Origin of the sequence: Actinomadura rifamycini DSM 43936, assembly GCF_000425065.1 — a bacterium.
GTDB lineage: Bacteria > Actinomycetota > Actinomycetes > Streptosporangiales > Streptosporangiaceae > Spirillospora > Spirillospora rifamycini.
The window spans coordinates 57,672-113,301 of record NZ_AULB01000019.1; the positions used below are offsets into that span (position 1 = coordinate 57,672).

The window sequence follows — 55,630 nt, forward strand, 5'->3', positions numbered from 1 at the left end:
CCGTCCAGGACCTCGGTGAGGCCCTCGCCGGTGAGGGCGTCGACGCCGGTGCCCGGCGACGCCGCCACCGCCTCGTGCCCGTCCTCGGCGAGCCTCGCCACGACCTTCGAGCCGATCAGGCCCGTCCCCCCGATGATCACGACCTTCATGCCGGTCTTCCTGCCCACCGGGACGGGGAAAACGCCGAGGTCAGGCGGCCGGGCGGCGGGCGAGGACGAGGCGGGCGCGGGGGCCGCCGTCGTCGCGGCGTCCGAGGGACTCCAGCGGGACGGTCGTCACGGTGAAGCCGGCGGCCGCCAGGTCGTCGCGGACGGCGCCCAGCGGGCACGTGCGGTAGTACATGACGAACGGGGGGCGCCAGACGGCGTTGCGGATCCGCATCGCGGCGTCGAAGCCGAGCAGCGCCCAGTACAGCGGGGACGTCGGCGGCGGCGGGGCCCCGATCGGGAACGCGAAGAGCCCGCCGGGGCGCAGCGCGCGGTGCACGCCGGCGAAGAGTGCGGGGCGTTCGGCGGGCAGCAGGTGCCCGAGCGCCCCGAAGGTCACCGCGAGGTCGAAGGCGCCGGCGAAGGGGAGGGACCGGACGTCCGCCCGCACCCATGCGGCGTCCGGGTGGGCCCGCCGCGCCTCCGCGAGCATGCCGGCGCTGAAGTCGACGCCCGTGATCCCGCCCCGGCAGACCGGGGCGAGGGCCCGGACGCCCGCGCCGGTGCCGCAGCACACGTCCAGTCCGTCGCCGAACGGGCCGAGCGGGCGCAGCGCCTCGGCGGTCGCGTCGAGGACCCGGTCGGGGGTGCGGAACGGCGTCCGGTCGAACTTCGGGGCGAGCAGGTCGTAGCCGCGCTCGACGGACGACAGCGCCTGCACCGCCAGCTCGCGCAGCGACGGGCCCTGGGGGGAGAACACCGGTCAAGCGTACGCGACGCCGGTCAGGCGGGCGGCGGAGCCGCGAAGACCCGCACCCCGTAGCTCTCGAGGAAGTCGAGGTTGTCGGCGTCGGCGCGCTCGCCCGCGGGCCCGATCCCCTTGAAGTAGCCCTCGATGGCCCCGGGGCTGTTGAGCTGGAGGATCTCCGCGGTCGAGGTGACCGGCTGGAGCGTGTGCGGCACGAGCCGGGGACTGAAGACGAGCGCCCCGGGTTCGGCGACGTGCACGTCGCACTCGTCCAGCGTCGTCCCGCCGACCCAGAAGCGGACCTCGCCGGAGAGGACGACCCACGCTTCGTCCTCGCGGCTGTGCGCGTGCAGCGGCGGCGCGCCCGAGGGCCGCATCACGAAGCGCGTGGCCGTGAGCACCCCGTCCGTCTCGTCGGTCGAGATGACCTGCTCGATGCCGAAGTCGTAGTACTCGAACCGCGGACCGTCCCCCGGATTCCGCACAAGGGCGACACTCATCGCAGCCTCCATCCGTCTAGTTGAATCTTCAACGACATGCATGCACGGTAACAAGTTGAATCTTCAACCGCAATGGCATCGCCGCCGGAGCGCGGCGAGGGCCGCCCGCCTGTCCCTCCGGCCATCGCCGCGGTCGTGGCCCACCGGGAGCCGGACGGCGAACACCGGCCCCGTCCCGAGGAATCTGCCGGGCGGCGGCCTGCGCCTACCGAGCCCCACCGTGGCCGATCCTGTACCCGCGCCCGTACACCGTCTGCACATACACCGGATTGCCCGGATCGGGCTCGATCTTCCGCCGCAGGTTCCCCACGTGCGCGTCCACGGTCCGCTCCAGCACATGGTGGTCGAACCCGAAGGCCAGCGTCAGGATCTGCGCGCGGGTGAACACCCGGGACGGCTCGGCGGCCAGCGCCTGCACGATCCCGAACTCCTTCGCGGTCAGCTCCACCCGGCGCCCGGCCACCCGCACCTCGAACCGGCCCGGGTCGATCTCCAGGTCCCCGACCCGCAGCACGTCCCGTCCGTCCGCCGGCCCGGACGCGCCCGCCCGGCGCAGCAGCGCCCGCACCCGCGCCGTCAGCACCCGCGGACTGTACGGCTTGGTGACGTAGTCGTCCGCGCCGAGATCGAGGCCGAGCAGCAGGTCGTCCTCCCGCGAACGGCCGGTCAGCAGCATGATCGGCACCCGCGACTCCGCGCGCAGGACCCGGCACACGTCCAGGCCGTCCACCCCGGGCATCACCACGTCCAGCACCAGCAGGTCCGGGTGCCGCGCCCGCGTCTGCTCCAGCGCCTCCCGCCCGTCCCCGACCACGATCACGCTGTGCCCGTCCCGCTCCAGATACGCCCGGACGAGCCGCGCCTGCGTCGGATCGTCCTCGGCCACGAGAACGCGGGAGCCGCGCACGGGAGATCTCCGAATCATGATCACTCCTCCAAAGGTTCTTCACCGGTTCTTCGCCGCCGCCCGCTTCAGTGTTCGACCGGTCCCCCCCACCGCGAAGGAGCACCCGATGCCGTCCCGCTACGCGCGCATCACCGACGCCGACCGCCGCACCTTTGCCGAGCAGGGCTACCTCCTCGTCCGCGGCGCCCTCGACGAACCCCTCCGCGCGTCCGTCGAACAGGCCGTCGACCGCGTCCACGCCGCCGAGGAGCGCGCCGGCCGCCTCGGCCCCCACGGCGCGATGCACACCCTCGGCGCCGTCTTCCGCGACGAGGCGTTCACCGAACTCCTCGACCTCCCCGCGACCTTCCCGCACCTCTGGGGCCACCTCGGCTGGAACATCTACGTCCACCACAGCCACATCGACGTCAACCCGCCCGTCCCCGAGGACGACCCCGCCTGGCGCTGGCACCAGGACGGCTACCGCCAGAACGCCGACCTCGACATGGAGCCGCGCCCGATGCTCTCCATCAAGGTCGCCTACGTCCTCAGCGACCTCTCCGAACCGGGCCGCGGCGGCACGCTCGTCCTACCGGGCAGCCAGCACCGCAACACCCTCGACCGCACCGAGCCCGGCCCGGACGGCCGCCACCCCCGCCCCCCGGGCACCGTGGAAATCTCCGCCCGCCCCGGCGACGCCTTCCTCTTCGACCGCCGCCTCTGGCACTCCCGCTCCCCGAACCTCTCGACCATCACCCGCAAGATGGTCTTCCTCTGCTACACCTACCGCTGGATCCGCTCACGCGACGACGTCACGATCAACCGCCGCACCCCCTGGTGGCAGAGCCTCACACCCCTGCGCCGCCAACTCCTCGGCGACGCCGACGAAGCCGCGAGCCACTTCGGCTTCACCCTCGCCTCCGGCGTCTGGGACGACTCCATCCCCCTCCGAGCCGAACTGAAATCCCGCGGCCTCCTAGACAAATCCCACCACTACCTCCGCTGACCCCGCCGCTGCATAGGCCGTCACCCGCCCGGTCCGCGCCATCGGTGGATGCGGTGGTCTGCAACCGGCCATTGCGGTCGGCCAGGTTCAGAGACCTGCCTTTCGGCGGCGCTCCTGTTCGATCCACCGCTTACCTTCTGCTGCGATTCCCTCCATGACATGGAGTGTGTGGCCGAACCCGGCGGCGTCCAGCGTCGTCTCTGAGACCGCGGCGAGGTTCTCGTCCACCTGGAGTTCTTCCATCGCGGCAGCCAGCATCTCGGCCTTGACCAACTCTCCGTTGACAAGGGCGAGCTCGAAACTGTGGTCGCCGTCGTCGGCTTGACGTACCCGGACGGCTGCAACGGCCTCGTAGCGGTAGTTGGTGCGGGCCCGGTCGTGGAAGGTCCCCCGCGCGAAGTCGAGGTCAGCGGTGAGCTGACGCACGCCGTCTTTGGTGAGGAGAAAGAGAAGCATGCGATAGTGCGTATAGCGCCAGGGGCCTTGGCGGACCCTTGCGCGTCTGGTGGAGGGGCCAGGTGCTTCGATGAAGGCGTGGGCGATCATGTCGCTCATGGTCAAGCCGTAGTGGTGCAGGGCTTCATCCAGCAGTACTTTTCGGTCGCGGTCCAGCCAGACGGCCATTTCCGGATCGGTCGGCTTGTCGGCGAGTTTGAGCTTCCAGCGTTGGAAGGCTGCTTCGCAGCCCTGCTGGATCTCGGCTGTCCCGGCCTTGTCGGCCGCGTACCGCCGGTGCTCCATAAAGATCTGCGACCAGGCACGGATGGCGAGCGCCCCGGTCAAGAGCGCCGTAAGCGTGGAGGCGGCTGCGCTCGCGGGTGCGGTCGGTGCCGCGCGCCCCACCGTCCAGATCATCCCGGAGGTGAAGACGGCCAGGCCGAGTATGGTCAGCATCTTGGTGGCCGCTGAGGCGGCGAGTTCCTGTTGGTAGTCCCACAGTGTGCCGTTCTCCCACTGCCGACGGACCTCACTCACCCGATACCGGATCAACCAGGCGATTCTTTCCGCTCCGATGCGCTGCTCCCGGTAGACGTCGGCGATCTCGTCCCGGAGGCTTTTGCGAATCCCTGCTGTGTCGGCCAGCCAGGCGGAGCGGCTCGTGTTGCGTGGTAGGTACTTGGCGAAGTAGTGGCCGAAGTACTGGTCCACCTTGCCGGCGAAGCCTGCGGTCTTCGCGCGGGTTTCCTGCCGTCGAGGGTGCGTGTATTCCTTGTCTTTTGCCCGGCGCCTCTCGGTTAGGAAGTGCCATTCGGCGCCTGCGCGTGCGCCACAGAAGCCACCGCCGATGCTCAGCAGGTACAGGAGCAGCGTGAGCAACTGAAGATCTCGGACGAGCAGATATGCCATGTTGATCGCTGCACCGGCCAGGACGATCGCGGCGCCGAAGGCCCGGACCCGAGTGCCGATCGGTATGGTGGGCGGTCGAGCCGGACGGAACCGAGGGGGAGCGGGGTCTGGCTGGAAGAACTTCCAGACACGCTCGGTGCGTTCTTCCGCCATCTGGTCTTGCCGCGCAACGTCTAGGGCACGGCGCCACATCTCGTCTTTCAGAGGCCCGTCGAGGAACATCTCCAGGTGCCGCAGGATCATGCCGCGTTGAGGGTCACCGAGGCCGTCGAAATCCTTCATGAGGGGCCCGAGATCCGCGGTGGGCTGCACCGCAGCGTCCAGGAGCCGGATGATGGTCTTCACCCCGTCGGCCCATGCGTCTCCGCCCCGGAGGTGACAGATTCTCGGTGCATGCCGGAGCGCCGCGAGATCCGCCTGCGGCATCTCGTTCCGCGCCCTCCCGCTGACGAGGGCGAGTTGCCAGTGAAAGCACACCCTGTTACCGCCGAGCCCCGCAGCCAACACGGCTTCGCCGATGAGCTCCCGGGCTTTGCCCGGTATGCCGCCGTGAAGCAGGCTGACGCCTATCTCGAACCTCTCTGCGGACGAGGCGCCCGGAGGAGGCGAGTAGATCTTGACGTCACCATGGACGACTCCCGCCTGCACCCCGACGTAGGCGCTATCCGCGGCGTAATTGGCTGTGGTCGCCTCCGACTCGGTCATGACAGGCTCCCGACGAGGCCCAGTACGCTCGCCACCTCGGTCGCCAGGGCGGCCACGTCTCCGACGAGTCCCCGCACTTTCTTCAGCGCGAGGGTCACCGCGCGCGTGTCGCGCGGGCTGGAGCGCAGGGCCTCGCGGGCGCCGTCGAGCTCGGCGCGTGCCGCGCGGTGGGTGTCTTCGTCGATGAGTCCCGCGTCCCGCGCCCGCTCCAGTCGTGCGGCAAGGCCCGCGATCGCTTCGGAGGGGTCCACCGGCGCAGCCTTCTCGCCCGAGATCTGGACACCGCCGTGTACGTGCCCAGCCTGCACACCCACGATGGCGTGGTCGTTGGCGGTGTTGCGGACTGCCTCACTCATCCGAGAGCTCCCCGTCGTTTCGGTTGCCTGGTACTGGTCGCGGTCCGGTTCGTCCGCGGTGAGGCTCTCGGCGAGGGCGGTGGTGAACGCGGCCGCGTTCGCCACCGCTCGCGGCTGCCACCGCTCGCGGTCGGTGGTCTCCTTGGTGCCGTCGGCGCGATCGCTGACGCCGCGGATCACGACGACCGGAAGGGACCTGTTCAGATGCGCCGCCTGTGACACACCGGCCCCTTCCATCTCGATCGCAAGAGCGTCGTTGTAGTGACGCCGGATCCAGTCGGCGTGAGCCGAGACCGTGGAGTTGAGAACTACTTCCCCGGCGGCGATAGGCCCGAAATGCACTTCGGGTGGTCGGCGCTTCGAACGCTCGCTCCCTGGCCAGGAACGGCTCCGGGCAACGTGCCGAGCGATCTGGTCGGCGCCGTGCGACGCCTCCCAGACGCGGGGACGACTCTTGAAGCCGTCGTCCTCGCTGGTTCCGCCGTGGAAAGCGTAGACATGGGTCGCCACGACGATGTCGCCCAGAGCGATGTGGGAATGCAGGGCTCCCGCCACCCCCACGAACAGCAGTGCCGCGGGGGAGAATTCGGCAATGGCGCGTTCGGCCAGTACAGCTGCGGAATGGTTGCCCTTGCCGACCAGTCCGAGAGCGATCTGGCATCGCCCACCGGTGAGCCGACCGACCTCGAAACGGGTGCCCTGCGGGTGCCGATGCAACCGTGGAACGCGCAATTTCTCCCGGACGGCGTCGTACTCAACGTCTAATGCCGTCAGCACAACGATTGTGCTGTTACTCATTATTCTGGCCCCTTTGTGTCGGGTGAATCGGCCGGCCGAACCATGGGCGGATACAAATCTTTGCGTGGGCCCGCTTTGAACAGTCGTGCAGGTCGTCCGGTCGTGACCTTGCGATCCGTGTCCGCCGCGACGATGAAGCCGCCGGCCTTCTGGACCTTGCGATAGAAGTTCCGGGGGTCGAGCGGTATCCCCCAGACCGCCTCGTAGACCCGCTGCAGGTCGGTGATGGTGAAAGTGGGAGCGCAGAAAGCCGTGGCCAGGGACGTTCGTTCGAGCTTGGCTCGGGCGCGTTCGACGCCGTCCTCAACGATCCTCTGGTGGTCGAAGGCCAGCGCCAACTCTCCGCACAGCACCTGGTCGGTGCGCTGCCAGCGGGCACCCGCCGCGTCCGTGCCGGCGGTCGGCTCCGGAAGCCCGGGGGCGATCGCCAGGTAAGCGACGGACACCACCCGGCCGCGCGGATCGCGCCCCGGGGTGCCGTAGACGCCCAGATGCTCTAGATGCAGCGTCTCGACGTCCATGGCGGCCTCCTCCGCCAGTTCACGATGAGCGGCGGCGGTGACGTCCTCCTCGACATGGCTCAGGAAGCCGCCCGGCAACGCCCAGGCGCCCTTGAAGGGCTCGACACCACGCTCCACGAGGAGGACGTGCATGCGTGATTCGCGCAGCGTCAAGATCACCAAATCGACCGCGAGCAGCACGGCCGGCGGCGTCCATCGGTCGTCGGTCATACGGCGAGGGTAGCTTTTTGTCAGTGTGACAAAAAGCGGCCTTCAGGCTGACGCTCCGGTGAGTGCTGTGTGGCTGATCGGCAAGCCCCGGCCGGAGCCGGGCCCATGGCGCGTCACGTGTCTCGGGGAAGCCAGCGGCTCAGACGGGTCCTTGGGACGCTCGCCGCGACATGCCAGAGTTGGCGCTTGGGGTCCCACTTCGCCTGCACCAGACGCTTGGCCTCGTCCTTCTCCCCGTACGGAACGCACAGGTACAGGCGGCCGTCGACGACGTCGCCAGGGGAGATCCCGTCTGCCGCCTTCGCGGATCGGCGGGGCGCCGGAGGCCACGGACGGGCGGGCCGGTCCATGCGGGCGCGGTCGACGATGTGCCGCACGCGCTCGCAGGACGTCCGGTCGGTGATCCGCATCATCAGATCGGTCGACCCGCCGTGGGCCAGCAGGTTCAGGGAGCCGTGCCAGAGGACGGTGTCGTCGATGATCAAAACCTTTTCGTGCATGCGCTCGCGGGCTTCGATCAGGCAGCCGGCCGACCGCAGCGTCGAGACGAGATCGGCCTCCTTCGTGCCGGGTTCGTGCTGCCGGGTGTGGACGGTGACACGCGTGCCGGCGGCGATCCGCGGCTCGAGACGCCGGAGCCAGTACCTCACCGGCTTCGCGGCCAGGAAGGCGCAGTAGATGTCGATGCTGCGGCGGGCGTGCGCGATGTCCCATTCGACGGCGCGAGAGACCTCGTCGGCCGGGAAGAACGCGGGCCGCGCCAGTTCTTCCGGGGGCAGGCCGCTCAGGTCGGCTGCGCTGCGCACCGGGACGAGTTCCTCGACCGGGAGCCGCTGGGCGTGCTTCTCGAAGTATCCGAGCATCCGGGCGGCCTCGCCCGCGGGGCTGAGCCCGCGGTGCATGAACTCGGTGTTGGCGACCAGAACCAGGTGGTCCTGCGCGCGGCTGAGCGCGACGTTCAGCAACCGGCAGGTGGCCGAAGACAGCCCGACGCCCTCGTAGAAGTAGCCGAGCCGGTCGCCGGCTCCCGCGACGGTATCGATCACCACGAGCGGACGCTGGCTGCCCTGGAAGCGGTGGACGGTGTCCACCACACCGTCGTAGGTCTCGCCAAAGCGGTGGGTCAAGCTCGTGGTCAGTGCCTTCTTCTGGTTCTTGTAGGGGCAGATGACGGCGAGCCGGTCGGCCGGTGCTTCCCCTTCAGCGTGCCCGGTGTGCTTGCGGGCGGGCAGAACCGAGTCGTACTGCAGACCTCGGATCAGCTCGTGGATCACGGCTTCATGGACGGCGTTGGTGGTGTGGGCATTCCTTCTTCCCCGGTCCGGAACCCGGTTGGAGGTGTCGACCAGCACCAGCGGACTGTCGAGCAGGGGCGAGGGCGGCAGCCGAGTCGCCTCCTCCCGGCCCGTCAGCAGTGGCGCGTCCGGATAGGCGACCTCGTTCACCACCGCACAGACCGCCCGGCGCATGCGGTACTGCTCGTTGAGCGCGACCATCCTGGAGTCGCCGGCGCGGGCACCGCCCTGCGGATCGACGAGCCCGGCGGCATGGAACGCGTCCCGGTCCATCCACAGCCGCGAGTGCTCAACGTCCTCGGCCGGTGCCTTGCGGTTGTTCGAACCGCGTGTGACGGCGGGCAACTGCCGGAAGTCGCCGGCCAGCACGACCCGCTTGCGGGCCAGGCCCGCCGTGTACCAGGCGGACGGCAGGTTCACCATGCCCGCCTCGTCGATGACCACGACATCGGCTTCGTCCATCAGCCGCCGCGTCTGCACCGCCTTGGCCACCGTCGTGCCCAGCACCCGGCAGCGGCTCCGCACCGTGTCCGCGATCTTCTGGCGCTCCTTCTGCAGGTCGTCCAGCCGCCCCTGCAGCAGGGAGGCGTCCTCTCGCAGCCGCGCCACCGGAGGCAGCCCCTGCACTCGGGCCAGGATGCCCGGCAAGGCCGCGTCGACGGCGGCAAGTTCGGCTTCGCAACTCCGAAAGTCCGCCTGAGCGGCTCCGAGCCGTCGCTGGCAGGTCTCCAAGGCGAGGCGGTGGTGGTACAGCTCGTTGTCGAGCGCATCCAGTTTCGCCTGCTTGCGTTGGGCGAACATTCCGGAAGGGACGCCGATGCGGGCCATCTGCTCCTGGACCCATCTGATCTGCCCGGCGGCGGCGTTCATCCCCTCTTCGGCATCGAAGACGGACTGGTTGGCGGCCACCAGCCGTCGTCCGAGTTCATGGCGTTCGGTGGTGGCGCGCGCCGCCTCCTCATGGTGGGCGATGCTTCCGCGGGTCGCCACGAGTTCCGACGTGACCCGCGCGATCTCGGCGTCCAGCTCGCCGACCAGCCTGTCGGCGATGCGGCTCCGGTCGATCTGCTGCCCGTACTTCGCGGCGAGTGCCGCCACGGCGATGTCTCCGGCACGCTGTACCAACCCCGACCCGAAGTCGGGTTCACCGGACAGCAGGTCGCACATCCGCAGCAGCGCCTGGTCGACCGCCACGTGCGTGGGCGCCAGGAAGAGCACGCGTAGGCCCTGCCGGTAGCAGCCCTCGACGATGCTCGCGACCACTTCGGTCTTCCCGGTGCCCGGCGGTCCCCAGACGAAGGTCAGCTCGCTGCCGAGCGCCTGCTCCACGGCCTTTCGCTGCCGAGTGTTCAGCCGGCGTTCCCGATACCCCGGGACGAATCGGTCCGTGTCGGTACACCGGCCGACTTTCGGCTTGCCCTGATCGACCAGCCACCCCGCCGCGGTGAGATTCATCGCCGGTGCGCCGGTGCCCACCTGTTCCAGACGCTCGATCAGTGCCACGAGGCTCGGGGTGTCGTCCTCGACCAACTGCGCGCTCACCGGCTGAGCGCCCAAGTCGGCCTCGGTGGTCACCCGGATTTTTCCGTCCGGCGATCGTGCCGCTTCGGCGCGTGCCCACGGGTCGCGGGAGCGAGTCGTCCGGATCAGGAGGTCCTTGCTGCCGAAACCTTCCTTCCACCCCTTGCAGACGAACAGGTACTCACGTTCGGCACCGGACTGCTTAACGAGCCGGCCCTCACGCAGGGATACCTTCTCGGCATTCGTCATGTCGCTATGGAGGATCGCCGAGATCTCCAACTGCACCGCACGGTGCAAATGGGCAACGGGGTATGGACCGGCCAGCTTCTCCGCCATCGATTCCTTCCAGAACGCCGTGGACCGTCGCCAGTGCGACCGAACCGTGCCTCGTTGTGGGCTTAGAGAGGGGCAGCCCACCAGTAATGACCTGACCGATATCTAGGAAAAGGTCAACCGTGCCCCTCTACATAGCTCTTTGCTCGGTGTCGAACGGTTCGCAGTGTGCCAGAAGCAGGGCTGCCTGCCGACGTCCTTTGGCCGTGCGTCCACCTTCAGTCGATAGGTGGCGCCGACGTGCGGTAGAGGCTGCTCAGCGGGGCCGCCGAGGGATATAACGCACAATAGGAACAATCTCGACAATTTACACTGACCGGCAGTTTCCCTGTCGCTCGTACTGCGATCACCGTCGGGGCGTTGAGGAGAGGGCGAGGAGCACGTATTCGGCACACGGACGCAGCGGGCCATGACGAAGTAGCCCTCGACCTGTCGGCAACGGGCTTGACGACCAGGGGGCCGGTGGTGTGCTCGAACCAAACTTCACGCGTCATGCGCGCCTGGGGCTTGTCGCCCAGGTTCAGCAGGTCGAAGCGGTATTCGATGTGCGCCTCGCCGTCCTCGTCGATCTCCAGATTGATCCGCTTCACCAGTTCGACGACGTGGCAGGAGAGGCCGGCAAGCTCGGTGATCTCGGCGTCGTTGAGGCGGCGTTCGCGCTGGAGTTCGAGGAGTCGGCGGCCGTGGTCCTGGGCGTGGCCGCTGGACATGGTTCGCGTGGTGGTCGCCCCGGCGAGTCTAACCCTGGCGGCCGGGATCGCCCTGGACGCCGCACCCCAACTGATCTCGCGGGTCTGGGCGCGTTGATGCGGTGCTCGATGTTGGCGAGAAGTTGGGCGACGTCGGGTGCCATGGGCTCATCGGGGCTGCTCGATGGCTGGTTGGACTCCTCCGGCGGGCACTGCTCGACCAGTTGCGCGGCCGTCCAGCCGGGAAGCATCTTCTCCAGCACGCCGTCCCACCTTGGGACGCCCACGGAGCCGGACAACCTCCGGCGTAGCTGGTACCGCATCCGTGAGGCCGCGGGGCTGGACTCGATGCGCTTCCACGACATGCGGCACACCTGCGTCTCGCTGCTCCTGGACCTCGGTGTTCCGCCTCACATCGTGCGGGAGATCGTCGGGCACAGCGACATCGAGGTCACGATGACGATCTACGCTCACGCGGCGCTGGACGAGAAGCGGGCGGCGCTTCGGAAGCTGGGGGATGCGCTCGGCTGACGCCGTTGCTGTCGCTACTGCTGTCAAAAGGCCCGGAACCTGATCAGGTTCCGGGCCTTTTGCTGGTCATTGATGTGGGCAGGGGCGGGGTCGAACCGCCGACCTTCCGCTTTTCAGGCGGACGCTCGTACCGACTGAGCTACCTGCCCATGACGTGCTTTCGCACGTCTGGCGGTCCTGACGGGATTTGAACCCGCGGCCTCCACCTTGACAGGGTGGCGAGCACTCCTAACTGCTCCACAGGACCTTGCTTGCCTGAGCCTAGTGGCTCGGGCGGTGTGTCTTGGCCGGTGTTCCCGGCTCTTGGCGACGTCCGAGAGCATACGCGATGCCCGAGGGTGGCGCCAACTCGGTTCTCGGGAGTGCGGGGGCGCGTGGTGGGGATGCTGCTCCGGGGGTTCGTGCCGCGGGGGCGCGCGCCGGACGAGAGGGGTGGGGGGTTGGCCGACGGCGGGGGGTACCAGCGGGGGCTGGGGACGCGGCAGATCCAGATGCTGGCGATCGGCGGGACGATCGGGACGGGGCTGTTCCTCGGGGCGGGGGCGAACATCGCGAAGGCGGGGCCGAGCCTCGTGGTGGCGTACGCGTTCGCGGGGTTGATGCTGTTCTTCGTCATGCGGGCGCTGGGGGAGCTGTTGACGCACCGGCGGACGGAGGGGGGATTCGCGGGGTACGCGCGCGAGTTCCTGGGGCCGTTCTGGGGGTACGCGACGACCTGGACGTACTGGATCATCTGGGTCACGACGGGGATGGCGGAGCTGACGGCGGCGGGGCAGTACGTGCAGAAGTGGTGGCCCGGGGTCGAGCAGTGGCAGACGGCTCTGGTGGCGCTGCTCGTGCTGTTCGCGGTCAACCTGATCTCGGTGAAGCTCTTCGGGGAGCTGGAGTTCTGGTTCGCGATGGTCAAGGTCGCGGCGATCGTGATGATGATCCTCGTGGGGGTGGGCGTGCTCGCCTTCGGGTTCGGGGACGCGGGGGCGACGGCGGGGGTGTCGAACCTGTGGGCGCACGGGGGGTTCTTCCCCGAGGGCGGCGGCGCGATGCTGATGACGTTGCAGATGGTGGTGTTCGCGTACCTGGGCGTCGAGTTGGTCGGGGTGACGGCGAGCGAGGCGAAGGACCCGGAGCGGAACATCCCGCGGGCGATCAACGCGCTGCCGGTGCGGTTCGCGCTGTTCTACCTGGGGTCGCTCCTGGTGATCCTGGCGGTGGTGCCCTGGACGGCGTTCAAGGGGGGCGCGAGCCCGTTCGTGCTCGCGTTCGACCGGATCGGGATTCCGGGCGGCGGGGACATCGTCAACTTCGTGGTGCTGACGGCGGCGCTGTCGTCGTGCAACGCGGGCGGGCTGTACTCGACGTCGCGGATGCTGCGGACGACGGGGGTGAACGGGGACGGGCCGCGGGTTCTGGCGCGGTTGAACGGGCGCGGGGTGCCGGTGCTGACGGTCGTCGTCTCGGCGCTGGTGATGGGGGTGGGCGTCATCGTGAACGCGGTCGCGCCGGAGAAGGCGTTCGCGTACATCACGTCGGTTTCGACGGGCGGGATCATCCTGGTGTGGTCGGTGATCGTGGTGGCGCATCTGGTCTACCGGCGGCGGGTGGTGCGGCGGTCGGCGTACCGGATGCCGTGGTCGCCGTACTCGAACTGGGCGGTGCTGGGGTTCTTCGCGTTCGTGGTCGCGACGATCGCGTGGGACGCGGACGCGCGGGTGGCGCTGTACGTGATGGCCGCGTGGGCGGTGGTGATCGCCGCCGGGTGGGCGTTCGTGCGGCGGTCGTCGGGCCGGGTGGCGGCGCCGGTGCCCGCGGAGGAGAGCGGCGTGGGATGATCCGGACGGACGTCCGGGGAGGCCCAGGTGAGCCGCAGGAGCATGCTGGAGATCCGCGTGCGGTGGGTCCTGCTGGTGGTGGTGGGCGTCGCGAATGCGGTGGGCGGTCTCGTGGTGCTGCTGTTCGCGACGTTCGTGGTGCCCGATCCGCCGCTGGACGATCCGGACCACGTGCATCTCGTGAACGCGGTGGCGTTCTTCAGCTATCCGGTCTTCGCCGTTCCGGGGGCGCTGGTGCTGGGGCTGTGGCTGTGGCGGCCCGTGGTGCGGCTGGTGCGGGACGGCGGGCCGCCCGACCGCGAGCAGAAGCGGGCGGTGCTGCTGGGGCCGCTGCGGCTGACGCTGCTGGTCGGGGGCATGTGGGCGGTGGGCGCCGCCGGGTGGGCGGTGCTGGACCTGCTGCTGTTCACCGGACGGCTCGCGGTGAAGACGGGGCTGACGTGCCTGCTGGGCGCGGCGACGACGTGCACGATCGTGTACCTGCTGTCGGAGCGGCTGCTGCGGCCGGCGGCGGCGCTGGTGCTGGCGGCGGAGCCGCCGCGGCGGTTCCGGCTGCCGGGCGTGACGACGCGGGTGATGCTGGCGTGGGCGCTCGGGACGGCGATCCCGGTGTTCGGGCTGATCTGCGTGGCGATCGCGGCGCTGGCGGCGCCGGACATCGACGTGACGCGGCTGGCGATCTCGATCCTGGGGCTGGGCGGCGCGGCGCTGTTCGCCGGGATGTACGTGACGTACATGGCGACGCGGGCGATCGCGGACCCGATCAAGTCCGTGCGGACGGGGATGGCGTACGTGGAGCGGGGCGATCTGCAGGCGGTCGTCCCGGTGTACGACGCGAGCGAGGTCGGTCAGCTGCAGGCGGGGTTCAACCACATGGTGGCGGGGCTGCGGGAGCACGAGCGGCTCCGGGACCTGTTCGGCCGGCACGTCGGGGAGGAGGTCGCGGACCTCGCGCTCGAACGCGGTGACATCACGCTGGGGGGCGAGGTGCGGGAGGTCGCGGTGCTGTTCGTCGATCTGGCGGGGTCGACGCGGCTCGCGGAGACGCGGGGGCCGGACGAGGTGGTGGGGCTGCTCAACCGGTTCTTCGGCGTCGTGGTGTCGGTGGTGGCGGCGCACGGGGGCTGGATCAACAAGTTCGAGGGGGACGCGGCGCTCGCGATCTTCGGGGCGCCGAGCGAGCTGGAGGACGCGGCGGGCGGGGCGCTCGGCGCGGCGCGGGAGCTCGCGGTGCGGCTGCGGGCGGACGTGCCGGAGCTGGACGCGGGGATCGGGGTGTCGGCGGGGCAGGTCGTCGCGGGGTACATCGGCGCGGAGCAGCGGTTCGAGTACACGGTGATCGGTGATCCGGTGAACGAGGCGGCCCGGCTGAGCGATCTGGCGAAGGTGTCGCCGCGGCGGGTGCTGGCGTCGGGGACGGTGCTGGGCCTGGCGCACCTGGTGGAGGCGGGGCACTGGGACCTCGGCAAGCCGGTGACGCTGCGTGGACGGTCGCGTCCGACGCGGCTCGCGGTGCCGCGCCCGCCGGACGTGCCGGAGCAGCCGGGGCGGCGGCGCGGGAGGCGGGTGCTGCGGGGCGCGTTCGTGCTGGTGAACCGGACGTCGCGGGCCCGTTCGGAGGCCGGGGAAACCGACTGATCTCGGTGTGCGCCGCGCACCGTGTTGCTCTCGTGTCTCGCGAAGCCGATGCGTATCGTCACTGTACGTACACGTTCCGCTACCCGTTCGTCACGTTGCGGTCATGCTGCGGGCCCAGTGTCGAAGCGGACGAGTCGGCTCCGGCTTCGCGAGGTGAAGATGTTCGGACGGAAGCGTCTGGTGGCCACCGCGGTCATGTCCGCGGCGGTGGTCATCGGACCCGCGGCGCACGCGGAGGCGGAACCGCGCCCGCCTCTCTCCCAGCCCGGCGCCCCGGAGCCGCGCCCGCGCGGCGCCGGCGACGTCTGGGCGGTGCCGGAGGTGCTCGTCGAGGACGAGCCGGTCGGCGTGGCGCACCGCGGGGCGTCCGGCGCGGCGCCGGAGAACACCCTGGCGGCGTTCCGGGCGGCGGCGCGCATGGGCGCGGACATGGTCGAGGTCGACGTCCAGGAGACGAAGGACCACGCGCTCGTCCTGCTGCACGATTCCACGCTCGCGCGGACGACGGACGTGGAGGACGTCTTCCCGGAGCGGAAGCCGTGGAAGGTCTCCGACTTCACTTTGGCGGAGGTGAAGCGCCTGGACGCGGGCTCCTGGTTCGGCAAGCGCTACGCGGGGGAGCGGGTCCCGACGCTCACGGAGGCGATGCGGGAGATGCGCGGGAGCGGCCTGGGGATGCTGGTCGAGCTCAAGGACCCGGCGAAGTACCCGGGGGTGGAGAGGCGCGTCGCCGAGGCGCTGCGGGCCGACGCCTACTGGACGAGCCCGGACCCGCGGCGGCTGGTCGTGCAGTCGTTCGACTGGGCGTCCGTGCGCCGCTTCGACGCGATCATGCCGGGGGCGTCCACCGCGCTGATCGGCCGGCCGAAGGCGTCGGCGCTGCGCGGGCACGCCGCGTACGCCGACCAGGTCAATCCGGACCACCGCGACCTGACCGCCGCGTACGTCGACAAGGTGCACGCCGCCGGCATGGACGTGCTGACCTGGACGGTCAACGACGCGAAGGGCATGCGGAAGGCGCTCGGCCTCGGGGTGGACGGCGTGATCACCGACCGGCCGGACGTGTGGCGGGAGGTCATGGCGGCCGCCGGGAGCGGGGCGGCGGCCTGATCAGCCGGACGGACGTCCGGACGCGGGGAGCTCGCGCGCGCGGGCGGTGAGGGCGCGCGCGGCGGGGCTGCGCGGGCCTTCGGCGCGCCAGGCGAGCACGACGCGCCCGCGGAGCCGGGGCCGGACGATCGGCAGGACGTGCAGGCCGTCGGCGAACGCCCGCGCGGCCGACTCGGGGACGACGGCGACGCCGAGGCCGCGGGCGGCGAGTTCGGCGAGGACGGGCGGTTCGCCGGCCTCGAACGCGACGCGGGGCCGGAGCCCGGCGGCGGCGCACGCGCGGTCGAGGACGGCGCGGACGCCCGTCCCGCGCGGCAGGCTGATCAGGGCGTGCTCGGCGAGGCCGCGCAGGGTGGTGGTGGCGCGGGCGGCCAGCGGGTGGCCGGGGGCGGCCGCGGCGACGAGGTCCTGCTCGAAGACGAGCTCGGTCGCGAGCCCTTCGGGCGGTTCGTCGCCGATGCTGAGGAACGCGAGGTCGACGAGTCCGGCGCGCAGCCGGTCGGCGAGCGTCGCGGAGTCGTGCTGGGTGACCGTGATCTCCACGTTCGGGTGGTCGCGGTGGAAGTCGGCGAGCATGCCCGGGAGGTCGAGGGCCGCGACCCAGTCGAACGTCCCGATGGTGACGTGCCCGCGCAGCAGGCCCGTCAGCTCGTCCACGGAGCGGCGCGCCCCGTGGACGGCGGCGAGGGCGGCGCGCGCGTAGGGGAGCACGAGCTCGCCCGCCTCGGTGAGCCGGACGGTCCGGCCGGACCGGTCGAACAGCGGCTGCCCCAGCTCGCGTTCGAGCTGCCGGATCTGGGCGCTGACGCCCGGCTGCGCGACGTGCAGCCGGGCCGCGGCCCGGGTGAAACCGGCCTCCTCGGTGACCGCGACGAAGTACTCGAGCTGGCGCAGTTCCATGGGCCCGATGCTAGACAGCGGGGCGCGCCGCACGGGGGCCGCGACGGTGAAATCGCAGGTCACCGCCCGCTTCGGGTAACCGGTTCTTTCTCGTTCCTTTGCCGCGGAACGCCCGTCCGGAGGACTGGAACCGGCTGTGCGGGTGATTACCTCCCCACCGGGGGGTTCGGGTGTACGGACGGCGCACATGGTCCATACGGGTGCGGATGACCGTCATTGCCGGGACGGTCACCGTCCTCATCTGCGCGATCCTCACCACGCTGATCATCATCGGGGTGCGCGATCGGGCGGGGGACTACCGGCGCCAGCAGGCCGGTGCGGCGGCGCTGCAGATGGTCTTCTTCGTCAGGCAGGGGGATGTGCCGCCCCGGCCGGGGTCGCCGCGGGACGTCTCCATCCAGGTGCTGGACGCCCGCGGCCGCATCGTCGCGACCACGCCCGAACTGGAGGGCAAGGGGCGGATGGCCCGGTTCGTCCCGGAGCGTTCGAGTGTCTACGCCGTCCGCGAGCTGTGTCCCCCGGCGGGCTTCGCGAGCTGCATGGACGTGCTGGCGTTCCGCGTCTTCGACCCCCGGGGCGACTGGATCGTCTACGCGGCCGCCCCGTCGACGCCCTGGTACGTGAACAGCAGCCTCGTCACCGTGCTGCTGAGCCTGTCGGTGCTCGTCACCCTGCTGGCGTGCCTGCGGACGTGGGGGACCGTGGACCGCACGCTCGTCCCGGTGGACGCCATCCGCGCCGAGCTGACGGAGATCACCGCGAAGAAGTCGGGCCGCCGCGTCACGGTGCCGGAGAACCGGGACGAGGTGCGGCGGCTCGCGGAGGCCGTCAACGCGACCCTGGACCGGCTCGACGCCGCCCTCGAACGGCAGCGCAGCTTCACCTCCGACGCGTCCCACGATCTGCGCAGCCCCATCGCGGCGGCGCGCGCGCAGATGGAGGAGGCGCTCATGTACCCGGACGAGGTCGACTGGCCGCAGGCGGGACGGACGGTGCTGCAGAACCTCGACCGGCTGCAGGCGATCGTCACGGACCTCCTGGAGCTCGCGCGCCTGGACGCCACCGCGTGGCGCGGCGACGAGATCGTCGACCTGGGCGCGATGGTCACGATCGAGCTGGCCCGGTCGGAACGCTCCAAGCAGGTCGTCCCGCACATCCTGGACGACGTCACGGTGCGCGGCGACCGGCTGCGGCTCGTCCGGCTCTTCACGAACCTCCTCGACAACGCCGAGCGGCACGCGGAGTCCCGCATCGACGTGAGCGTCTGGCACGCGGACGGGGAGGCGTGCCTGGAGGTCCTGGACGACGGCGCGGGCATCACCGTGCAGGACCGGGAGAAGGTCTTCGAGCGGTTCGCGCGCCTCCAGGCGGGCCGGCAGCGGGACGCCGGCGGCACGGGCCTCGGCCTCCCGATCGCCCGCGAGATCGCGCGGGCGCACGGCGGCGACCTGACGATCGAGGACAGCGCCCGCGGCGCCCGCTTCGTCCTGCGCGTCCCGCATGAGAAGCGCGAGGAGAAGGGCGAGGGGAAGCGCTGACGGCGGCGGGCCCCGGGAAGGCGGCGGTGCCTGCCGGCCGCCCCTGAGGCGCCCCTGGCCGCACCCTGAATCGACCCTGAACCCCCTGTCCCGGCGGCGGACCCGGACCTAGCGTGATCGAGGTCCTGAGGACCGGCGCCGTCCCCGTCGGGCGGCTCTCCCACGCGAAGGGCATGGATTTCATGCTGCGCAAGAACAGGCGGGCCGCCTGGACCGCCGCGGCCGCCGCGGGGCTCGCGATCGCGGCCGCCGCGCCCGCGGCGTCCGCGGCGTCCGCGGCGTCCACTGTCGGGCCCCCGCCCGCCCCCCGCATCACCTGGACGGCCTGCGGCGACGACGGCGGCGCCCAGTGCGGCACCCTCGCGCTCCCGGTCGACTGGGACGACCCGGACGGCGCCGCGTTCGAGCTCGCCGTCGCGCGCCGCACGGCCCGCGACCCGGGCGCCCGCATCGGCACGCTCGTCTTCGGGCCCGGCGGGCCGGGCGATTCGGGCGTTCACCGCGTCGTGGACGGTATCGACCGGTTCAGTGAGGACGTCCAGCGGCGGTTCGACATCGTCAGCTTCGACCCCCGGGGCGTGGGGGCCAGCGCGCCCATCCGGTGCTCGACGGAGGTGCTGGGGGCGCGCCCGTCCCCGGTGATGGCGAGCCCGGAGGACTTCGCGGAGACGGTCGCCTACAACGCGCGGGCCCGCGAGGACTGCACCGAGCATTCCGGCCCGATCTACGACAACGCCGACACGCTCAGCACGGTCAAGGACCTCGACGCGATCCGGAGGGCGCTCGGCGAGTCCCGGCTGACCTTCCACGGCAGCTCCTACGGGACGCTCCTCGGCGAGCAGTACGCCGAGGCGTACCCCGGGCGCGTCCGCGCGATGGTCCTCGAAAGCGTCGTCGACCACAGCCGCCGCGACGCCCGATCGTTCCTGACGTCCCAAGCCTGGGCGGCCCAGGACTCGTTCGACGAGTTCGTCAAGTGGTGTGACCGCACCTCCGACTGCGCCTTGCACGGACGAGACGTCCGCGCCGTCTGGCGAGACCTGCGGGAGCGCGCGCGCCGAGGCGACCTGGACGGCCTGTCGGAACCGGCCCTCGTCCACATCGCCTTCCGCGCCTTCTACGGGCCCGACTGGGGCGAACTGGCCCGGACGATCGCGGACCTCGACGCGGGGAAGGAACCGCCCGCCGCCAAGGCCGCAGGCGGCCCCACCGCCGCGGACCCGTTCACGGGCGTCTTCTGCTCCGACTGGAGCCTCCCCGTCCGCGACCACGCGCACTGGGAGCGGCTGATGCGCCGGGTGGCGAAGGTCGCGCCCGACATGACGTACACGCGGCCCGTCCAGGCCGTGGCCGCGTGCCTCGGCTCCCCGCGGCCGGTCGCGAACCCGCAGCACCGCCTGGACGTCCGCGGCCTGCGGACGCCGATCCTGCTGGCGAACGCCCGGCACGACCCGGCGTCCGGGTACAACTGGGCGACGAACGCGGCGCGGCAGCTCGGCCGCGAGGGCGTCCTCCTCAGCTACGAGGGCGCGGGCCACGGCAGCTACGACCGCGGCGCCTGCATGCGGGGGACGGTCGACCGCTACCTCATCGACCTGGAGGTCCCCGCCCCCGGCACCTCCTGCCCCGCCGCCTGACCCGGCCGCGCCGCCGCCCGACCCGGCCGTGCCGGGGTCAGGTGGCGGCCAGCCAGGCGGTGATCTCGGACCGCAGGCGGGTCTTCGTGGTGGGCGGGGCGAAGGACGCGTCGACGGAGGCGCGGGCGAGGTCGGCGAGGGCGCCGTCGTCGTAGCCGAACGCGTCGCGGACGTGCGCGTACTCGGCGGCCAGCGGGGTGTCGATCAGCGCGGGGATGTCGGTGTTGACGGTGACGAGGAGACCGGCGTCGCGGAGGCGCGGCAGCGGGTGCTCGGCGAGGGACGGGGCGAAGCCGAGGGCGACGTTGGACGTCGGGCACACCTCCAGCGGGACGCGGCGCTCGCGGACCTCGGCGACGAGGTCGGGGTCGTCCAGCACGCGGATGCCGTGGCCGAGGCGCTCGGTGCGGCCCGGGCCGAGCGCCTGGCGGATGCTCGCCGGGCCCTCGCCCTCGCCCGCGTGGTGCACGACGTGGAGCCCGGCGTCGCGGGCCGCCGCGAAGACGTCCGCGAACGGGTCGCCCGGGTGCGACTCGTCGCCCGCGAGGCCGACCGCGACGACCCCGTCGTGGCGGCGGGCCAGGTCGAGGGTGCGCCACGCGCGCTCGACGGGCCGGCGGCGGGAGTGGTCGAGCAGCAGGCGGCACTCGACGCCGAAGTCGGCGCGTCCGGCGTCGAGGCCCTCCAGGACGGCCGCGAGCGGCATGCCGAGGTCGCCGAGGCGCTCGCCGTGCGCGGCGGCGGTGAAGGACGGCTCGGCGTAGCGGGTCCCCTGGGCGGCCTCGTCGGCGCAGAACTCGTAGGCGACGCGGCGGAAGTCGTCCGGGCGCCGCAGGCACGCGCGGACCAGGTCGTTCTGCGCGAAGAACGCGTCGAACCCGCCGAACGCGCCCACCCGGTCGGGCACCCGGACGCCGTTGGCGGCGCCGATCTCGCGGAGGGTCCCCCACCGCACGGTGCTCTCGAGGTGGACGTGCAGGTGGGCCTTGGGCAGGGTCAGAAGATCGCGCACCCGCCGCACGCTACGGTCCGGACGCGCCGGCGTGCGACCGGTTATTCAGGCCGGGAGGGCGTAGCGGCCGTCGTCGAGGGGGTCGACGAGGCCGTCCGCGACGAGCGCGTCCAGGGCCCGCTCCCGCTGGACGGCGTCGGACCAGACGGCGTCCAGCGCCGGCTTCTCGACCGGCCCGTCGGCGTCGCGCAGGACGGCGAGGAGCCGGCCGCGGCACTGCCGGTCGGTGCCCGCGTAGGTCTGGCCGCGGCGCGGCGGGCCGTCGTAGGCGGGGCGGCCGTCGCGGTGCCAGCGGCAGCGGTCCAGGACGGGGCAGTCGACGCAGCGCGGCGAGCGGGCCGTGCAGACCAGCGCGCCCAGCTCCATGACGGCGACGGCCCAGCGGGCGGCGGTCGGCGCGTCCGGCGGCAGCAGGGACTCGGCGAGCCGCACCTCCGCCGTCGTCTGCGACTTCGGCGGGTACTCGGCCCCCGACACCAGGCGGGACAGGACGCGGCGGACGTTCGTGTCGAGGACGGCGTGCCGCTGCCCGAACGCGAAGCTGGCGACGGCGGCGGCCGTGTAGGCGCCGATGCCCGGCAGGGCCAGCAGGTCGGCGTGCGCCGCGGGCACCGCGCCGCCGTGCCGCTCGACGATCGCGCGGGCGGCCCCGTGCAGCCGCAGCGCGCGGCGCGGGTAGCCGAGCCGGCCCCACGCGCGGACGGCCTCGCCGGACGGCTCGGCGGCGAGCGCGGCGGGCGTCGGCCAGCGGTCCAGCCAGGCGCGCCAGACGGGCAGGACGCGCGCGACGGGCGTCTGCTGGAGCATGATCTCGCTGACCAGCACGCCCCACGGGGTCGCGTCGTCCGCCCGCCACGGCAGGTCGCGGGCGTGGACGTCGTACCAGGCGATGATCGCGTCGGTGCAACTCGCGTCGGTGTGTCTCGCGTCGGTGTGTGAGGTCATGGCGGACGGCCATTGTGGCACGCGGCGGGTCTGCGCCCGTCCCGCCCGACCCGGTTGCATACTGACCGCATGGATGTCGACACGGACGGTGACGGCGGGCGGTACTGGCGGCGGCGCGTCCTCGCGCTCGCCGGGGTGCTCGGCGCGGTGGCCGTCCTGGCCTGGGGGTGCGTGCGGGGGGCGTCCGAGGAGCCGGTGAGCCGGACGGTCGCCGAGGCGGCCACGCCGCCGCCCCCGCCGACCGCGATGCCGACCGTCACCGTGACCGTGACGACGACCCCGGCGCCCGGGGAGGACGGCGCCGCGTGCAGGGACGACGACGTCGTCGTCACGCTCGGCGCCGCGGACGAGCGCTACGCGGGCGGGAAGCGGCCGGCGTTCCGGGTGACGGTCGTGAACACGGCCGAGAACACGTGCCGGTTCGACCCCGGTTCGCTGGACCTGCGGATCACGTCGGGCGACGACCGGATCTGGTCGTCCGCCGAATGCCGCGGCGGGGACGCGGCGCGGGAGTCGCTGCGGCGGGGCGTCCCGTACGTCCGGGAGATCGTGTGGGACCGGCGGCGCGGCTGCGGCGGGGACGCCGCCCGGGCCGGGACGTACGTCGCCCACCTGCACGGCGGCAAGGGGAAGCGGCAGGTGTTCCGGCTCGGCTGATCAGACGTACCGTTCGAGGATCGACGACTCGGCGAGCCGGGACAGGCCCTCGCGGACGCTGCGGGCGCGCGACTCGCCGACGCCGCCGACGGCCTGGAGGTCGTCGATGCTGGCGGCGAGGAGCTTCTGCAGGCCGCCGAAGTGCTCGACGAGCCGCTCGACGACCATGCTCGGCAGCCGCGGCACCTTCGCGAGCAGCCGGAACCCCTTCGGGCTGACGGGCAGGTCGAGGGCGTCGGGGCCCGCGAAGCCCATCACCTCGGCGACCGTGGACAGGTCGAGGAGCTCGTTCGCGGACAGGACGTCCAGCGCCGCGAGGATCGCGTCGACGCCGCGGGCCCGGGTGTCGTCGGACGGGTAGTCGCGGACGATCAGCTCCCGGTCGACGTCGACGCCCGACACCAGCTCGTCCAGCTGGAGGGACAGCAGCCGGCCGTCCGTGCCCAGCTCGACGACGTAGCCCTCGATCTCGTCGGCGATGCGGCGCACCATCTCGAGGCGCTGCACGACCGCGCTGACGTCCCGGACGGTGACGAGGTCCTCGATCTCGAGGGCCGACAGCGTCCCGGACACCTCGTCGAGCCGCAGCTTGTACCGCTCGAGCGTCGCGAGGGCCTGGTTGGCCTTGGACAGGATGGCCGCGGAGTCCTCCAGGACGTAGCGGATGCCGTCCAGGTACAGCGCGATGATGTGCATCGACTGGCTGACGGAGATGACCGGGTGGCCGGTCTGGCGGGCGACGCGCTCGGCGGTGCGGTGCCGGGTGCCCGACTCCTCGGTGGGGATCGTCGAGTCCGGGACGAGGTGGACGGCGGCCCGCACGATCCGGCTGTTGCCGGTGCCCAGCACGATCGCGCCGTCCATCTTCGCGAGTTCCCGCAGGCGGGTGGCGGAGAACTCGACGTCGAGCTCGAAGCCGCCGGAGCACAGCTCGGCGACCAGATCGTCGTAGCCGAGCACGATCAGCGCGCCCGTGTGGCCCCGCAGGATGCGCTCCAGGCCGTCCCGGATCTGGGTGCCCGGAGCCACCGCGGCGAGCGTGGCGCGGCGTCGTTCGTCATGGGACTTGTCGTGTGCTGGCACCTGGCCCCCGGAGGTCGCTGGACGGCGTCAGTTTACCGAGCGGCCCCGTTCGCCGGTTCCTCCCCTGGTCGCAACCGGGGGCCGCACCGGGTAATACTCTGGCGCTACCCGCGTCACGGCGCGGTAAAGGCGACCTGCAGCGCCTGCTGCAGACTGTCGACCTCCATCACCTTCATGCCCTCGTAACTGGACAGCTGCGGGTCGGCGCGCTTCAGCGGCGAACCGTCCGCGAGTTCCAGCGACCCGCGCGGCACCACCGCGTGCTTGAACCCGAGCCGGGCGGCCTCCGCGAGCCGCCGCTGCACCCCCGGGACCACCCGCGCCTCCCCGGCCAGCCCGACCTCCCCGAGCGCGATCAGGCTGCTCGACAGCGACTGCTCCACGGTCGAGCCGGCGACGGCCAGCGCGAGCGCCAGGTCGACGGACGTCTCGGTGAGCCGCACGCCGCCGACCGTCGACACGTAGACGTCCTGCTCGTGCATCGAGATCTTGCAGCGCTGCGCGAGGACGGCCAGCACCATCGCCACCCGCGACGTGTCGAGACCCGAACTGGCCCGCCGCGGCGACGGCAGGTGCGACTTCGCGACGAGCGCCTGCACCTCGGCGACGAGCGGCCGCCGCCCCTCCAGCGTCACGGTGACGCACGTCCCCGGGACCGGTTCGTCCCGCCGGGTGAGGAACAGGCCGCTCGGGTCCGGGAGCCCGACGATGCCGACCTCCGACAGGTCGAAGCAGCCCAGCTCGTCCGTGGGCCCGTACCGGTTCTTCACCGCGCGGATCATCCGCAGCCGCGAGTGCCGGTCGCCCTCGAAGTACAGGACGACGTCCACGAGGTGCTCGAGCAGCCGCGGGCCCGCGATCGCCCCCTCCTTCGTGACGTGCCCGACGAGCACGACCGTGATGCCGCGCTCCTTCGCGACCCGGATGAGGTTCGCGGCGACCTCCCGGATCTGCGTGACGCCGCCGGGCGCCCCGTCGACCTCGGACGTCCCGATCGTCTGGATCGAGTCGACGACCACCAGCGTCGGCTCCACCGCGTCGACGTGCCCGAGCACCGCCGACAGCTCCGTCTCGGCGGCGAGGTACAGCTCGTCGGTGATCGCGCCGACCCGGTCGGCCCGCAGCCGCACCTGCTCGGCCGACTCCTCGCCCGTCACGTACAGGACGCGCTTCGCCGCGCCGTCGTCGCCCTTCTGGGACGCGAGCGCCGCGACCTCCAGCAGCAGCGTCGACTTGCCGATGCCGGGCTCGCCCGCGAGCAGCAGAACCGCCCCGGGGACGATCCCGCCGCCGAGCACCCGGTCGAGTTCGTCCAGCCCGGTGGGCCGGGTCTGCGCCGACCGCACGTCGACCTGCCCGATCGGCCGCGCGGGCGTGCTCACCGGTCCCGCGCTGACCACCCGCGCGGGCGTCGCCGACGCCCCCTCGATGACGGTGCCCCACGTCTGGCACTCGCCGCACCGCCCGACCCACTTGGACGTCTGCCACCCGCATTCGGAGCACCGGTACGCCGCCTTGGCCGCCTTCGCCTTAGCCATAGCGACGAAGCCTAAGGCCACCCACCGACACCCGCCCCCCGCCCGGCCCCGCCCGGTCCGCGGGTGGGCGGGCGCGGGCGGGTTCCCAGCCGCGCTCGGGCGTCAGGAGGCGTTCTTGCGGGTGCGTTCGATGAGGTCGGCCAGGTGGTCGGAGACGACGGCGGGGCGTTCGAGCATCGCCATGTGGCCGACCGTGGGGACGACCTCCAGGCGGGCGTTGGGGACGCAGTCGGTGATCTTGAGGCTGTGCTCCACGGGGGTGAGCATGTCGTTCTCGGCGCCGATGACGAGCGTGTCGGCGGCGCCGAGGGACGCGCAGTCGCTGATCACGTCGGCGGTGATCATCGAGCGGAGGAAGTCGACGAGGGCGTCCATCCGGGTGTCGGCCATCATCTGCTCGCCGAACGCGACGGCGGCGGGGGAGGCGTCGGGGCCGAAGGCGACGAGGTCCTCGACGAGCATGGACGCGGCGCGGCCGAGGTGGCGGACGCGTTCGATGGCCGAGGAGCCGGCGCCGGCGGCGTGCAGGGCGCGGGGGAGGAGGCGCTGGGTGACGCGGGCGATGGCGGCGGGCAGGCCGAGGGTGACCTCGCCGAGGCCGCCGGAGGACGTGCAGAGCAGCCCGGTGGCGAGGACCTTGCGGCCCATGAGGTCGGGGTGCGCGTCGGCGAACCGCATGGTGGTGATGCCGCCCATGGAGTGGCCGACGAGGACGACGGGGGTGTCGGCGGGGACGGTCGCGTCGATGACGGCGGCGAGGTCGGCGGCGAGCTGGTCGAGGGTGTGGCGGTCGCGGGCGCCGTCGTCGGAGCGGCCGTGGCCGCGCTGGTCCCAGAAGACGAGGCGGCCGAGGCCGCGCAGGGCCTTGCGCTGGAAGTGCCAGGAGTCCTGGGTGAGGGTCCAGCCGTGGGAGAAGACGACGGCGAGGTCGGTGCGGTCGGCGCCGTCGATCTCGGCGTAGAGGCGGGTGCCGTCGTCGGCGCGGACGGGGGTGGGGCGGCCGCGCAGCGAGCCGAAGGGCTCCCCGGCGTGCGGGTCGGGGCGCAGCTGCAGGCGGCGGACGGCGCGGCGCTGCGCGGCCAGTCCGGCGCCCGCTCCGGCCGCGCCGAGCGCGGTGGCGGTCAGGATCGTGCGGCTCGTCGTGGCGACTCGGCCCATGGCCGGTTCCTCCCGTTCCCTCAGGTCGCGCACGCCGGGCGGGGCGGCGCGAACGCCTGCGCCGATTGTTGTACAGGTGGTCCAGTAGGGCCAGGGGCGGGCCCCGAATGTGACCGACCAGTCAGTAACTCACGCGTAACGCCACCATAGATTGACCGCGTAGTCCACTTCGAGTCCCGCGTGCTCGGCCAGGACGTCGGCCGCGAGCTCCGGCGGGAACTCGATGCGCACGACGGCCTCCAGGTCGCGGCGGTCGTCGAACAGCCAGCGGATCGTCAGCGGCTCGCGCGCGAACCCGCGGCGCGTCCAGAACCGCTCGACCGCGTCCGGGTCGTACTTCGGCAGGGAGCGGCGGAACCAGCGGCCGAACGTCGAGCGGGTCGCGTCGTTGTCGATGACGAAGACCGCCCCGCCGCGCCGGACGACCCGGTCCAGTTCGGCGAGCCCCGGTTCGCAGCCCGGCCCGAAGAAGTACGCCCAGCGCGCGTGGACGATGTCGACGGAGGCGTCCGGCAGCGGCAGGGCCTGCGCGGAACCGACGCGGACGGCGACGTTCGGCGCGTCCCTCGCGCGGCGCGCGGCGGCCGTGGCGAGGCCCGCGTGCGGCTCGACCCCGACGACGCGCGCGGCCTCTTCGGCGAAGAACGGCAGGTGGTAGCCGGTCCCGCAGCCGACGTCGAGGACGGTCGCGCCGGTCCACGGCCGGATCGCGCGCATCGCCGCGGGCAGGACCCCGTCGGGGTCCACCGCCCGGTTCTCCAGCTCGTAGACCTGCGGGGAGTTCCAGATGTTGGGGCTCGGCACGGCGCCCGGAGCGATCTCGGCCACGGGGACAGAGCGTAGCCGGGCGATTCGGATCACTCCGGGGCGAGGGTTTCAACGCGGCTCCGGGCGCATAGGCTTTCCGTACGAACACTGCCGAGCGATCACTGTGGCGAGGAAGCCTTGACCCCGCAGCACAACGGCGCCTTCTCTCCGGCACTCCGGGTGCCCGACGCTCCGATCACGCTGTCCACCGCGTCGGTCTACCCCGAGAAGGTGCCGAGCGCGTTCGAGATCGCCGCCCTGCTCGGCTACGACGGCGTCGAGGTGATGGTCTCGACGGACGCGTCCTCACAGGACCTCAACGTCCTGCGGCGCCTCTCCGACTACCACCAGGTCCCGATCAAGTCGATCCACGCGCCCTGCCTGCTGCTCACCCAGCGGGTGTGGGGGCGGGAGCCGTGGGGCAAGCTGGTGCGCTCCAAAGAGGTCGCGGAGGAGCTGGGCGCCGAGGTCGTGGTCGTGCACCCGCCGTTCCGCTGGCAGCGCGACTACGCGCGCGACTTCGTCGGCGGCCTCGCCCGCATGCAGGACGAGACGGACGTCCTGTTCGCGGTCGAGAACATGTTCCCGCTGAAGGCGCGCGGCGCCGAGGCCGGCATGTACCTGCCCGACTGGAACCCGATCGACCAGGACTACCCGCACGTGACGCTCGACCTGTCGCACACGGCGGTGTCCGGGTCGGACGCTTTGGACATGGCCGGGCAGCTCGGCGACCGGCTCCGCCACATCCACTTGGCGGACGGCGTCGGCATCACGAACAAGGACGAGCACCTCGTCCCGGGGCGGGGCTCGCAGCCGTGCGGGCCGATGCTGGAGACGCTCGCCGAGACCGGGTTTCGCGGGCACATCGTCCTGGAGGTCAACACGCGGCGCGCGTCCAACCGCGCCGAGCGCGTCGAGGACCTGGCCGAGGCGCTCGCGTTCGCCCGCCTGCACCTCGCCGCGGCCGACCGCACCTGGGAGGTCACCTCCGGCGGCGAGATCAGCCGCCGGAGCGCCCGGTGACCTCCCCCGGGACGCGCGCGCCGCGCGGCCCGCGCGGGCCGGGGCGGCGGCCGGGGCAGACGGAGACGCGCGAGGCGATCCTCGCCGCGGCCCGCGAGCTGTTCGCCGAGAAGGGCTACGACGGGGCGTCGCTGCGGGCGATCGCGCGGGCCGCGGGCGTCGATCCGGCGCTCGTCCACCACTTCTTCGGCGGCAAGGAGGGCGTGTTCGTCGAGGCGATGCGCTTCCCGGTGGACCCGGCGGTCCTGCTGCCGCGCATCATGGCCGCGCCGCGGGAGCGGCGCGGCGAGGCGATGGCGCGCGTGTTCCTGAGCGTCTGGCAGGACCCGGACCGCCGCGCCCCCCTCCTGGCGATGCTGCGCTCCGCGATGACGAACGAGCGCGCGGCGGCGCTGCTGCGGGAGTTCCTGAGCAGCGCCCTGTTCGCCCGCGCGGGCGCGGCGGCGGACGTCCCGCGGCTGCGGCTCCAGGCGGCGGCCGGGCAGATGATCGGCCTGATGATCCTGCGGTACGTGCTGGGGGTCGAGCCGCTGGCGTCCGCCTCCGAGGACGAGATGGTCGAGCTCGTCGCGCCCGTCCTGCAGTCGTATCTGGGCTGACCGCCCGACCTTCCGAGCGTCTTGACCGGGATCCCGCGCCGACTTAAATTCAACACATGATGAGTTCTGCTCCGGCGGTGAGCGTCCGCGGCCTCCGGGTGGCGCGCGGCGGACGGGACGTCCTGCACGGGCTCACGTTCGACGTGCCGCCGGGGTCCGTGGTGGGGCTCCTCGGCCCGAGCGGGTGCGGCAAGACGACGCTGCTGCGCGCGCTCGTCGGCGTGCAGATCGTCGCGGGCGGCGAGGTCACCGTGCTCGGCGAGCCCGCCGGGTCGCCCGCGCTGCGGCGCCGCGTCGGGTACGCGACGCAGAGCCCCGCCGTCTACGCGGACCTGACCGTCGCCGAGAACCTCCGCTACTTCGCGTCCGTCCTGCGCGCGCCGCGCTCGGACGCCGACCGCGTCATCGCCGAGGTCGGGCTCGCCGGCAGCCGCGACCAGGTCGCCGCGACGCTGTCCGGCGGGCAGCTCGGCCGCGCCGGCCTCGCCGTCGCGCTGCTCGGCTCCCCCGACCTCCTCGTGCTGGACGAACCGACCGTCGGCCTCGACCCGGTGCTGCGGCAGGAGCTGTGGGAGCTGTTCCGCGGCCTCGCCGACCGGGGCACGACGCTGCTCGTGTCCAGCCACGTGATGGACGAGGCGGGCCGCACCGACCGGCTCCTGCTCATGCGCGAGGGGCGGCTCCTCGCCGACGGCACCCCCGACGGCCTGCGCGCCCGCACCGGCGCCGACGACCTCGAGGCCGCCTTCCTGCACCTGATCGCCGAGACGTCCGGGAGCGCGGCATGAACCTCGCGATCACGCTGGCCACGACCCGCCGCATCCTCGCGCAGCTCCGCCGCGACCGCCGCACGCTGGCGCTGCTCGTCCTCGTGCCGTCCGTCCTGATGGTCCTGCTCCGGTACGTGTTCGACCGTCCCGAGCTGTTCGACCGGGTCGGCCCGATGCTGCTCGGGCTGTTCCCGTTCACGATCATGTTCATCGTGACGAGCGTCGCGACGCTCCGCGAGCGCACGAGCGGGACGCTCGAACGGCTGATGACCATGCCCCTCGGCAAGCTCGACCTGCTGCTCGGCTACGCGCTCGCGTTCGGGCTCGTCGCGCTCGTCCAGGTCGGCGCGGTCCTGGCGGTCTCGCTGACGTGGCTCGGCCTCGACCTCGGCGGCTCCCTCGGCCCGCTCGTCCTCGTCGCCGTGCTGGACGCGCTGCTCGGCATGGCGCTCGGCCTGTTCGCCAGCGCGTTCGCGCGCACCGAGTTCCAGGCCGTCCAGTTCATGCCGGCGTTCGTCCTGCCGCAGGCGCTGCTGTGCGGGCTGATCATGCCGCGCGACCAGATGGCGCCGTGGCTGGAGGCGGTCTCGGCCGTCCTGCCGCTGACGTACGCCGTCGAGGGCATGCAGGAGATCGCCGCGGGGAGCGGCTTCACCGGGACGCTCGCCGCCGACGTCGCCGTCATCGCCGGCTGCACGGTCGTCGCGCTGCTGCTGGGCGCGGTCACCCTGCGCCGCCGCACCGCCTGACCCGTCCGTCCGGCCGTCCGCGCGGCCCGCTCGCCTGAACCGGACACTTGGCCTCAAGTGCCCCTTCTCGCCCGGCGCGGGCTGGTACCTTCTCCCGACATGACACCCCAGGATGTGCCCGGCACCCCGGCCTCCCCGAACCCCGACGGCCCGCCCCCGCGGAACGGGCCGGACGGCGGCGCGGACGGCGGCGGCGCCGCGGAGAACGACGTCTTCTGGGGCTCGGGCGACAACGACGGGACGCCCCGCAAGAAGCGCTGGCCGCGCGTGCTGATCGCCATCGGCGTGTTCGTCGCGCTGATCGTCGCGGGGGCGGGCGGCCTGGTGTGGCAGCGCCAGTCGTCCTACAACGGCAACATCGACCGCATCCAGGGCGTCATGCCGGAGGCGAACCGGCCCGGCCCGAACGTCGCGGGCACCGAGAACTGGCTGCTCGTCGGCTCGGACCGGCGGTCCGACGAGCAGACGACCGGCGCGGGCAACGACGCGTGGAAGCCCGGCGAGCAGCGCACCGACACGATCATGCTCATGCACCTGCCGGCCGACCGCAAGAAGGCGTACCTGATCTCGTTCCCGCGGGACTCCTGGGTGGACGTCCCCGGCTACGGCAAGCAGAAGATCAACGCCGCGTTCTCGTTCGGCGGCCCGAAGCTGCTGATCCAGACGATCGAGGGCCTGACGGGCGTCCGCATCGACCACTACGGCGCGATCGACTTCGCCGGGTTCGAGTCGATGGTGGACGCGCTCGGCGGCGTCACCGTCAACATCAAGAACAGCGTGTACGACCCGGCGCGGAAGGTGAACTGGCAGGCCGGGCCGCAGGAGCTGGACGGCGAGGAGGCGCTCCTGTTCGTCCGGCAGCGGTACAACCTGCCGAACGGCGACTTCGACCGGATGAAGCGGCAGCAGGCCCTGCTGCGGGCCCTCGCCAAGAAGGCCGCCGACAGCGGAACCCTGACGAACCCGCTCAAACTCGACCGGTTCCTGTCCGCGCTCACCAAGTCGATCAGCGTCGACGAGGGCCTGTCCGGCGGCGACCTCCGCTCCCTCGCGCTGAGCCTCCGCAGCGTCCGCGTCTCCGACGTCACCTTCCTGACGACCCCGCACAAGGGCACCGGAATGGTGCAGAAGCAGAGCGTCGTCTTCCTCGACCCGCAGAAGGCGACCGTCCTCTTCGAGTCGGTGAAGACCGCCGAGATGGCCCAGTACGTCCAGCGGTACGGCGGTGGGAACAACCTCGGGACCGTCTCGTAACCTGGTCCTGAGGCCGTCCGAGAGGGGTGCCCTGTGATCCGCCGGGCGTTGCTGGCCGCGTCGCACTCCGGCGGCGCGCGCCGGATCGTCGAGAACGCGCCGTTCGCCCGCGACGTCGCCCGCCGCTTCATCGCCGGCGAGACCGCCGCCGACGCGGCGCGCGTCACCGGGCGGCTCACCGACGAGGGCCTCCTCGTCACCCTCGACGTCCTCGGCGAGGACGTCCACGACAAGGAGCGCGCGGAGGCGAACGTCGGCAAGTACTGCGAGCTCCTCGAACACCTCCGCGACGAAGGGCTCGGCGCGCGCGCGGAGGTCTCGCTGAAGCTCACGGCCGTCGGCCAGGCCCTCGACGAGGAACTCGCCCTCGACAACGCCCGCCGCGTCTGCGAGGCCGCCGCCACCGCCGGGACGACCGTCACCCTCGACATGGAGGAGCCCGAGACGGTCGACGCCGCCCTCCGGGCCGTCCACGAACTCCGGCGCGACCACCCCGCCGTCGGCGCGGTCGTCCAGGCGTACCTGCGGCGCGCCGAGGAGTACTGCGCCGACCTCGCCTACGAGGGCTCCCGCGTGCGCCTGTGCAAGGGCGCGTACGCCGCGCCCGAGTCGATCGCCTTCATCGAGAAGGACGAGATCGACAAGTCGTTCGTCCGGTGCATGAAGATCCTCATGGCCGGCAAGGGCTACCCGATGCTCGCCACCCACGACCCCCGCCTCATCGAGATCGCCGAGGCCCTCACCCTCCTGCACGCCCGCGACGCCGGCACCTTCGAGTACCAGATGCTGTACGGCGTCCGCCCGCAGGAGCAGCGGCGCCTCGCCGCCGAGGGCGCCCAGGTCCGCGTGTACGTCGCGTACGGCCGCGACTGGTACGCGTACTTCATGCGGCGCCTCGCCGAGCGGCCCGCCAACCTGCGCCTCGCCCTGCGCTCCCCGGCCCGGCGATAGGGTGGACCGGCGTCGAAAGGTGAGCCGATGATCGCGATTCTGGGTGCCGGGAAGATGGGCGAGGCCCTGCTCTCGGGAGTGCTGCGGGCCGGGCGCCGCCCGTCCGACCTGGTGGCGACCGCGCGCCGCGAGGAGCGCGCCGCGCTGCTCCGCGAGCGGTACGGCATCGAGATCGTGTCGAACGCGCAGGCCGCCGCGAAGGCCGACACGCTCGTCCTCGCCGTCAAGCCCCAGGACATGGGCGCCCTGCTCGCCGAGATCGGCCCGCACGTCCCGCCCGGCCGCCTCGTCATCTCGATGGCCGCGGGCATCACGGCGTCCTTCATCGAGGAGCGCCTCCCCGAGGGCACCCCGGTCGTCCGCGTCATGTCGAACACGCCCGTCCACGTGGACGAGGCGATGAGCGTCGTGTCCGCCGGCGCGCACGCCGACGAGACGCACCTCCACATGGCCGAGGAGCTGCTCACCCCGGTCGGCAAGGTGCTCCGCATCCCCGAATCCCTCCAGGACGGCGCGACGGCCCTCTCGGGCAGCGGGCCCGCGTACTTCTACTACCTCGTCGAAGCGATGGTCGACGCCGGCATCCTGCTCGGCATGCCCCGCGCCGCCGCCCTCGAGATGGTGATCCAGTCGGCCGTCGGCGCCGCCGTCATGCTCCGCGACTCCGGCGAGCACCCCGTCCTGCTCCGCGAGGGCGTCACCTCCCCCGGCGGCACCACGATCGCCGCCATCCGCGAGCTCGAACGCCACGGCGTCCGCGCGGCCGTCCTCGAGGCGATCGAGGCCGCCCGCAACCGGGGCCGCGAACTCGCGAGCGGCTGACCCCGCGTCGACCGGGGACCCGCCCGGCGGCGCCGAGCGCCCCGGCCGAGTCCCGTGCGCCGCCGGAGAGGAAGCCGGTGCCGTCCAGCGCCCGGACGTCGAGGAGGCGTCAGCCGACTCGTCCCGGGGCGTCCGTCCCGGTGCTCCGGGGCCGGGCCAGCGCCAGGACGGACAGGCCGAACATCAGGACGCCCAGAGGAACGTGGACCGACGGCACGTGCGCGATCCCGAGCGCGACCTGGAGCGATGCGAGGGCCAGGAAGCCGGAGGCGTGCCCGACGGGCCGGAGCGGGCCGCCGCCCGGCTTCCACGCCAGCGCCGCCGCGAGCACGTACAGCATCGACGCCCCGTACATCACGCGGGCCCCGGCGCTGTGGAGCGTCTCCCCGTAGGACGAGGTGAGCAGCAGCCCGGCGGAGACCGCCTGGACGAAGATGGTCAGGGTCTGGAAGGCGAGCGCGATCTCCAGCAACGAGGTGCGGCGCCGTGCCGTCGCCCGGGGTGCCATGGCGAGGTCTCCTCACCTGCCCGGAGGCAGTAGATCGATAAGGTCTCACCAACCCGACGAAACGGGCTCGCGAAAGGTAAGGCGAGGGGGCGCGGCGAAGGATGGAGGCGGCCGGGGCGGGCGCCGGTGACGTCGCGGGTGAGCGGGGCCGGCTGGTCAACGTCGCCTACCGGCTGCTCGGTTCGCTGTCCGAGGCCGAGGACGCCGTGCAGGAGGCGTACACGCGCTGGTACGCGCTGCCGCGGAGCCGGCGGGACGGGATCGTGTCGCCCGGCGCCTGGCTGACGACGGTGACCGCCCGCCGCTGCCTGGACGTGCTGGGCTCGGCGCGGGTCCGGCGCGAACGCTATGTCGGCGCCTGGCTGCCCGATCCGCTGCCCGATCACGCCGAGCGGGGCCGGGGCGCCGCCACCGACCCCGCCGACCAGATGGTCCTGGACGAATCGGTGACCATGGCGTTCCTCGTCGTCCTGGAGACGATGACGCCCGCCGAGCGGGCGGCGTTCGTCCTGCACGACGTCTTCCGCTACTCCTTCGCCGAGATCGCGGGCATCCTCGGCCGGACGCCCGCGGCGTGCAAGCAGCTCGCGGCCTCCGCCCGGCGGCGGGTGCGCGACGCGCCGCCGCCGGCGCCGGTGGCCGCGCAGGCCGACACGGTGCGCCGGGTCAAGGCGGCGTGGGAGAGCAAGGACATCGCGGCCCTCGTGGACCTCCTCGACCCGGCCGCCGTGATGACCGCCGACGGCGGCGGAGCGGCCCGCACCGCGCTGCGCCCGATCGAGGGCGGCGCGGACATCGCCCGGTACATGGTCGCCATCGCCGAGAAGGCGCCGGGGCTGGAACTGCTGGAGCGGTCGGTCAACGGCATGCCGGGCCTGGTGGCGCGGCAGGCCGGTTCGGTCACCACCGTGGCCGCGTTCGACATCGCCGGCGGCCGCGTCACCCGCATCTGGACCGTCCGCAACCCGGAGAAGCTGCGCCCGTGGTCCCGGAGTTAGCCGCCATCGGCGGCTCTGACCTCGGCCGTCACGGAACGCGCGCGGAAAGTTCAATTTTGTACCGGGATGGTTGAGCCGGGGGACGGGCTCGTCCGTGTACGGGGGTATGGGACTCGTTATCCGTTTGGTCGTGGCCGCCGGGCTGGTGGTCGACGCGGTCGTGCACTGGCTGTACGCGCCGGACATGGCCTACCTGCAAGGGGGGTCGATCTCCGGGGAGCTGCTGTTCCAGGTGCAGGCGGCCGTGGCGGCGGTGGCCGCGGTGGTCGTGCTGGTGTACGGGAACCGGTGGGCCTACGCGCTGGCGTTCGCGGTGGCGGGCAGCGCGGTGGGGGCGCTGCTGCTCTACCACTACGTGGACGTGGGCGCGCTCGGTCCGCTGCCGAACATGTACGACCCGATGTGGTACACGGAGAAGTGGCTCAGCCTCGTGGGCGAGGGAATCGCGGCGGTCGCCGCGGTCGCCGGGTTCGCGCAGGCCGTGCGGGAGCGGGAGCCCGAGCCGGTCTAGGCGGCCGCCTCGGCGCGGCCGGGCGCGGTGACCTCCGTGATGAACCGGGCCGTGTCGCGCATGGCGGCGCTCGCCTCCGGCAGGACGCGGTTCAGCATCTGGAAGACGTGCATCTGGCCGTTCCACACCTGGAGTTCGCAGTCGGCGCCCGCGGCGGTGAGGGCGTCGGCGAGGGCCTCGGCCTCGGGGCGCAGCACCTCGGCGCCGCCCACCTGGATCAGGACGGGCGGCGTGTCCGTCCACGCGCAGGTGAGGAGCGCGACGCGGGGGTCGTCGAAGCCGTCCGGGCCGACGACGAGCCGGGCGACGCGGCGGGCGGAGCGCGCGCTGATGTAGGGGTCGCGGGCCTCGGCCTTCGCGGAGAGCTCGCAGGTCAGGTCGACCCACGGGGAGAAGAGGACGAGCCCCGCGGGGGACGGCAGGCCGGTGCGGCAGATCTCGCCGGTGAGGGCCGCCGCGAGGTGCCCGCCGGCCGAGTCGCCCGCGAGGACGATGCCGGACGGCGGGACGCCGCGGGCCAGCAGCCACCGGTAGGCGGCCACGGCGTCCTCGAGCGGCGCGGGGAACGGGTGCTCGGGCGCGAGGCGGTAGCGGGGGACGAGCACCGGGAGGTTCGTGTCGAGGGTGAGCCGCGCGGTGATCGACCGGTGCGTCCGGGGCGAGCAGAGGACGTAGCCGCCGCCGTGCAGGTAGAGGACCGCGCCGGGCGCGGCCTCGGCGTCGCGGGCGACGACCCATTCACCGGTGACGGGCGGCTCGCCGGACTCGACGCCCGGGTCGTGGAGGGGGTGGACGCGGACGCGCTGGCTGTGGCGGAGCAGGAGGGACGCGGCGTCGACGGTGGAGCGGGCGGTGCGGATGCCGCCGGCGTGGCCGGGGATGCGGTCCCTGACCGGCTGGAGGCCGAGGCGGAGCGCGTTGCTGATCACACGGCTGCGTACGCTCGGGTCCATCGTTCCTCCAGTGTTCCTTTGCGGTCCGGTAGATATATGCCCAAATCCGGCCCGTTGTCCACGTCACACGTTGGAAACGGAGTCGGATTCGGTGTGAGCCACGCCATAGGCGCGCCGCGATAGCGTGAGCTCATGAGCAGTTCCGCCCCTCCGTCGCCCGACGCCCCAGGTCCGTGCGGGCTCGAGATCCTCTGGGACGAGCGGCTCACCTCCTACGATTTCGGTCCCGGGCACCCCATGAACCCCGTGCGGGTCGAGCTGACGATGCGGCTCGCGCGCGAGCTGGGCGTCCTCGACCGTCCGAACGTGCGGGTCGCCGCGCCGAAGCCCGCGGACGACGCGCTGCTGCGGCTGGTGCACGAGGAGTCGTACATCGCGTCCGTCCGGCATTCGGGCGCGACCGGGCTGCCGGAGCCGCGGCACGGGCTCGGCACCGACGACAACCCGGTGTTCCTCGGGATGCACGACGCGTCCGCGCTGGTGACGGGCGCGTCGGTGGCGGCGGCCGAGGCGGTGTGGACCGGACGGGCCGAGCACGCGGCGAACATCGCGGGCGGGCTGCACCACGCGCTGCGGGGCGCGGCCAGCGGGTTCTGCGTCTACAACGACCCGGCGGTCGCCATCGCGTGGCTGCTGGAGCAGGGCGCCGAGCGGGTCGCGTACGTCGACGTGGACGTGCACCACGGCGACGGCGTGCAGATCGCGTTCGCCGACGATCCGCGCGTCCTGACGATCAGCCTGCACGAGTCGCCGCGCACGCTGTTCCCCGGCACGGGGTTCCCGAACGAGACGGGCGCCGCGGGCACCGCGGTGAACGTGGCGCTGCCGCCCGGCACGGGGGACGCGCAGTGGCTGCGGGCCTTCGACGCGGTCGTCCCGCCGCTGCTGCGCCGGTTCCGGCCGCAGGTGCTGGTCACGCAGCACGGCGCCGACGCGCACACGCTCGACCCGCTGGCGCACCTGACGCTGAGCGTGGACGGCCAGCGCGCCGCGGCGGCCGCGCTGCACCGGCTCGCGCACGAGACGGCGGACGGCCGCTGGATCGCGACCGGCGGCGGCGGATACGAGCTGGTGCAGGTGGTGCCGCGCACCTGGACGCATCTGCTCGCGGAGGCCGCGGGCGGGCCGATCCCGCCGGAGACGGAGACGCCGGACGACTGGCGCGCGTTCGTCCGGCTGCGGACCGAGGAGATCGCCCCGCGCCGGATGACGGACGGGACCGACGTGGTGGAGGTGCACAGGTGGGGGAACGGCTACGACCCGGCGAATCCGGTGGATCAGGCGATCCTCGCGACGCGGCGGGCGGTCTTCCCGGAGCACGGACTCGATCCGATGACGGACGAGTGATGGACACGCCCGCGCGCGCGGACCTGCGCAAGCACCTGGTCCGGACGATGATCGCCGGGGACGTCGCGACGCCGCGCCAGAACAACCTGCTGCACTACCGGCGGATGGCGGCCGGGCACCCGTACTACCAGTTCGGCCTGCGGTTCGAGTCGTCGTGGACCGAGCGGTCGGTGCTGGAGATGATGGTCGAGCGCTGCGGCGTCAACCCCGACTCCCGGCACATGTACGGGGACGACACCATCGACCCGGACATCACCCTGGACACCCTGGAGGCGATGGGCGAGCGCATCGGGCTGGCGGCGCGGCGGAAGGAGACCGTGGTGGTCGCCACCGGGCACCCGGCCACGCTCACGCCCCTCTACCAGGCCGTCGCGCGCGCTCTGCTGGACGCCGGGTGCGCGGTGCTGACGCCCGCGCGCGGGTGGACGTACGAGATCGACACCGACTACGGCGGCGCGGACCTGCGGCGCCTGGTGTACGCCGAGCCGGGCGTGGCGATGCTGGAGAGCGAGGAGGGCCGCACCCAGCACACGCACGACCCGCACCCGATGGAGGCGATGCTCCGCGAACTCGCCGCCGGTAGCGGGTCCGGCGGAGCCGGGGACGCTAAACCGGAATTGTGGCCGGATCTGGCCATCGCCGACCACGGGTGGGCCGGAGCGGCCGGACAGGCCGGCATCGACACCGTCGGGTTCGCGGACTGTAACGACCCGGCGCTGTTCGCCGGCGCCGCCGAGGGCAAGGTCGACGTGGTCGTCCCGCTCGACGACGGCGTGAACCCGCACCATTACGCCCCTTTGACCGCCTACATCCTGGGGCACGCGGGGCTGAACGCCGCCGACTGAGCCCTCCCGTCCCGGGGGTTCCCCGCGCCCGTTCGTCACGATGCGTCACCGTGGCGGGCGGGCGTGACGCATGCGCTCGTCCGGGACGGTCCGTGGCGCCTGAGACGCAGGTCGGCCGGGGGTTTCGCTTCACATCGGACGGTCGCGCCGCGCGGCACGTCCGGGCCGGCCGCGGCCCGCGTATCAGCACTGTGGCGCTCGGGCAAGGTCCGGAGACGGAAATGCGTGGAATCCCCTCTTGCGACGCGCGATACGCGATTTACGCTGGAGGAAGTACACGTGCGTGATCAAAGTCACCCGAAGGGCCGGTGCGCGGCACGTGTGGAAGAGGGCGTCCGATGAGTTCAGGCGAGCGACCTCTGAGTGAGGTCAGGTTCCTGACGGTGGCCGAAGTGGCGGCGGTGATGCGGGTGTCCAAGATGACCGTCTACCGCCTCGTCCACTCGGGCGAGCTGCCCGCGATCCGCGTGGGCCGTTCGTTCCGTGTCCCCGAGCAGGCCGTGCACGACTACCTGCGCGAAGCGTACATCGAGGCCGGATGACGGGGCGGCGGCCCGCCGGGCTCCGCGCCCGGGGCGGCCGCCGGGCCGGCACCCGGCCGCACGACGGGGATTGAAGGACGGGACCCGCCGGCGGCGCGGCCGCCGGAGACGGGAGGACACCGGACGGGACGGGCGCGCGCGCCCGCCCCGCGGAAACAGCGGCGTCCGGTGCCGTGCCGAGCGCGGTGCCGGACACCCGCACCGGACGGGCGCGCCGGACGGCCGCCGCGTCCGCGCCGCCCCGCGGGCGCCTCTCCGCGGGCGCCTCCCGCCATGCCGACGCATGATCCGCGCCGGTACGGCGGTACTCTTGACCACTGGACCGTGCGCGCACCACCGAGTGAGCCGACGAGCGACCTCGCCCGCGGCACGTCCGGACCGCACATCACCCGATACGCCGGAGCGAGGTCTCGTGGGCTCTGTCATCAAGAAGCGCCGTAAGCGGATGGCGAAGAAGAAGCACCGCAAGCTGCTGAAGAAGACGCGCATCCAGCGCCGCAACAAGAAGTGAGCGCACCGGCCGCCCGGCCGTAGGGGATGGGGCCCACAGTGTCGTCCACGCCCGCGGCCCGTGTCGTCCTCGTCACGGGCGTGTCCCGTTTCCTGGGGGCGCGGGTCGCGCACGCGCTGCAGGCCGACCCGGGCATCGAGCGGGTGATCGGGGCGGACACGGTCCCGCCCGCGGCGCCGCTCGGCCGCACCGAGTTCGTCCGCGTGGACATCCGGACGCCCGGCATCGCGAAGCTGATCGCGTCCGCCGGGGTCGACACGGTGGTGCACCTCAACCTGGTGACGTCCCCGTCCGTGCCGCGGACGAAGGTGAAGGAACTCAACGTCATCGGCACGATGCAGCTCCTCGCGGCGTGCCAGCGCTCGCCGGACGCGCGCAAGCTCGTCGTGCGGTCCTCGGCGGCCGTGTACGGCTCCTCGCCGAAGGACCCGGCGGTCTTCACCGAGCTGGACCAGCCCGTCGAGGCCCCCTCCTCGGGGTACGCCAAGGACGCGGTCGAGGTCGAGGGCTACGTGCGGGGCCTCATGCGCCGCCGCTCCGACCTGACCGTGTCCGTGCTGCGCTTCGCGAACTTCGTCGGCCCCGGCGTCGACTCCCCGTTCACCCGGTACCTGTCGCTGCCGGTCGTCCCGACGGTGCTCGGGTTCGATCCGCGGCTCCAGTTCGTCCACGAGGACGACGGCGTCGAGGTGCTGCGCCGCATGACCGTCGAGGACCACCCCGGCTGCTTCAACGTCGCCGGGGACGGCGTGCTGCTGCTCTCCCAGGCCGTGCGCCGCGCCGGGCGGCCGTCCGTCCCGGTCCCGGCCCCGTCGCTCTCGGCGGCCGGCGGCATGGGCCGCCGGTTCGCCGGCATGTCCGGCTTCTCTCCCGAACTGCTGCGCTGGCTCACCTACGGGCGGGTGATCGACACGTCGGCGCTGGCGCGCGCGCTGGCCTGGCGTCCCAAGTACGGCACCGAGGCCGCCTTCGCCGACTTCACCGCCGCGGGCGGGCACGGCCGCGGCCCCCTCGGCCGGCTGGCCGCCGTCCTGGGCCCCCGCCGCTGAGCGCGCCGCCCCGGGGAGGGCGTCGCGCCGCCGGGCGCGGGCATGCTTGGGTGGAGCCAGGGCATGAGCGCTGTTGTCACCGGGGGTGTGGGGGATCGCTCCCCCACGGAAGGGACGCACCATGAACGCCCACCACGAGGCAGACGAGGGCGCCCGGATCATCCCGCTCGCCGCGGCCCGCGACCGGGACGGCGGCGGGGACGCGGGCCGCGGCCCCGGGCCCGCGGCCCGGCGGGAGGGCCCGCCCGCGAACGGCGGCGGGGACGGGACGTCCGGCGGGCCGCGGTCCCTCGAACGCTCCATCGAGCGCCGCGTCGCGGCCGGCCTGGAGTTCCTCGGCCGCCGCCTCACCGGCGACTACGAGGTCGACGAGTTCGGCTTCGACCCCGAGTTCAACGGCCGGGTGCTGCTGCCGGCCGCCCGCGCGCTGTACGAGCACTGGTTCCGGGTCGAGCTGGCCGGCGTCGGGAACGTCCCGTCGGACGGCGGCGCGCTCGTCGTCGCGAACCACTCGGGCACGCTGCCCCTGGACGGCCTGATGCTGACGGTCGCGCTGCACGACCACGCGGGCCGGGACGTGCGGCTGCTCGGCGCCGACCTGATCTACCAGGTGCCGGTCCTCGGGCACCTGTCCCGCAAGGCGGGGCACACGCTCGCGTGCCAGGCGGACGCCGCGCGGCTCCTCGGCAAGGGCGAGCTCGTGGGGGTGTTCCCCGAGGGGTACAAGGGCGTCGGGAAGCCGTTCGCGGACCGCTACAAGCTGCAGCGCTTCGGCCGCGGCGGGTTCGTCGGCACGGCGCTGCGCGCGGGCGTCCCGATCGTCCCGTGCGCGATCGTCGGCGCCGAGGAGATCTACCCGAAGCTCGCCGACCTGCGCCCGCTGGCCCGGCTGCTCGGGCTGCCGTACTTCCCGGTGACGCCGACGTTCCCGCTGCTCGGGCCCGCGGGCCTCCTGCCGCTGCCGTCCAAGTGGCTGATCGCCTTCGGGGAGCCGATGTACCTCGACGACTACGACGCCGACGACGCGGACGACCCGATGACGGTCTTCGAGATCACCGACCACGTGCGGGAGAACGTCCAGCAGATGCTGCACGAGACCCGCCTGCGCCGCGGCCCCGCGTTCTTCTGACGCCTCGGCCGCCGAGGGGGGCGGGCCCGCGGAAGCGGGCTACCCGGACGTGAGGGCGGCGAGGTCGAGCGGCGGCTGCTCGACCGTCCGGGCGAGGATCCCGAGGGTGGCGCGCAGGCCGGCCTCCGGGATGACGGGGAAGATCCCCTTGCCGCGGTACTCCTCGTCGATCCGGCTCCAGTCGTAGTAGGACGTGACGAGGCTGCCCTCCTCGGCGGGCTCGACGCGGTAGCCGTACAGGTGCCGGATCGGCGGCTTGATGAGCCCCTCGATCGTCCACTGGATGTGGGCGTCCCGCTCGAACTCGGTGATCACGACCGTGACGTCGTACTTGCCGAACGGGTAGTCGTTGAGGGACTCGCGGTCCATGTGGACGACGAACCTGTCCCCGGCCTTCGCGACCCGCTCGCCCTCGGCGGACTGGAGCATGCCGGAGCTGTCGATCGCGACGTGCCCGCGCGGGTCGGTGAGCACCGCGAACACGGTCGCGGGCGGCGCGGCGATCGTCCGCCGGACCTCGAAGCGTTCTTCCATGGCCGCAATCTTTAACACACCGGGCATGCCGCCGGAAGATCAGGATGTCGGGAGGTAGACCGTCCCGCCCTGTTCGCGCGCCCGCCGCGCCGCGGGGACGCGGGGCGCGAGCGCGCGGGCGAGCCGCGCCTCGGCCTCCTCCCACGTGAAGAAGCCGAACGCGTCCAGCTCGTCCTCGCCCAGGCGGATCCCGGACGGGTCGGCGACGGTGCCGCCGTCGAACGCGAAGTGGAGCATCGGGCGCTCCCGGTCGGCGTCGGGCGGGACGACGTCGACGACGAGCAGCCGCCGCGCCCGGATCCGCAGCCCGAGCTCCTCGGCGACCTCCCGGGCCGCCGTCTGGTGCGGCGCCTCGCCGGGGTCCATGCTGCCGCCCGGGATCTGCCAGTACGGCCGGTAGTTCGGCTTCACGAGCAGGACCCGGTCGCGCTCGTCCGTCAGCAGCGCGCCCGCGGAGACGTGCGCCGTGGGGAGCGCGGCGTACCACTCGCGGGGGGCCAGGTACGGCATCTCACGACCGGTAGTGCTTGCGCAGCGCCATGCCCGCCGCGACGCCTCCCGCGAGGGCGCCCGCCCCCGCCGCGGCGGGCAGCGCGACCATCGTCACCTTGCGCCCCGTCCGGAAGTCGTGGACGGGCCAGTCGTTCGCCCTCGCGTGGTCGCGGAGCCCGCCGTCCGGGTTCACCGCGTGCGGGTGCCCGACGGCGGTCAGCATCGGCAGGTCGTTGATCGAGTCGCTGTAGGCCGAGCACCGGGCCAGGTCGAGCCCCTCCCGCTCCGCCAGCGCCCGGACCGCCTCGGCCTTCGCGGGCCCGTGCAGCAGGTTCCCGACCAGCCGTCCGGTGTAGACGCCGTCGCGGGTCTCGGCGACGGTGCCGAGCGCGCCGGTGAGGCCGAGCCGGTGCGCGATCGTCCGGGCGACCTCGACGGGCGTCGCGGTGACGAGCCACACCTGCTGCCCGGCGTCCAGGTGCTGGAGGGCGAGGGTGCGGGTGCCGTGCCAGATGCGGTCGGCCATCGCCTCGTCGTAGATCTCCTCGGTGAGCCGCACGATGCCCGAGACACGCTGCCCGGCGACGAACGACAGCGCGGCCTCCTTGGCGCTGCCGATGTGCTCGTGGTTCTCGGTGCCGCGCAACCGGAACGCCGCCTGGCCCCAGGCGAACATCAGCAGGTCGCGGGTCGTGAACAGCTTGCGGCGGGCCAGGCCGCGCGCGAAGTAGTAGATCGACGCGCCCTGCATCATGGTGTTGTCGACGTCGAAGAACGCCGCCGCGGCCGGGTCGGGCTCGGGGAGCGGTTCGAGTTCGACGGCCGCCTCGGCGGCCACCTTCCCCGCGCGCACCGGGTCCTGGTTCTTGCCGCGCTGCCAGAATCGCCGCATGGGCGGAAGCCTAGTCAACGGCTCCGCCGCCGCCGTCGTCACGGGCGCGATTGCGACCGTCCTCACTCCGCGCCGCCGCCGACACCAGCCGCTCCCGCAGCCCCGCCCGGAAGGCCGGGTCGGGGACCGGTGCGCGCGCCCGCAGGTCGGCCAGGGGATTACCTTTGACGATCTTGGCTCGCCCGCTTCGCAATGACGCTCCCTTCCTGCCCGGACAACGAGCGTGGCCCGCCCCCGGTTACGGTCGCGCCCCGCCGCGGGACGTCCGCGCGGCCGGGCGTGTCGCGGACGGCTCAGCGCAGGTCGTCGGGGAGCATGCGGGCCAGCGAGCGGACGGCGCGGTACTGCAGCGCCTTGATCGCGCCCGTCTTCTTGCCCATGATCAGCGCGGTCTCGGCCACCGACAGGCCGTGCAGGAACCGCAGCACCACGCACTCCTGCTGCTCGGACCCGAGCCGGCGGACGGCGGCGAGCAGCGTCCGGTTGGTCATCGAGTCCAGGACGGCCCGTTCCGGCCCCTCCTGCGGGCGGTCCGGCTCCAGCAGCTCGGCCGTGCAGATCTCCAGGCGGTACCGGCCGGACTTGAAGTGGTCGGCGACCAGGTTCCGCGCGATGGTGACGAGCCAGGCGCCGAAGTCCTTGCCCTGCCAGTGGAAGTCGCGGATGCGGCGGAGCGCGCGCAGGAACGTCTCGCTCGTCAGGTCCTCGGTCAGCGCATGGCTGCCCACCCGGTAGTACACGTACCGGTAGACGAGCTCCACGTAGTGGTCGTACAGGGACCCGAACGCCTCCGCGTCGCCGTCCCGGGCGCGCAGCACGAGCGCCTTCAGCATCTCCGCGCGGTCGTCCGCGAGCTCGTCCGCCCGGTCGCCGGTCCGGACGGACGGAACGCTGGAACGCCGAGGAAGCGGGATGACCCCGGCATCGAGGGTCAAGCTGCTCATGCAGTTCTCCTCGGGGCGTACGCGACCTCCGGCGGGATTTGTCACTCTAGATACCGAAAGGTGCGCCAGGCAATGCCCGAGACCCCGCCACCCCAGCGACGCGATGCGGTCTCCGTCGGCCGCGGGTGGGGGTCGGGGTGTGGTGGGTTACCTGTCTGGGGCCGGCATCGGGCACCATAAGGCCACGATGGTCAGTGCTCTTCTCGCGCTTCTCGCGGCCTGCGGCGCCTTAGTCGCCACGTGGCTGCTGGTCTCGCGCGCATACAAGGACCGGCTGCTCTACCTGATCGCCTGGTCGTTCACCCAGGTCGGGCTGTCGCTCGCCCTGCTGTCGATGGCCGTGGGCTTCCTGGCGGGGTTCAACGGCCTGTTCTTCCGCGTCGTGGAGATCGGTGCGGCGCTGCTCGCCCCGCTGTGGCTGATGCTCGGGATGATCGAGCTGATCGCCCGGTTCGTCCAGGTGCGGTTCGGGGCGTGGCTGTTCACCATCTCGTACACGGTCGTCGCCCTCGTCATCCTGCTGCTCGACCCGCTCAAGGGCGACCTCGGGAAGTCGCTGCCGAAGCCCGGCGACACCTACGACGCGCTGCCGCTGCTGCTGGTCGACGGGGCGCACGTCGTGTCGACGTTGGGGCTGGTGGCGTGCACCGCGTTCACCGCGTGGATGGCGAGCAAGCGGGACCGGGAGGCGGGCGAGCTGCTGATCCCGGTGGCGCTGGTGGCGCTCGCCGGGGTGCTGGCGCTCTTCGGCAGCCGCGGGTTCCTGCCCGGGCCGCTGGCGGCGATCGCGCTCGGCGGCGCGGCCGGGCTGGTCTGGTACGGCTCGATGCGCACGATCCCCGTCTACGACGACGAGGACGACTTCTACGACGACGACTTCGACGGGGAGTACGTGGACGAGCCCGCGACCGGCTACGAGGAGCCCGCGTACGAGGGTCGGCGGCGGGCCGCCGCCGAGCCCGTTCCGGCGCCGACGCCGCCCGCCGACAACCGCCCGGGCGGCCGCCGCGGCGAGCTGCGGTTCCCCGAGCAGCCGTCGGAGGAGCTGCGGTTCCCGGAGCCGTCCGGGGCGCAGCCGCTTCCGGAGGGCCCGGCGGGGGCGACCGCCGTCGACGGGCTGGACGACTCGACGCTGGCCGCCGCCGCGGCGCTCGCCGCGAACCCGGGCGCGCCCGCGCCGGCCGTCGCGGGCCGTCCCGCCGGCGACCTGTCGGCCGCATGCGGCCAGATCACCGTCTACACGCTGCTGGACGGGCGCGAGAGCGCGTTCGACCGGCTCGCCGCGGAGCTGGTGAAGGCGGCGCGCGCCGCCGAGCCCGACACCGTGGTGTGCGCCGTGCACGAGGTGGTCGGCAGTTCCACGCAGCGGATCCTGTACCAGCTGTTCCGCGACGAGGCCGCGTTCGACGCGCACCGGCGCCAGCCGCACCTGAAGCGGTTCCTGGCGGAGTCGCGGACGCACGTGCTGGCGACGAACGTGATCGAGTTGAAGCTCGGCGCGCACAAGGTGCCGCCGCTGCCCGCGCCCGAACGGCCCCGGAGGTGACGATGGACGGTGCGTCCGGCCGTCCGGGCGGCGACGTCGTCGTGACGCTGCTCGGCAAGCCCGGCTGCCACCTCTGCGACGACGCCCGCGCGGTCATCGAGCGGGTCGCGGCCGACATGGGGGTGCGGGTGGAGGAACGCGACATCACCGCGTCGGAAGAGGACACGCGGCAGTACTGGGAGCAGATTCCGGTCACGCTGATCAACGGCGTTCAGCACGACTTCTGGCGCGTCGACGAGAACCGCCTGCGCACCGCGATCACGGAAGTCCGCGAACGGGGCTGATCCCGTTCGCCCGCGCGGCCCTTCCGGGGCCGCCGATCGCCCTGGGCGGCGGGCGTCCGGGAATGTCGTCGGTCACACCCCCTCGCCATGTAAGTGGTTACTGACGTACCCTGAAAGCTCGGAAATGCCGCAGATAGCAGGCTTTTGGAGCGAGTGCCGGTAAAACGGTCACGGCCGTGAACCGGGGGGTGACTTTGTGCGCGTATTCACAAAGGCTTAACCTGGTTGACAGCCCTGGGGCGGCCGGTCCCGATGCGCGCATCGGGCCGGGAGGCCCGGCCGCGCGCCGGGGTCAGGGGGTCCCGCCCCGTCCCCAGCGTCGAGCCCCGAAGAGCAGGCCGTGACATCTCGACAGAACCGCGACCGCGCCGAGCGCGGCATCCCCGAAGCGACCGTGGCGCGCCTGCCCGTCTACCTGCGCGCGCTCACCGGACTGCAGGAGCGCGGCGTGGCGACCGTGTCGTCCGAGGAACTCGCCGCCGCCGCCGGGGTGAACTCGGCGAAACTGCGCAAGGACCTGTCGCACCTCGGCTCCTACGGGACGCGCGGCGTCGGGTACGAGGTCGAGTACCTGGTCTACCAGATCTCCCGTGAGCTAGGACTCACCCAGGACTGGGTGGTCGCCATCATCGGTGTCGGTAACCTGGGCCGGGCACTGGCCGGCTACGGCGGATTCGCGTCCCGCGGCTTCCGGGTGGCGGGCCTGCTCGACGCGGACGAGTCCATCGTCGGCCAGGAGATCTACGGCAAGACCGTGGAGCACATCGACCGGCTGGAGGACGTCATCGCGGACCACGGCGTCTCCATCGCCGTGATCGCGACCCCCGCGGCCGCCGCCCAGGGCGTGTGCGACCGCGTCGTGGCCGCGGGCGTGACGAGCGTCCTGAACTTCGCGCCGGTCGTGCTGACCGTCCCCGACGAGGTCGACGTGCGCAAGGTCGACCTGTCCATAGAACTGCAGATTCTCGCGTTCCACGAGCAGCGCAAGGCGGGCGGGCCGGACGGCCTCGGCCCGCTCGACGCCGACGAGACGCCCCCCGGCACGACGCAGTACGTCGAGGCGGTGGACGCTTGAACGGTGTGACCGAGGTAACAGGACGAGCAGACGGGCGCCGGTTGTTGAACGTTGCGCGGGACGTTCGGCGCGGCGGGCCGTCAGGGGGGCGCGGCTCCGTCGGGAGCGGTGCGGAGCGAGTAGGGCGAACAGCGGAGTTCACATGAGTGTGTTGGTGGTGGGGCTGAGTCACCGGAGCGCCCCCGTGGCGCTGCTCGAACGGGCGGCGGTGACCGGAGACGACCTGGCCAAGCTGCTGCACGCGGTGCACGAGTCCGCGAACGTCGCGGAGGCGGCGATCGTGTCGACCTGCAACCGGGTCGAGGTGTACGCGGTCGTGGACAAGTTCCACGGCGGCGTCTCCGCGATCTCCGAGCTGATGGCGCTGCACTCCGGCGTCCCCCTGGAGGACCTGTCCCGGCACCTGTACGTCCACTACGAGGAGCGGGCCGTCCAGCACGCGTTCGCGGTGGCGTGCGGGCTGGAGTCCATGGTCGTCGGCGAGGGGCAGATCCTCGGGCAGCTGCGGCAGGCGTTCCGGCTCGCGCAGGACGAGGGGACGCTCGGCCGCGACCTCCACGACGTCCTGCAGCAGGCGCTGCGCGTCGGCAAGCGCGCCCACCACGAGACCGGCATCGACCAGGCGGGCGCGTCGCTGGTCAGCGTCGGCCTCGACGTCGCCGTCCGGCACCTCGGCCCGCTGGACGGGGTCCGCGCGCTCGTCGTCGGCGCCGGGTCGATGAGCTCGCTGGCCGCCGCGACGCTGAGCCGCGCCGGGGCCCGCGAGGTCGTGATCGCCAACCGGACGCGCGCGAACGCCGTCCGGCTCGCCGCGTCGCTCGACGTGCCCGCGCGCGCCGTCGACCTCACCGACCTCGACGCCGCGCTCGCGGACGCCGACCTGATCGTGTCCTGCACCGGCGCGACCGGCCTGGTCCTGACCGCCGGGCGGCTCGCCGCGGCCGGCGCGGGCGCCGACGGCCGCGCCCGCTTCCTGCTCGACCTCGCCCTCCCGCACGACATCGACCGGGCCGTCCGCGACCTGCCGGGCGTCGCGCTCGCCGGGCTGGACGACCTGAGCACCGCCGAGGAGGCCGCGCACGCCGTCGGGCACCGCGCCGTCGAGGCCGTCCGCCGGATCGTGCACGACGAGGTCGCCGCGTACCTGTCGGCCGCCCGCGCCGCCGCCGTCGCGCCGACCGTCGTCGCGCTGCGCGCCAAGGCCGCGGGCGTCGTCGACGCCGAGCTGGCCCGGCTCACCGGACGCCTCCCCGACCTGGACGACCGCGACCGCAAGGAGATCGCGCAGACCGTGCGGCGCGTCGTCGACAAGCTGCTGCACGCGCCGACCGTCCGGGTCAAGGAGCTCGCGGCCGCCCCCGGCGGCGACTCCTACGCCGACGCGCTCCGCGAGCTGTTCGACCTGGACCCGAAGGCGCCCGAGGCCGTCGCCCGCGCCGACATCGGGGAGGGCGGCGCCGGGGACGGCGAAGCGCGCCCCGGTCCGGCCGCGGGGAGCGCCGCTCCCCCCTGGAGCGGGTCCGCGCGTACGGTGGAGGAGACGGGGGCCGCGGCGGCGGCGCCCGCACCGGCGGCGACGGCGGCGGACTGCGCCGAGGCCGACTGCGTCAGCACCACCACCGTGGAGGACGTCGCCGCGCGTGCGGCGAGCGTCCGCGCGGTGAGCGCGCGCGACGCGGCGCCCCGGAACGGAGACGAATCGTGAGCGGAGTGAGGCATTGACTACGGCAGGCACCGGGACGGAATCGGGCGCGGGGCGTCCGCTGCGGCTCGGCACCCGCAAGAGCTTGATGGCCATGACGCAGTCCCAGGGCGTCGCCGACGCATTGACGCAGCGTACGGGGCATGCCGTGGAGCTCGTCGGGGTAACCACGCATGGTGATGTCTCCAAGGCGCTGCTCGCCCAGATCGGGGGCACGGGGGTCTTCGTCAACGAACTGCGCGACAAGCTGCTGTCCGGCGAGGTGGACTTCGCGGTGCACTCGCTGAAGGACCTGCCGACGACCGCGACGCCCGGGATCGCGCTGGCCGCGACGCCCGCCCGCGACGACGCCCGCGACGCGCTGTGCGGCCCCGCGAAGCTCGCCGACCTGCCGCACGGCGCCCGCGTCGGCACCGGCTCGCCGCGCCGCGTCGCGCAGCTGCGCGCGCTGCGCCCCGACCTCGAAATCGTCCCGATCCGCGGGAACGCGCCCACCCGGCTCGGCAAGGTCACCGACGGCGAGCTGAACGCGGTCGTCCTCGCGCACGCCGGGCTGCGCCGCATCGGGCGGCTCGACGCGGTCGCCGAGGTGTTCGACCCGGACCAGATGCTGCCCGCCCCCGGGCAGGGGTCGCTGGCCCTGGAGTGCCGCGCCGACCGGACCGACCTCATCGAGCTGCTCGGCGCGCTCGACGACCGGGCGACCCGGGCGGCCGTCACCGCCGAGCGGACGGTGCTGGCCGTCCTGGAGGGCGGGTGCTCGGCGCCCGTGGGAACATACGCTGCCGAAGTTGATGAATCGCTGCATCTGACCGCGACCGTCGCCGCCTACGACGGGAGCCGGCAGATTCGGATGTCCGCAAGCGGCCACCCGGATGCGGCCGAGCAGATCGGACGCGACCTCGCGGACCGGCTGCTCGCCCAGGGGGCCGACCAGTTGATGGGGGAGCGAGATTGAGCCCCGCTAGTCAGATCCCCGCCCGCACGGGCCCCGCGCGGACGGGCGCCGGCGTCCCGGCCTCCCGCCGGACCGCCGACCCGGGCACCGTCGCGATCGTCGGCATGGGCCCGGGCGACCCCGGGCTGCTGACTCTGCGCGCCGCGGCGGAGCTGGAGAACGCCGAGACCGTCATCGTCAGCCGGGAGCACTGCCCCGCCGACGTGCTCGCGCACTGCCGTCCCGACGCCGAGATCGTCGACACCGCCGAGGGCGACCCGGTGAAGCTCGCGTCCCGCGCCGCGAAGGCCGGGCGCCGCGTCGTCCGGCTGTTCCAGGGCGACCCGGGGCTCGGCTGCGGGCTCGCCGCCGAGGGCGCCGCGCTCGCCAAGGCCGGGGTGCCGTTCGAGGTCGTCCCGGGGGTGTCCGCGGTGACGGGCGTCCCGGGCTACGCCGGGATCCCGCTGACCGACCCCGACCACCGCGAGGTCCGCGTCGTCGACGCGTCCCGCGGCGGCGTCGACTGGACGGCCTACGCCGACCCGTCGGCGACGCTGGTGATCCTCGGCGCTGAGGGCGCGGTCGCCGACACCTGCAAGGGCCTGGTCGCCGCCGGCCGCTCCGACCGCACCCCCGCGGCGATGACGAGCCTCGGCACCACCACCGAGCAGGAGACCGTCGTGTCGACCCTGCACAAGCTGGCGTCCGACACCAAGGGCATGGAGCACCCCGCGATGATCATCGTGGGGGACGTGGTGAAGTACCGCGACCGGCTGTCCTGGTTCGAGACGAAGCCGCTGTTCGGCTGGCGGGTCCTGGTGCCGCGCACCAAGGAGCAGGCGGCGTCCCTGTCGGACCAGCTCCGCGGGTACGGGGCCGTCCCCGACGAGGTCCCGACGATCTCCGTCGAGCCGCCCCGCACCCCCCAGCAGATGGACCGCGCCGTCAAGGGCCTCGTCACCGGACGGTACGAGTGGGTCGTGTTCACCTCGACCAACGCGGTCAAGGCGATCCGGGAGAAGTTCACCGACTACGGGCTGGACGCCCGCGCGTTCGCCGGCCTGAAGGTCGCGGCCGTCGGCGAGCAGACCGCCGCCGCGCTCGTCGAGTTCGGCGTCGTGCCGGACCTGACGCCCGAGGGGCAGCAGTCCGGGGAGGGCCTGGCCGAGGTGTGGCCGCCCTACGACGAGGACCTCGACCCCATCAACCGGGTGCTGCTACCGCGCGCCGACATCGCCACCGACACCCTCATCGCCCGGCTCACCGACCTCGGCTGGGAGTGCGAGGACGTCACCGCCTACCGGACGGTCCGGGCCGCGCCGCCGCCCGCGCCGATCCGCGAGGCGATCAAGGGCGGCGGGTTCGACGCCGTGCTGTTCACGTCGTCGTCCACGGTGAAGAACCTCATCGGGATCGCCGGGAAGCCGCACAACGTGACCGTCATCGCGGTGATCGGCCCGCAGACCGCGAAGACCGCCGAGGAGTACGGGCTGCGCGTCGACGTCATGGCGCCCAAGCCGTCCGTTTCCGCCCTCGCGGAGGCGCTCGCCGAGTACGGTGCGAAGCGCCGGGCGACGCAGATCGAGAACGGCGACCCGCTGCGCAAGCCGTCCCAGATGCGCCGGGGCGCCCGCCGCCGCAAGTAGCCTCCACGCGCCCAGGAGAGAAGAGCGATGACCGCACAGTTCCCCGCCGCGCGGCCCCGCCGGCTGCGCCGCACCCCGGCGCTGCGCCGGATGGTGGCCGAGACGCGGCTGAGCCCCGCCGAGCTCGTCCTGCCGATGTTCGTCAAGGAGGGCATCGACGCGCCGCAGCCCGTCGCGTCCATGCCGGGCGTGTACCAGCACACCCGCGACAGCCTGCGCAAGGCGGCGCACGACGCGGTCGAGGCGGGCGTCGGCGGGATCATCCTGTTCGGGATCCCCGCGGTGAAGGACGGCGAGGGCTCGGCCGCCGACGACCCGGCGGGCATCGTGCAGCTCGCGCTGCGCGACCTGGTGTCGGACGTCGGCGACTCGACCGTCGTGATGACGGACCTGTGCCTCGACGAGTACACCGACCACGGGCACTGCGGCGTCCTCACCCAGAGCGGCGAGATCGACAACGACGCGACGCTGCGGCGCTACGCGTCCATCGCAGTGGCGCAGGCGGCGGCCGGGGCGGCCGTCCTCGGCCCGAGCGGCATGATGGACGGCCAGGTCGGCGCGATCCGGGAGGCCCTCGACGGCGCCGGGTACCCGGAGGTCTCGATCATGGGGTACTCGGCGAAGTACTCGTCCGCCTTCTACGGCCCGTTCCGGGACGCGGCCGAGTGCGCGCCGCGGTTCGGCGACCGGTCCACCCACCAGCAGGACCCGGCGAACGCCGACGAGGCCCTCCGCGAGGTGTTCCTCGACCTCGACGAGGGCGCCGACATGGTCATGGTGAAGCCCGCGGGCGCCTACCTGGACGTCATCCGCCGCGTCCGCGACGCCGTCGACGTGCCCGTCGTGGCGTACCAGGTCAGCGGCGAGTACGCGATGATCGAGGCCGCCGCCGAGAAGGGCTGGCTGGACCGGGAGCGGACGATCATGGAGTCGCTGCTGTCGATCCGCCGTGCGGGCGCCGACATCGTGCTCACCTACTGGGCGACCGAGGTGGCGCGCGGCCTCACCGCGTAACGCGTTCGGGCCGATTCCGGGGGTTGGCGTGCCTGGCCCGTGCTCCCCGAGGCATCATCGATACAGGAACTCGCATTGGGGGGCGCTCATGCTGGCGGTGTCGGGGTACAGGCGGAACAGGGCGGCGCGCGAACGGATGCTCACGGCGGCCCTCGGCTACGCCGGCCTCGGCTGGCCCTGCGTACCCGGGGCGCACGCCCCCGTCGGGGGCGACCGCGCCTGCTCCTGCGACCGCGTCGGCTGCCCCGACCCCGCCGCGCATCCCGTGTCCGCCACCTGGGGCCTTCAGGCCAGCGTGGACGCCGAGGTGCTGAAACGCTGGTGGGCCGACCGCCCCCAGGCGGGGATCATCCTGCCGACCGGGCGCGTGTTCGACGTCCTCGACATCCCCGCCGCCGCCGGGCACCGCGCGCTCGCCCGCATCGAGCGCGACGACCTGCCCGTCGGGCCCGTCGCGGCGGTCGGCGCCGAGCGGATGCTGTTCTTCGTCAGCACCCGCGGCGCCCCCGTCGACGAGGACGAATGGTGGTCGTGCCATCTCGACTGCTCCCCGGAGGACGTCGCCGAGACCCCGGGGATGCGCTGGCACTGCCGCGACAGCTACGTCGTCGCGCCGCCGACCGTCCTGCCCTACGGGCGCGAGACCGCGTGGGTGCGGCCGCCCCAGACCTCCCTTCCCGACCCCCTGCGGCTCCTGGAGGTGCTCTCGGACGCCGTGGGCTGAGCCCCCGGGGCCGACCCGGCCCCCCGGCGGTCAGCCCTGGAGCATCGGCACCAGGAAGCGGCGGGCCACCATGGCGAGCTGCTCGTCGTCGTCGAGGTCGATGACCAGGCTCGGGATCGCCAGGAACGACGCGGAGACGCGGACCATCATCTCGGCCACGAGGTCGGTGTCGAGGCCGTCCGGGACGTTGCCGGCGCGCTGCTCGCGGCGGAGCTGCCCGGCGACGAACTGCCGGACGACCGCGAGCGTCTGCCCGCCGTCGCTGACCATGGACGGGACGAGCCAGTCCGGCTCGGCGGTGATCAGCCCGCCGATCAGCGGGTTCCGCTGGATGGCGCGCAGCGAGCTGACGAAGCCCAGCACCACCCGGTCGGCGGCGGTCTCGGCCCGCTGTATGTCGACGAGGAACCGGTCGAAGTAGCGGCGCAGCTCGCGCCGCACCACCTGTTCGACCAGTGCGTCCTTCGTGGCGAACCGCCGGTATACCGTGATCCGCGAGACCCCGGCGCGTTTCGCGACGTCCTCCATGGTGGAGCGCTGGACGCCCATCCGGGAGAACTGCTCGGACGCGGCGTCGAGGACGCGCGCACGGGTCTCGTCGGGATCGTCGACCCGTTCGACGGCGTCGGTGTAGGCGCGTTCGAGCAACGACTCGGGACCTGAGGCCGCCACGACGGCGGAGACCTGCTCAGAGTCCACGTTTCCTCCCAAGAGGGCTGATAGTTCTCTTCTCGCCAGTAATTACACCAAATCGGGTCTTGTTTCGGCTGAAACCGTGTGCTGTTATTGGTCTGCCACCGATGATACACAGATGCAAACCATGTATCAGCGTATCAACGGATGCTCACCCCGAGGAGGACGATGGCATGGACGAACTCAGCAGGCGGAAGATGCTGGCGGCGGGCGGGACGCTGGGCGCGCTGGGCGCGCTGAGCGTCGCCACGCCCGCGCACGCGAGCACACTGTGGACCTGGTCCCCCAAGGGGTCGGTGGCAGGCGCGGGGGCGGGCGCCGACCCCCGGGGCGTGTGGGACGACGTGGTCGACCCGATCGTCGCCGACATCATCGAGAGCGGTCACACGTCGGCCGTCAACCGCGAACTGCGCAAGTGGACCAAGAACGGCCAGACGCTCTCCAGGTCGCTGCCGTCGGAACTGCGCGGCTTCATGGAGCAGGCCAGGCAGCTGCCGTCCTGGGCCGACGAGGGCAAGCTCGACGTCGCGACGAACTTCAACGAGAAGCGCGGGCTCTACCTCGGCGTCACCTACGGCTTCGCCAGCGGGATGATGAGCACGGTCATCCCCCGCGAGGCGCGCGCCGTGTACTACTCCAAGGGCGGTGCGGACATGCGGGACCGCATCACCAAGACCGCCAAGCTCGGCTACGACATCGGCACGTCGAACGCCTACCGGGCCGACGGCGAGATGATCGTCACCTGCGTCAAGACGCGGCTGGCGCACGCGGGCGTCCGCCACCTGCTGCCGCAGTCCCCCCACTGGTCGAAGGTCGCCGACGAGGAGATCCCGATCAGCCAGGCCGACATGATGGTCACCTGGCACAGCCTGCCGACGACCGTCATGCAGAACCTGAAGAAGTGGAAGGTGCCGATCCCGGCGAACGAGTCCGAGGCGTTCCTGCACTCGTGGCAGCTCTGCGCCTACATGCTCGGGATCAAGGAAGAGTACATCCCGAACTCGTGGGCGGAGGCGGACTCGCAGGCCGCGCAGGTCCTGACGCCGATCCTCGCGCCGACGCCCGAGGGCATCAAGCTCGCCGACATGCTCCTCAACCTCGGCACGATCGTCCCGGGCGGCCCCCTCAAGTACATCACCAAG

54 protein-coding genes and 2 tRNA genes (2 of these 56 only partly in view) are annotated in these 55,630 nt (G+C 72.7%); 32 read left to right on the forward strand and 24 right to left on the reverse strand.

Annotated elements, in window-relative coordinates:
• The 4 genes from H505_RS0119050 to H505_RS0119065 form a co-directional block, all read right to left on the reverse strand.
• A protein-coding gene (locus H505_RS0119050; RefSeq protein WP_026403252.1) for an SDR family oxidoreductase crosses the window boundary here: on the reverse strand, positions 1–149 show its beginning. Its footprint begins 601 nt before the window's first position; 149 of the gene's 750 nt are visible here — the first part of the coding sequence; its start codon is at positions 147–149; its stop codon lies off the left edge, out of view.
• A gap of 40 nt (positions 150–189) precedes the next feature.
• A complete protein-coding gene (locus H505_RS0119055; RefSeq protein ID WP_026403253.1) occupies positions 190–906 on the reverse strand; it encodes a class I SAM-dependent DNA methyltransferase in 717 nt (238 codons plus the stop codon).
• A 23-nt stretch (positions 907–929) separates the two neighbouring features.
• A complete protein-coding gene (locus tag H505_RS0119060; protein ID WP_026403254.1) occupies positions 930–1,394 on the reverse strand; it encodes a cupin domain-containing protein in 465 nt (154 codons plus the stop codon).
• 205 nt (positions 1,395–1,599) lie between these two features.
• A complete protein-coding gene (locus H505_RS0119065) occupies positions 1,600–2,319 on the reverse strand; it encodes a response regulator transcription factor (RefSeq protein WP_034518637.1) in 720 nt (239 codons plus the stop codon).
• A gap of 88 nt (positions 2,320–2,407) precedes the next feature.
• Here H505_RS0119065 and H505_RS0119070 point away from each other — a divergent pair, with 88 nt between their 5' ends.
• Complete coding sequence (locus tag H505_RS0119070) at positions 2,408–3,286, forward strand: phytanoyl-CoA dioxygenase family protein (RefSeq protein WP_026403256.1); 879 nt, start codon at positions 2,408–2,410, stop codon at positions 3,284–3,286.
• 87 nt (positions 3,287–3,373) lie between these two features.
• On the opposite strand, the gene H505_RS0119075 is transcribed toward H505_RS0119070, so the two are convergent.
• The 4 genes from H505_RS0119075 to H505_RS49050 all read right to left on the reverse strand — a co-directional run bounded on the left by H505_RS0119075 (position 3,374) and on the right by H505_RS49050 (position 10,375).
• On the reverse strand, positions 3,374–5,338 hold the full coding sequence (locus H505_RS0119075; RefSeq protein ID WP_026403257.1) for a hypothetical protein: 1,965 nt from the start codon (positions 5,336–5,338) through the stop codon (positions 3,374–3,376).
• The gene (locus H505_RS0119080) at positions 5,335–6,492 is read right to left on the reverse strand and encodes a 5'-methylthioadenosine/S-adenosylhomocysteine nucleosidase family protein (protein WP_026403258.1); all 1,158 of its coding nucleotides are present in this window, start codon (positions 6,490–6,492) and stop codon (positions 5,335–5,337) included. Before H505_RS0119080 ends, H505_RS0119075 begins: the two co-directional genes overlap by 4 nt.
• Positions 6,492–7,223: an NUDIX hydrolase gene (locus H505_RS0119085; RefSeq protein WP_026403259.1), complete on the reverse strand. Its 732-nt coding sequence runs from the start codon at positions 7,221–7,223 to the stop codon at positions 6,492–6,494. Before H505_RS0119085 ends, H505_RS0119080 begins: the two co-directional genes overlap by 1 nt.
• A 113-nt stretch (positions 7,224–7,336) precedes the next feature.
• Positions 7,337–10,375, reverse strand: a complete 3,039-nt coding sequence (locus H505_RS49050; RefSeq protein WP_157433056.1) for an AAA domain-containing protein — start codon at positions 10,373–10,375, stop codon at positions 7,337–7,339.
• 464 nt (positions 10,376–10,839) lie between these two features.
• On the opposite strand from H505_RS49050, the gene H505_RS51745 reads away from it, so the two are divergent.
• Positions 10,840–11,592, forward strand: a complete 753-nt coding sequence (locus tag H505_RS51745; protein WP_026403260.1) for a site-specific integrase — start codon at positions 10,840–10,842, stop codon at positions 11,590–11,592.
• Positions 11,593–11,667: 75 nt separating this feature from the next.
• Here H505_RS51745 and H505_RS0119105 read toward each other — a convergent pair.
• Positions 11,668–11,741 (reverse strand) — tRNA-Phe (locus H505_RS0119105).
• Positions 11,742–11,761: 20 nt separating this feature from the next.
• Positions 11,762–11,839, reverse strand: a tRNA-Asp gene (locus H505_RS0119110).
• A 193-nt stretch (positions 11,840–12,032) separates the two neighbouring features.
• On the opposite strand from H505_RS0119110, the gene H505_RS42945 reads away from it, so the two are divergent.
• The 3 genes from H505_RS42945 to H505_RS0119125 all read left to right on the forward strand — a co-directional run bounded on the left by H505_RS42945 (position 12,033) and on the right by H505_RS0119125 (position 16,169).
• Positions 12,033–13,421, forward strand: coding sequence for an amino acid permease (locus H505_RS42945; RefSeq protein WP_051300881.1), 1,389 nt, complete (start codon positions 12,033–12,035; stop codon positions 13,419–13,421).
• A 27-nt stretch (positions 13,422–13,448) separates the two neighbouring features.
• A complete protein-coding gene (locus tag H505_RS52435; protein WP_233617993.1) occupies positions 13,449–15,059 on the forward strand; it encodes an adenylate/guanylate cyclase domain-containing protein in 1,611 nt (536 codons plus the stop codon).
• A gap of 180 nt (positions 15,060–15,239) precedes the next feature.
• Positions 15,240–16,169 (forward strand): glycerophosphodiester phosphodiesterase, encoded by a 930-nt coding sequence (locus H505_RS0119125; RefSeq protein WP_158642443.1) that lies wholly within the window; start codon positions 15,240–15,242, stop codon positions 16,167–16,169.
• Here the strand turns inward: H505_RS0119125 and H505_RS0119130 are convergent, their stop codons facing one another.
• Positions 16,170–17,069: a LysR family transcriptional regulator gene (locus H505_RS0119130; RefSeq protein WP_026403262.1), complete on the reverse strand. Its 900-nt coding sequence runs from the start codon at positions 17,067–17,069 to the stop codon at positions 16,170–16,172.
• A gap of 206 nt (positions 17,070–17,275) precedes the next feature.
• Between H505_RS0119130 and H505_RS0119135 the strand changes: the two genes are divergently transcribed.
• A complete protein-coding gene (locus tag H505_RS0119135) occupies positions 17,276–18,607 on the forward strand; it encodes a sensor histidine kinase (protein ID WP_051300882.1) in 1,332 nt (443 codons plus the stop codon).
• 113 nt (positions 18,608–18,720) lie between these two features.
• Complete coding sequence (locus H505_RS0119140) at positions 18,721–20,244, forward strand: alpha/beta hydrolase (RefSeq protein WP_211238511.1); 1,524 nt, start codon at positions 18,721–18,723, stop codon at positions 20,242–20,244.
• A 37-nt stretch (positions 20,245–20,281) separates the two neighbouring features.
• Here the strand turns inward: H505_RS0119140 and add are convergent, their stop codons facing one another.
• A complete protein-coding gene (gene add, locus H505_RS0119145; RefSeq protein WP_026403265.1) occupies positions 20,282–21,256 on the reverse strand; it encodes an adenosine deaminase in 975 nt (324 codons plus the stop codon).
• 45 nt (positions 21,257–21,301) lie between these two features.
• Positions 21,302–22,201, reverse strand: coding sequence for an HhH-GPD family protein (locus H505_RS0119150; RefSeq protein ID WP_051300883.1), 900 nt, complete (start codon positions 22,199–22,201; stop codon positions 21,302–21,304).
• Between the two features lie 69 nt (positions 22,202–22,270).
• Here H505_RS0119150 and H505_RS42955 point away from each other — a divergent pair, with 69 nt between their 5' ends.
• The gene (locus H505_RS42955; RefSeq protein ID WP_051300884.1) at positions 22,271–22,858 is read left to right on the forward strand and encodes a hypothetical protein; all 588 of its coding nucleotides are present in this window, start codon (positions 22,271–22,273) and stop codon (positions 22,856–22,858) included.
• Here the strand turns inward: H505_RS42955 and disA are convergent, their stop codons facing one another.
• From disA to H505_RS0119175, 4 genes are all read right to left on the reverse strand, one after another.
• On the reverse strand, positions 22,859–23,941 hold the full coding sequence (gene disA, locus H505_RS0119160; RefSeq protein WP_026403268.1) for a DNA integrity scanning diadenylate cyclase DisA: 1,083 nt from the start codon (positions 23,939–23,941) through the stop codon (positions 22,859–22,861).
• Between the two features lie 113 nt (positions 23,942–24,054).
• Positions 24,055–25,479, reverse strand: coding sequence for a DNA repair protein RadA (gene radA, locus H505_RS0119165; RefSeq protein WP_026403269.1), 1,425 nt, complete (start codon positions 25,477–25,479; stop codon positions 24,055–24,057).
• A 102-nt stretch (positions 25,480–25,581) separates the two neighbouring features.
• Positions 25,582–26,637, reverse strand: coding sequence for an alpha/beta fold hydrolase (locus H505_RS0119170; RefSeq protein WP_026403270.1), 1,056 nt, complete (start codon positions 26,635–26,637; stop codon positions 25,582–25,584).
• A gap of 129 nt (positions 26,638–26,766) precedes the next feature.
• The gene (locus H505_RS0119175; RefSeq protein ID WP_026403271.1) at positions 26,767–27,465 is read right to left on the reverse strand and encodes a class I SAM-dependent methyltransferase; all 699 of its coding nucleotides are present in this window, start codon (positions 27,463–27,465) and stop codon (positions 26,767–26,769) included.
• 117 nt (positions 27,466–27,582) lie between these two features.
• Between H505_RS0119175 and H505_RS0119180 the strand changes: the two genes are divergently transcribed.
• From H505_RS0119180 to proC, 7 genes are all read left to right on the forward strand, one after another.
• On the forward strand, positions 27,583–28,467 hold the full coding sequence (locus H505_RS0119180) for a sugar phosphate isomerase/epimerase family protein (RefSeq protein ID WP_026403272.1): 885 nt from the start codon (positions 27,583–27,585) through the stop codon (positions 28,465–28,467).
• Complete coding sequence (locus H505_RS42960; protein ID WP_034518644.1) at positions 28,464–29,066, forward strand: TetR/AcrR family transcriptional regulator; 603 nt, start codon at positions 28,464–28,466, stop codon at positions 29,064–29,066. Before H505_RS0119180 ends, H505_RS42960 begins: the two co-directional genes overlap by 4 nt.
• A gap of 56 nt (positions 29,067–29,122) precedes the next feature.
• Positions 29,123–29,854 (forward strand): ABC transporter ATP-binding protein, encoded by a 732-nt coding sequence (locus H505_RS0119190; protein WP_026403273.1) that lies wholly within the window; start codon positions 29,123–29,125, stop codon positions 29,852–29,854.
• Positions 29,851–30,585 (forward strand): ABC transporter permease, encoded by a 735-nt coding sequence (locus H505_RS0119195; RefSeq protein ID WP_026403274.1) that lies wholly within the window; start codon positions 29,851–29,853, stop codon positions 30,583–30,585. The genes H505_RS0119190 and H505_RS0119195 overlap by 4 nt, the downstream gene beginning before the upstream one ends.
• Positions 30,586–30,684: 99 nt before the next feature.
• A complete protein-coding gene (locus tag H505_RS42965; protein WP_084550504.1) occupies positions 30,685–31,839 on the forward strand; it encodes an LCP family protein in 1,155 nt (384 codons plus the stop codon).
• 33 nt (positions 31,840–31,872) lie between these two features.
• Positions 31,873–32,790 carry a proline dehydrogenase family protein gene (locus H505_RS0119205; protein ID WP_026403275.1) on the forward strand — a complete coding sequence of 306 codons (918 nt, stop codon included), beginning with the start codon at positions 31,873–31,875 and terminating at the stop codon, positions 32,788–32,790.
• Between the two features lie 27 nt (positions 32,791–32,817).
• Positions 32,818–33,612 carry a pyrroline-5-carboxylate reductase gene (proC, locus tag H505_RS0119210; protein WP_026403276.1) on the forward strand — a complete coding sequence of 265 codons (795 nt, stop codon included), beginning with the start codon at positions 32,818–32,820 and terminating at the stop codon, positions 33,610–33,612.
• A gap of 109 nt (positions 33,613–33,721) precedes the next feature.
• Here proC and H505_RS42970 read toward each other — a convergent pair whose 3' ends face one another.
• Positions 33,722–34,120, reverse strand: coding sequence for a hypothetical protein (locus tag H505_RS42970; RefSeq protein ID WP_051300885.1), 399 nt, complete (start codon positions 34,118–34,120; stop codon positions 33,722–33,724).
• A 101-nt stretch (positions 34,121–34,221) separates the two neighbouring features.
• On the opposite strand from H505_RS42970, the gene sigJ reads away from it, so the two are divergent.
• Together sigJ and H505_RS0119225 are read left to right on the forward strand one after the other, a co-directional pair.
• Positions 34,222–35,118, forward strand: coding sequence for an RNA polymerase sigma factor SigJ (gene sigJ / locus H505_RS0119220; RefSeq protein WP_026403277.1), 897 nt, complete (start codon positions 34,222–34,224; stop codon positions 35,116–35,118).
• Between the two features lie 130 nt (positions 35,119–35,248).
• Positions 35,249–35,629: a hypothetical protein gene (locus tag H505_RS0119225; RefSeq protein WP_169528846.1), complete on the forward strand. Its 381-nt coding sequence runs from the start codon at positions 35,249–35,251 to the stop codon at positions 35,627–35,629.
• Here H505_RS0119225 and H505_RS42975 read toward each other — a convergent pair.
• Positions 35,626–36,582 (reverse strand): alpha/beta hydrolase, encoded by a 957-nt coding sequence (locus H505_RS42975; RefSeq protein WP_084550508.1) that lies wholly within the window; start codon positions 36,580–36,582, stop codon positions 35,626–35,628. The genes H505_RS0119225 and H505_RS42975 overlap by 4 nt on opposite strands.
• A gap of 132 nt (positions 36,583–36,714) precedes the next feature.
• Between H505_RS42975 and H505_RS0119235 the strand changes: the two genes are divergently transcribed.
• The 6 genes from H505_RS0119235 (at position 36,715) to H505_RS42985 (ending at position 42,005) form a co-directional block, all read left to right on the forward strand.
• On the forward strand, positions 36,715–37,929 hold the full coding sequence (locus tag H505_RS0119235) for an acetoin utilization protein AcuC (protein WP_051300886.1): 1,215 nt from the start codon (positions 36,715–36,717) through the stop codon (positions 37,927–37,929).
• Entirely contained in the window at positions 37,929–38,774 is an 846-nt protein-coding gene (locus H505_RS0119240; protein WP_026403280.1) for a phosphatase, read from the forward strand. The genes H505_RS0119235 and H505_RS0119240 overlap by 1 nt, the downstream gene beginning before the upstream one ends.
• Before the next feature lie 338 nt (positions 38,775–39,112).
• Positions 39,113–39,316, forward strand: a complete 204-nt coding sequence (locus H505_RS0119245) for a helix-turn-helix domain-containing protein (RefSeq protein ID WP_026403281.1) — start codon at positions 39,113–39,115, stop codon at positions 39,314–39,316.
• A gap of 412 nt (positions 39,317–39,728) precedes the next feature.
• Positions 39,729–39,827, forward strand: a complete 99-nt coding sequence (locus H505_RS49060; RefSeq protein WP_018654693.1) for a 30S ribosomal protein bS22 — start codon at positions 39,729–39,731, stop codon at positions 39,825–39,827.
• Positions 39,828–39,865: 38 nt separating this feature from the next.
• Positions 39,866–40,876, forward strand: a complete 1,011-nt coding sequence (locus tag H505_RS42980; protein ID WP_245592571.1) for an NAD-dependent epimerase/dehydratase family protein — start codon at positions 39,866–39,868, stop codon at positions 40,874–40,876.
• 121 nt (positions 40,877–40,997) lie between these two features.
• Positions 40,998–42,005 (forward strand): lysophospholipid acyltransferase family protein, encoded by a 1,008-nt coding sequence (locus H505_RS42985; RefSeq protein WP_084550511.1) that lies wholly within the window; start codon positions 40,998–41,000, stop codon positions 42,003–42,005.
• A 39-nt stretch (positions 42,006–42,044) separates the two neighbouring features.
• On the opposite strand, the gene H505_RS0119265 is transcribed toward H505_RS42985, so the two are convergent.
• The 4 genes from H505_RS0119265 to H505_RS0119280 all read right to left on the reverse strand — a co-directional run bounded on the left by H505_RS0119265 (position 42,045) and on the right by H505_RS0119280 (position 44,867).
• Complete coding sequence (locus H505_RS0119265; RefSeq protein WP_034518651.1) at positions 42,045–42,539, reverse strand: SRPBCC family protein; 495 nt, start codon at positions 42,537–42,539, stop codon at positions 42,045–42,047.
• 39 nt (positions 42,540–42,578) lie between these two features.
• Positions 42,579–43,049, reverse strand: a complete 471-nt coding sequence (locus H505_RS0119270; RefSeq protein WP_026403283.1) for an NUDIX domain-containing protein — start codon at positions 43,047–43,049, stop codon at positions 42,579–42,581.
• 1 nt (position 43,050) lies between these two features.
• Positions 43,051–43,923 carry an HAD family hydrolase gene (locus H505_RS0119275; RefSeq protein ID WP_026403284.1) on the reverse strand — a complete coding sequence of 291 codons (873 nt, stop codon included), beginning with the start codon at positions 43,921–43,923 and terminating at the stop codon, positions 43,051–43,053.
• A gap of 293 nt (positions 43,924–44,216) precedes the next feature.
• Positions 44,217–44,867 (reverse strand): sigma-70 family RNA polymerase sigma factor, encoded by a 651-nt coding sequence (locus tag H505_RS0119280; protein ID WP_026403285.1) that lies wholly within the window; start codon positions 44,865–44,867, stop codon positions 44,217–44,219.
• 187 nt (positions 44,868–45,054) lie between these two features.
• Between H505_RS0119280 and H505_RS0119285 the strand changes: the two genes are divergently transcribed.
• The 8 genes from H505_RS0119285 (at position 45,055) to H505_RS0119320 (ending at position 53,795) form a co-directional block, all read left to right on the forward strand.
• Entirely contained in the window at positions 45,055–46,413 is a 1,359-nt protein-coding gene (locus H505_RS0119285) for a putative quinol monooxygenase (RefSeq protein WP_026403286.1), read from the forward strand.
• Positions 46,414–46,415: 2 nt separating this feature from the next.
• The gene (locus tag H505_RS0119290; RefSeq protein ID WP_026403287.1) at positions 46,416–46,697 is read left to right on the forward strand and encodes a glutaredoxin family protein; all 282 of its coding nucleotides are present in this window, start codon (positions 46,416–46,418) and stop codon (positions 46,695–46,697) included.
• Positions 46,698–47,037: 340 nt separating this feature from the next.
• The gene (locus H505_RS42990; RefSeq protein WP_034518656.1) at positions 47,038–47,772 is read left to right on the forward strand and encodes a redox-sensing transcriptional repressor Rex; all 735 of its coding nucleotides are present in this window, start codon (positions 47,038–47,040) and stop codon (positions 47,770–47,772) included.
• A 142-nt stretch (positions 47,773–47,914) separates the two neighbouring features.
• On the forward strand, positions 47,915–49,477 hold the full coding sequence (locus H505_RS42995) for a glutamyl-tRNA reductase (protein ID WP_084550513.1): 1,563 nt from the start codon (positions 47,915–47,917) through the stop codon (positions 49,475–49,477).
• Positions 49,478–49,562: 85 nt separating this feature from the next.
• Positions 49,563–50,432 (forward strand): hydroxymethylbilane synthase, encoded by an 870-nt coding sequence (gene hemC, locus H505_RS0119305; protein WP_051300888.1) that lies wholly within the window; start codon positions 49,563–49,565, stop codon positions 50,430–50,432.
• 95 nt (positions 50,433–50,527) lie between these two features.
• Positions 50,528–52,057: a bifunctional uroporphyrinogen-III C-methyltransferase/uroporphyrinogen-III synthase gene (locus H505_RS0119310; RefSeq protein ID WP_267898590.1), complete on the forward strand. Its 1,530-nt coding sequence runs from the start codon at positions 50,528–50,530 to the stop codon at positions 52,055–52,057.
• 27 nt (positions 52,058–52,084) lie between these two features.
• Complete coding sequence (hemB, locus tag H505_RS0119315) at positions 52,085–53,071, forward strand: porphobilinogen synthase (RefSeq protein WP_026403290.1); 987 nt, start codon at positions 52,085–52,087, stop codon at positions 53,069–53,071.
• A 136-nt stretch (positions 53,072–53,207) separates the two neighbouring features.
• Complete coding sequence (locus H505_RS0119320; RefSeq protein WP_169528847.1) at positions 53,208–53,795, forward strand: bifunctional DNA primase/polymerase; 588 nt, start codon at positions 53,208–53,210, stop codon at positions 53,793–53,795.
• A 30-nt stretch (positions 53,796–53,825) separates the two neighbouring features.
• On the opposite strand, the gene H505_RS0119325 is transcribed toward H505_RS0119320, so the two are convergent.
• Positions 53,826–54,494, reverse strand: coding sequence for a TetR/AcrR family transcriptional regulator (locus tag H505_RS0119325; protein WP_051300889.1), 669 nt, complete (start codon positions 54,492–54,494; stop codon positions 53,826–53,828).
• Positions 54,495–54,661: 167 nt separating this feature from the next.
• On the opposite strand from H505_RS0119325, the gene H505_RS0119330 reads away from it, so the two are divergent.
• Positions 54,662–55,630, forward strand: the 5' portion of a protein-coding gene (locus H505_RS0119330; protein WP_026403293.1) for an oxygenase MpaB family protein. The gene runs 294 nt beyond the window's last position; the window shows 969 of its 1,263 coding nt (coding positions 1–969); its start codon is at positions 54,662–54,664; its stop codon lies off the right edge, out of view.

Excerpts from the sequence above, each read along its gene's own strand:
- H505_RS42995 (WP_084550513.1), top strand. The coding sequence starts at position 47,915 with ATGAGTGTGTTGGTGGTGGGGCTGAGTCACCGGAGCGCCCCCGTGGCG.
- H505_RS0119190 (WP_026403273.1), top strand. The coding sequence starts at position 29,123 with ATGATGAGTTCTGCTCCGGCGGTGAGCGTCCGCGGCCTCCGGGTGGCG.
- H505_RS0119290 (WP_026403287.1), top strand. The coding sequence starts at position 46,416 with ATGGACGGTGCGTCCGGCCGTCCGGGCGGCGACGTCGTCGTGACGCTG.
- H505_RS0119080 (WP_026403258.1), bottom strand. The coding sequence starts at position 6,492 with ATGAGTAACAGCACAATCGTTGTGCTGACGGCATTAGACGTTGAGTAC.
- H505_RS42965 (WP_084550504.1), top strand. The coding sequence starts at position 30,685 with ATGACACCCCAGGATGTGCCCGGCACCCCGGCCTCCCCGAACCCCGAC.
- H505_RS0119275 (WP_026403284.1), bottom strand. The coding sequence starts at position 43,923 with ATGCGGCGATTCTGGCAGCGCGGCAAGAACCAGGACCCGGTGCGCGCG.
- H505_RS42975 (WP_084550508.1), bottom strand. The coding sequence starts at position 36,582 with ATGGACCCGAGCGTACGCAGCCGTGTGATCAGCAACGCGCTCCGCCTC.
- H505_RS0119320 (WP_169528847.1), top strand. The coding sequence starts at position 53,208 with ATGCTCACGGCGGCCCTCGGCTACGCCGGCCTCGGCTGGCCCTGCGTA.
- H505_RS0119235 (WP_051300886.1), top strand. The coding sequence starts at position 36,715 with ATGAGCAGTTCCGCCCCTCCGTCGCCCGACGCCCCAGGTCCGTGCGGG.
- H505_RS0119170 (WP_026403270.1), bottom strand. The coding sequence starts at position 26,637 with ATGGGCCGAGTCGCCACGACGAGCCGCACGATCCTGACCGCCACCGCG.
- H505_RS0119245 (WP_026403281.1), top strand. The coding sequence starts at position 39,113 with ATGAGTTCAGGCGAGCGACCTCTGAGTGAGGTCAGGTTCCTGACGGTG.
- H505_RS0119075 (WP_026403257.1), bottom strand. The coding sequence starts at position 5,338 with ATGACCGAGTCGGAGGCGACCACAGCCAATTACGCCGCGGATAGCGCC.
- H505_RS0119150 (WP_051300883.1), bottom strand. The coding sequence starts at position 22,201 with ATGACCTCACACACCGACGCGAGACACACCGACGCGAGTTGCACCGAC.
- H505_RS42955 (WP_051300884.1), top strand. The coding sequence starts at position 22,271 with ATGGATGTCGACACGGACGGTGACGGCGGGCGGTACTGGCGGCGGCGC.
- H505_RS0119135 (WP_051300882.1), top strand. The coding sequence starts at position 17,276 with ATGACCGTCATTGCCGGGACGGTCACCGTCCTCATCTGCGCGATCCTC.
- H505_RS0119285 (WP_026403286.1), top strand. The coding sequence starts at position 45,055 with ATGGTCAGTGCTCTTCTCGCGCTTCTCGCGGCCTGCGGCGCCTTAGTC.
- proC (WP_026403276.1), top strand. The coding sequence starts at position 32,818 with ATGATCGCGATTCTGGGTGCCGGGAAGATGGGCGAGGCCCTGCTCTCG.
- H505_RS0119240 (WP_026403280.1), top strand. The coding sequence starts at position 37,929 with ATGGACACGCCCGCGCGCGCGGACCTGCGCAAGCACCTGGTCCGGACG.
- H505_RS49050 (WP_157433056.1), bottom strand. The coding sequence starts at position 10,375 with ATGGCGGAGAAGCTGGCCGGTCCATACCCCGTTGCCCATTTGCACCGT.
- H505_RS0119085 (WP_026403259.1), bottom strand. The coding sequence starts at position 7,223 with ATGACCGACGACCGATGGACGCCGCCGGCCGTGCTGCTCGCGGTCGAT.
- H505_RS42985 (WP_084550511.1), top strand. The coding sequence starts at position 40,998 with ATGAACGCCCACCACGAGGCAGACGAGGGCGCCCGGATCATCCCGCTC.
- H505_RS0119265 (WP_034518651.1), bottom strand. The coding sequence starts at position 42,539 with ATGGAAGAACGCTTCGAGGTCCGGCGGACGATCGCCGCGCCGCCCGCG.
- hemB (WP_026403290.1), top strand. The coding sequence starts at position 52,085 with ATGACCGCACAGTTCCCCGCCGCGCGGCCCCGCCGGCTGCGCCGCACC.
- H505_RS42970 (WP_051300885.1), bottom strand. The coding sequence starts at position 34,120 with ATGGCACCCCGGGCGACGGCACGGCGCCGCACCTCGTTGCTGGAGATC.
- H505_RS0119270 (WP_026403283.1), bottom strand. The coding sequence starts at position 43,049 with ATGCCGTACCTGGCCCCCCGCGAGTGGTACGCCGCGCTCCCCACGGCG.
- H505_RS0119070 (WP_026403256.1), top strand. The coding sequence starts at position 2,408 with ATGCCGTCCCGCTACGCGCGCATCACCGACGCCGACCGCCGCACCTTT.
- H505_RS0119065 (WP_034518637.1), bottom strand. The coding sequence starts at position 2,319 with ATGATTCGGAGATCTCCCGTGCGCGGCTCCCGCGTTCTCGTGGCCGAG.
- H505_RS0119280 (WP_026403285.1), bottom strand. The coding sequence starts at position 44,867 with ATGAGCAGCTTGACCCTCGATGCCGGGGTCATCCCGCTTCCTCGGCGT.
- H505_RS0119130 (WP_026403262.1), bottom strand. The coding sequence starts at position 17,069 with ATGGAACTGCGCCAGCTCGAGTACTTCGTCGCGGTCACCGAGGAGGCC.
- hemC (WP_051300888.1), top strand. The coding sequence starts at position 49,563 with ATGGCCATGACGCAGTCCCAGGGCGTCGCCGACGCATTGACGCAGCGT.
- sigJ (WP_026403277.1), top strand. The coding sequence starts at position 34,222 with ATGGAGGCGGCCGGGGCGGGCGCCGGTGACGTCGCGGGTGAGCGGGGC.
- H505_RS0119060 (WP_026403254.1), bottom strand. The coding sequence starts at position 1,394 with ATGAGTGTCGCCCTTGTGCGGAATCCGGGGGACGGTCCGCGGTTCGAG.
- H505_RS0119195 (WP_026403274.1), top strand. The coding sequence starts at position 29,851 with ATGAACCTCGCGATCACGCTGGCCACGACCCGCCGCATCCTCGCGCAG.
- radA (WP_026403269.1), bottom strand. The coding sequence starts at position 25,479 with ATGGCTAAGGCGAAGGCGGCCAAGGCGGCGTACCGGTGCTCCGAATGC.